Raw genomic sequence first — 57,671 nt, 5'->3', positions numbered from 1 at the left:
GCGCCGGTGCCGTTTCACGCACCGGTAGCCCCGCCGCCACCGCCCGGTAACTCCATCAACGGGACGCCGATCCCGCCGCCGCCGCCCGCGCCCGCAGCGGACGGGGCGGTGCCCGTGGCGCCGAGTGCCTACGGCGCCAACGAGTCCGGTGGCCCGTCGGTAGCGGTCGCGCATTACAACCCGCAGACGGGGGAGTACATGACTCCCGACGGGTTGCTGCAGCAGCAGACGAATCTCGCCGGCAACGAAGCCAAGTCGTGGAAGGACCTGTTGCCGACCTGATCTGATCGGAGCGATACGGTTACGAAACCGCCTGTGCGCGAGCGGTGATCAGACCCTCTGCATCTTGACGGGCATCTCGATCACCACGGGCTGGTTGCTGCCGCAGGCACCGCTCGGGCCCTTGGTCTGGTCGCGCCCCATGAGGAAATCGGTTTCGTGGGTGTCGCGTTCGTTTCTGGCCGGGTTGAAGCCCATGAGGATGAACTTCTGGTGGCCGGGCGCGAAGCTGCCGTCGGGGCACGGTAGCCAGTTGGGGATGTCGTGGTCGACATACCAGAAGTCCTTGAGCCGAATGGTTGCGGTCCAGCCGCGGTCGCTTTTCACCTCGCCGATGCACTCGATCGGACTGACGCAGCTGGTGCTGACGGTCCAGGTTTGAACCACCGTCTGCTGGTCGAAGAACACGTCGGCACCACCGGGCGCCATGCCTCGCTTCGCCCATTCGCCGTCGGACATCACGCGGTAGGTGCCGTTGAGCGCGACCCCGAAATCGTCGGCGTACACCGGCGTCGCGGTGCCCACACTTCCGGCCAAAGCGATTGCCGCGGCGCTCGCGGCTAGACCTACTGCACGCATGCCGAAAGCCTATCGTGGCCAGTACATATCCTCTCCGAAAGGGAGAATTTCGTTCCCGTCATATGTGAGAATGGCGCAGTGCGATCCGTCGTCGCAGTGTTGGCTGCCCTGGTGACTCCCGCGTTGATGGCCGTTGCGCCGCCCGTGGCCGCGCAACCCGCGCTGCCACCGCTGCCACCGCCCGGTGCGGAGTGCAACCACCCGAACTGCACGCCCGGGATCCGGCCGGGCGTCGTGCTGGGTTCCTACTGCAACAACACCACTTACTACGTTTTCGGGGTGACGTCGTGGGGGCGGTTGGTGTTCTGCGGATCTCCGCGACGCTACGAGCCGCGCTGGTTCCGCTCACCGGTGATGCACGGCATCAAGATAGAGAACGATCTGTGCCCCGCTCTGGACGGCGATGTCGCCCAGGCCCCCGACGGCCTCTTCCTGACGTGCGTGTCGAAGGATGGCCGGACTTACTGGGAGCGCGGCGACCTCTGAGCCGTTCTACCAGAACGTCGAGACTGCGCACAGACCGCCGAAACCGCGAAAAGTACGATCCCTCCGCAGTTTCGGCGTCGTCCCTGCCCGTCAGCCGATCGGCTTGAACTCGATGTTGATCTCGGTGAGCCCACGCAGGATGAATGTGGGCTCGTAGACGTACCGACGGGCGTCGATCGGCCCGTGCTTCTCCTCGCTGACCGTGATGTCGGCCATCCGGTCGAGGATGCGCTCGATCGACACCCGGCCTTCGACGCGCGCGAGCGGCGCGCCAGGACACGAGTGGATGCCACGGCTGAACGCGATGTGCTCGCGTACGTTCTTGCGGTCGAGTGAGAACTCGTGCGGGTTGTCGAACCGCCTGGGGTCGCGGTTGGCCGCACCGGGGCTGACCATCACCGTGGTCCCCGCGGGCACCGGGGTGTCGCCGAGAGCCGTTGTCTTACGGGCCATCCGGAACACGCTCTTCACCGGGCTGTCCATCCGCAGGCACTCCTCGATGAAGATCGGGATGAGGCTGCGGTCGTCCCGCAACTGCTGCTGGATGTCGGGCCGGTCACTGAGCACCCGCATGGCGGCGCCGAGCAGTTTGGCGGTGGTCTCCTGGCCCGCGGCGAACAGGAACGTCGCGGTGCGGACCACGTCGACCACCTCGGGCGTCGAACCGTCCGGATACTTCGCGGTGGCGATCGAGGTGAGCACGTCGTCACGCGGCGACTCGCGGCGCTCCTCGATGTAGCGCGCGAACTTCTCGTCCGCCCACTCGAGCGGGTTGGTCGCGATCACCTCGTGATCGAGGCCGCCGATGTTCGAACCGGGGCGCTGGGCGCCGAACGACTCGCGGAACGCCTCGTGGTCCTCCTCGGGGACACCGAGCAGGTCGGCAACGACCAACAGCGAGAAGGGTTTCGCGTACGCGGCGAGGAACTCGCACTTGCCGTCGGCGATGAACTCGTCGATGTGACGGTCGGCCAACCGCCACATGAAGTCCTCGTTCTCCTTGAGGCGCTTGGGCGTCAACAATCGCGCCAGGATGGACCGCGCGTCGGTGTGCTGCGGCGGATCCATCGTGACCATGTGCTCGAACATCGGGATTTCGGTGCGGTGTTTCTCCAGTTGCTCGCAGATGTCGTCACCCTCGGGCGTGAACGGCATCGGCGTGAACGGTCCCATCACCGCAACACAGGAGGAGAAGTTCTCGCTGTCCTTGTAGACGCTGTTGGCGGCCTCCCAACCGGTCACCGCGAGCACACCGTTGTTGATCGGGCAACAGATCGGGTCCTTCGAGCGGATGTGGTCGTAGTAGGGGTGCGGGTCGGGGACGAGGGAGGGATCGGTGAAGTAGTCAACCGAATCAAAATCAGTGGTCATGGTCTGTGAGCCCTCCAGGGTCGACGCTTACCCGCGTGGTGATGAGCGGCCCACGCCGCTCCGCGAATTACTTGGCTGAATATGCTGAGCACTTGCTTAGCATGGGGTTAAGGTCGGGGTCAAGATCACACAACGGGCCCGCCACTACGATCGGCGTGTCGGAAGGGGCGGGAAGAGAAATGATCAAATGACATCGCCTTCTGGACCGGCGCGAAGGATCGGAGCGCCGGACGCGAAGAACCGCGGCGTACTGCTCGACGCCGCCGAACAGTTGCTCCTCGAGGAGGGCTACGCGGCCGTCACGTCGCGACGGGTGGCCGACAAGGCCGGACTCAAGCCACAACTCGTGCACTACTACTTCCGCACCATGGAAGACCTGTTCCTGGCGGTGTTTCGCCGGATGGCAGAGGCGGGCCTCGAAATGCTCACCGAGGCGCTCGCGTCGCCGCAGCCGCTGTGGGCGCTGTGGCGGTTCAGCACCCAGCCGGAGGCTACGCGGCTGACGATGGAGTTCATGGGTCTGGCCAATCACCGCAAGGCGCTGCGAGCCGAGATCATCTACTACGCCGAACGGTTCCGTGAGGAGCAGAACAAGGCCATCGCCGCCGTGCTTGAGCGGTATGGCGCCATGACCAACGAGGTGCCACCGGTGGTGTGGACGGTGTTCGCGACCAGCGTTTCGCAGGCGCTGGTGGTAGAACGGGCGCTCGGCATGACGACCGGCCACGCCGAAACATTTGCGTTCTGCGAGAAGTGGATTCGTCGACTGGAGGGTGAACCGCGGCCGGCCGATGGCACGGGTCCGTCAGATGCTCACCAATTCCGAATCGAGCAGAGCGCGCCCTTGGGACCCTGATTGGTGGCGACGACCACCCCGTCCACCGCGAGCACGCAGTGGATGTTCGGCTTCGCCTCGCCGGGGCCGCTGGTCGCCGTGACCATCGCCCATCGATCCGGGTCGGCCAGCTGCACATCAAGGTTCCACTGCTGATCGGGGCCGACCTGGGCCCGGGCCTTCGGGCTGAACTGATAGGGATTGTGGCTGTAGGCGGCCCAGTTCGGCGGATCGACGTCGCGGTAGTAGATCTCGACGTAATACGGCTGCTCGGCGAATACCGAGTACTTCACATTGTGCAGCGCTGGCGGCGGAGGGCCCTGCGCCACCGCCGGCGCGCTGACCGCCAGCACGCCGCCGGCCGTCAGCACGGTTGCTGCAACGACACCGAGCAAAGGCCGGGCCGGGCGACGGGGGCTGCGCGCGAAGATCATTTCCGGATCTTAGAACGATGTTCGCGGGTCAGGCCCCGAATCGAGAACCGCATCAGAGCGCGAGGATCGTCGCCGACGCGGTACCGGGAGCGCCGTACACCTGGGCCAATCCCACCTTGGGCTCTCCGGGCACCTGGCGGTCACCGGCCTCGCCGCGCAACTGCCGCACGAGTTCGTGCACCTGCCGCAGCCCCGAGGCCCCGATCGGCTCACCGTTGGCGATCAACCCGCCGTCGGTGTTGATCGGCAGCGAGCCGTGGATCTCGGTGGCACCGTCGGCGAGGAGTTTCTCCTGCTCGCCGTCGGCGCACAGGCCGGTCTCGGCCATGTGGATGACCTCGGCGCCCGCGTCCGTGTCCTGCAGTTGGGCGACGTCGACGTCCTCCGGGCCCAGGCCCGCGGCCTCATAGGCCGCCTTGGCGGCGTACACGGTCGGGGACGCGTCCTCGTCCAGCGGCGCTGACGTTGCGTGGACTTCGTAGGCGCCGAAGCGACGGGTGCGAATCTCGGTGGCCCGCACGTACACCGGCTTGTCGGTGAAGCGGTGCGCGATGTCGCCGCGGCACATGATGACCGCCGCCGCGCCCTCGTCGGGCGCGCAGAACATGTACTGGGTGAGCGGATAGTTCAGCACCGTCGAGTTGAGGATTTCGTCTTCCGGAATTGGCTTGCGGCGAAACGCATTCGGGTTCAACGCGCCGTTGCGGAAGTTCTTGGCCGCCACCTTGGCCAGCGTGGCCTGCGAGATGCCGTGCTTGTGGAGGTAGTGGTTGGCCTTCATCCCGAAGAATTTGGTGGTGACGAACTGGCCGTTCTCGGCGTACCACTGGGGCAGTGCCAGTTTGGCCGGGTCATCGGTGAACGCTCCGCGCGGATGCTTGTCCAGGCCGATCGCGATGCCGATGTCGTACTTGCCGAGCCGGATGGTGTCGGCGGTCTGCTGGATCGCGCTCGCGGCGGTGGCACACGCGTTGAACACGTTGGTGAACGTGATGCCGGTCAAGCCGACGAGGCGGGTCACCGCATCGGGATTGGAGACCTCGTAGCTGCCCCCGAAACCGAACTGGATGTCCTTCCAGTCCACACTGGCGTCGGTGAGCGCGGCCTGGATGGCCTCGGCGCCCATCTCCATCGCCGTCTTCGGAAATCGGCCGAACGGGTGCAACCCCACGCCGATGATCGCCACGTCGTTGGTCATCTCGGTCTCCTGTGTCTAGACGGGCTTGAAGGCGAAGGTGACGACTTCATTGCCCTCGTCGTCGGTGGTGAACGGCACCATCGTCAGCTCGACGTCCATACCGAACTCCAGCTTGGCGGGGTCGTTCTCGGTGAGCCGGCCCTCCACGCGGATGACGTCCTCGAGCTGGACCAGTCCGACGCCGAACGGCACGAAGTCATTGCCGGTCGGACCCTTGTATGGCGCGCCGGGGGGAAAGCCCTGGGTGGTCCACGCCACGAGCGTGCCGCGTCGGGGCAGTTTCACCTCGGACATCTCCCCGGCACTGCACCTCGGGCAGCGCTGCTGGACCGGGAACGCGGTGGCGCCGCATGCGCCGCACCGGCTTCCGATCAGCTGCGGGTTGTCATCGGGCCAGGTCGAGATTTCGGGCGCGAGCGCCACTTGCTGTGTCGGCACGCGCCGACGATAACCGGAAATGACGTTCTCGTCTAGAGAGAACCTGGTCGTCATCCCGGGGCGCCGGCTGTTAGCCTGCGCGGTGTGGACGATGACAAAGCGCAGATCGCCGAGGTGTTGATTCGCTACGCGACCGGAATCGACTCCAAGGACTGGGCGCTGTTTCGCACCTGCTGGACCGACGAAGTCGACATCGACTACGGCGATCTGGGGACCTTCACCGATGCCGACGCCTTCACCGCGCTGATGGAGCAGATCCACGGCGGCATGGGGCAGACGTATCACCGCATCTCCAACATCGTCATCGACGTGACGGCCGACCGGGCGACCGCGCGGTCCTACGTCCACGCCGTGTTGATGGCCGTACCCGGCGACGGTTCGAGTTGGATCGATGCGCTCGGCCATTACGACGACGAACTCACCCGCGCCGGCGACGGTTGGCGAATCGTCAAGCGCACGACCAACATCGCGCGTGTGATGAGTCCGGCGCAGTGACATCCGAGTTCGCGGCGCGGTACGGGCCGTGGGCCGTGATCGCCGGAGCGTCGGAGGGTATCGGTGCCGCGCTGGCCGACCAATTGGCCTCGCGCGGCCTCGATCTGGTGTTGATCGCGCGCAACGGTGCGCTACTCGGCGAGGTAGCGGCCACGGTTCGTGATCGATACGGCGTGCAGGCGCACGCACTCGTCCAGGATCTGACCGACCCGGACGTCGTCGCGAAGGTCGGGGCTGCCACCGACGGCCTCGACGTCGGTCTGCTCGTCTACAACGCGGGGGCGTCCGATCGGACGACGACCTTCTTCGAGAACGACCTCGACGATTCGCTCAAACAGGTCGCGCTGGACTGCATCGGGCCGATGGCGCTGGCCCGTCACTTCGGACCGGCGATGGCGCAGCGGGGCCGCGGCGGCATCGCGATCGTCGCGTCCCCGGCCTGTCTCGCCGGCTCGGCCACGCTCGCGGTGTATTCGGCGGTCAAGGCGTTCCAGCACACGTTCGCCGAGGGACTGTGGGCGGAGTTGCGTCCGCGCGGCGTGGACGTGTGTTGCACACCGCTCGGCATGACCTACACCCCGGCGCTGGCGCGGATGGGCGTCGAGTACGACCCGCAGACGCAGATGCGCTCCGAGGACGTCGCCGCGGAGATCATCGCGAACATCGGCAACGGCCCCACCTATGTCGTCGGCGAGAACAACCGTGCCATGGCGTCACAGGTGTGGACGATCGACCGGCGCACGCTCGTGGAAATGATCAGCGCGGCCTCAACCGATTTCGCCGCCAAGAGGAAGGGTTGACGAGCGCGCTGTGACGGTCCTACCGGGTCCGATCCGTCAGATCGGTTATGTCGTCAATGATCTCGACCGGGCGGTCGGGAGCTGGCTTCAACTCGGTGTCGGCCCGTGGTTCGTCATGCGGGAGCTCACGCTGGCCGCGCAGTACCGAGGCGAGCCGTGTGAGATCACCCAGTCGCTGGCGCTGAGCAACAGTGGAGACCTGCAGGTCGAGCTGATCCAGCAGCACAGCGAGGCGCCGAGCATCTTCACCGAGTTCCTCGACGCCAATGGCGAAGGATTTCACCAGTTTGCTCACTGGGCAACCGATTTCGACGCGACCATGCGGGCCGTGGCGGCGGCGGGATGGCCGGTCGTGTGGTCGGGTGGCGAGGACGTCGGCACCCGGTTCGCCTACGTCGAGCCGCCGGCCGGTCCAGCACACGTCGCGCACATCATCGAGATCATGGAGCTCACGGAGGTCACCAGCGGGATGGCGCAGTTCGTCCGCGACGCCGCCGCGAACTGGGACGGCAGGGATCCGATCCGGGTGCTGGGCAGTTAAGGCCGAGCAGACGCAAAGTGTCCCAAAATGACCGGTTACAGGGGCACTTCACGTCTGCTCGCGCCATAAAGGTGCGCGCCTACTTGGTGCGGTTCATCGCCTTGTCGGCCGCGGCCCAATGCTCGTCGGACACCCACAGCCGCGCGAACGCATCGACGGCCTCCTCGGTCGAGGCGCCCTTCATCACGCGCTTGATCTCGCCTGCCGCACGGTGCGCGAGCTGGCGGGCGATCGCGCGCCAGTCCTCGTCGAACGACTCGCGCGGCAGCACGCGGTCGACCAAGCCGATTCGCTCCGCCTCGGCGGCCGCAAGGACGGTGCCGGTGCCGGCCAGCAGTAGCGCCTTGCTGTAGCCGACAAGCGGGACCAACCGCTCGGCTCCGCCCCAGGCCGGCATGATCTCGAGTGCCACCTGGTTGAAGCCGATCTTGATGTCGGATGCCGCCAGGCGAATGTCGGCCGCGACGGCGAACTCCGCACCGCCGCCGAGCGCATGCCCGTTGAGGACGGCGACGGTGACGCCGGGAAACGCCGCGATGCGGTCGCACACCGAACGCATGCGCCGCGCCATGGCGGCCGCATCGGCCACGGTGCGCAGCGCGGCCAGAAGTTTGAGATCGCCGCCCGACACGAACGCGCGATCACCGGCGCCTCTGATCACCAGGGCCGTGGCGCCCTCCGCTCCGTCGAGCGCGGTGTGCAGCTGCTCCATGGTCTCGGGTGCGATCGCATTGCGCGCCTGCGGGCGATCGATGGTGATGACGGCCAAACCGTCGTCCAACTCGAGGTCGACCATCAAACGTTCTCCATTTGCGGTATTGGCATTCTCGTAATCAGAGAATAACATCGCCTCGAGTCGGAGCTGCCGCCCAAGTGTGGGGAGTCCATGCGCAACATTCCGGTCGAGCTGACCAAACGCTACGAGGAAGAAGGTTGGTGGACCCCCGAGACGCTCGGTGAGTTGTTGGCCCGCAACCTGGCCGCACATCCGGACACCGGGTTCTGGGTGCACTCCGAGGTACGTCCGTACGCCGGCACGTTCGCCGACGTCGAACTGCGGGCCCGGCGTCTCGCGGCGGGTTTGCGCAAGCGCGGGGTGGGACCGGGAGACGTGGTCGCGCTGCAGCTGCCCAACTGGATGGAGGCCGCGGTTGCGTTCTGGGCCTCCACGTTCCTGGGTGCGGTCGTGGTGCCGATCGTGCACTTCTACGGCCGTAAGGAGCTCGGCCACATCCTCTCGACGTCGCAGCCGAAGGTTTTCATCACCGCGCGAGAGTTCGGCCGGATGGCCTTTCAGCCGGACCTGTCCGGCGCCGTGCCAACCGTCGGCCTGGTGGGCGAGAACAGCTTCGACGAGCTTCTCGACGACGAGCCGATGGCAGGGACGCTGGCGGCCGATCCGGCGGGCCCGGCCCTGATCGCGTTCACCTCGGGGACCACGAGCAACCCGAAAGGCGTTGTGCACAGCCATCAGACGCTGGGTTTCGAAACCCGACAGCTGCTGGAGAACTACCCCAAGGACCGCGGCAGGCAGCTGACCGCGACGCCGGTCGGGCACTTCATCGGCATGATCGGCGCGTTCCTCATCCCGGTGCTCGAGGGTGCGTCGATCGATCTGTGCGACGTGTGGGACCCCGGCAAGGTGCTCAAACTCATGGAGTCCGAAGGCCTGTCGATCGGCGGCGGGCCGCCGTACTTCGTCACCAGCCTGCTCGACCATCCGAATTGCACAGACGCGCATCGCTCCCGGTTCACCACGGTCGGCCTCGGCGGATCCACCGTTCCGGCCGCGGTCACCCGCCGGCTCGCCGACATGGGTTTCTTCGTGTTCCGGTCGTACGGCAGCACCGAGCATCCGTCCATCACGGGATCCAGGCCGACGGCGCCGGAGGACAAGCGGCTCTACACCGACGGCGATCCGCGCCCCGGCGTCGAGATCAAGCTCACCGAAGAAGGCGAAATCCTTTCGCGCGGACCGGATCTGTGCCTCGGCTATACAGATGCGGCGCTGACCGCGCGGGCCTTCGACGACGAGGGCTGGTATCACACCGGCGACATCGGCGTGCTCGACGACGACGGTTACCTCACGATCACCGACCGCAAGGCCGACGTCATCATCCGCGGCGGGGAGAACATCTCCGCGCTCGAGGTCGAAGAGGTGCTGTTGAGCATGCCGAGCGTGGCCGAGGCAGTCGTGGTGGCCGCACCCGACGACCGCCTTGGGGAGCGGGCGGCTGCGGTGCTGCGCATCCGCGAGGGTCATGACATGCCGACGCTGGGGCAGGTGCGCGAGCACTTCAAGGCCGCGGGCGTAGCAATTCAGAAGTGGCCGGAGGAGCTGCACCGGGTCCCGGAGGGGCAGGACTATCCGCGCACGGCCAGCGGCAAGGTGCAGAAGTTCCGCGTCCGCGAACAGGTGCGCCAGCACGGCACCGCTGCCCTCGCGAGACGTACGCCGGGGTCGTGATTCGGGGCCGACCGACAGCCCTGGTGTAGCTGTCGCGAACTGAACAGGCGGCCCCGCAACGCCGGGAGGCACGTTGCGATTCCGGCGTAAATGAGAATAGGATTCTCCCGAGAGGAAAAGGAGTGTTCCATGGGACAACTTTCACACCGGGTGGATATACCGTTTCCGCTGTTCGATGCGGACAACCACCTCTATGAGCCGCCGGAGGCGATGACCAAGTACCTCCCGAAGGAGTACAAGGACATCGTCCAGTACGTCGAGGTCAACGGCCGCACCAAGATCGCCATCAAGGGACAGATCAGCAACTACATCCCGAACCCGACGTTCTCGCACGTCGCCAAGCCCGGCGCTTGGGAGGAGTACTTCAAGTTCGGCAACCCCGACGGGAAGAGCAAGCGCGAACTCTTCGGTGAGCCGATGCGGTCCATCCCGGCGTTCTTCGAGCCCGAGCCGCGGCTGGAGCTGATGAACGAGCTGGGCGTCGACCGCTCGCTGATGTTCCCGACGCTGGCGAGCCTGATCGAGGAGCGGCTGCGCGATGACCCGGTGGCGATCCACGTCATCATCCACTCCCTGAACCAGTGGCTCGACGAGGTCTGGGGCTTCAACTACCAGAACCGCATCTTCACCACCCCGGTGATCACGCTGCCGATCGTCGAGAAGGCGATCGAGGAGTTGGAGTGGGCGGTCGCGCGCGGTGCTCGTGCCATTCTCGTTCGGCCGGCGCCGGTTCCCGGCTTCCGTGGTCCGCGGTCGTTCGCGCTGCCCGAGTTCGATCCGTTCTGGGAGCGGGTCGTCCACCACGACATCTTCGTCGGCATGCACTCGTCCGACAGCGGTTACTCCCGCTACACCTCGGAGTGGGACGGCGTTGCGCAGGAGATGCTGCCGTTCCAGACGAACGCGATGTCGATCCTCAACGAGTGGCGACCGATCCAGGACGCCGTGGCCTCCTGGGTGATTCACGGCGCGCTGTTCCGGCATCCGAAGCTCAAGGTCGGCATCGTCGAGGCCGGTTCGAAGTGGATGTTCCCGCTGCTGGACTCGATGGCCGAGGTGTACAAGAAGGCGCCAGAGGCCTTCCTGGGCAACCCGATCGAGGAAATCAAGAACCGCATCTACGTCAGCCCGTTCTACGAGGAGGGCATCGACGACCTGATCAACCTGATCGGCGTGGAGCAGGTGCTCTACGGCTCGGATTGGCCGCACCCGGAGGGTCTCGCGGAGCCGACCCACTACGTGACCGCGCTCGAGCACCTCTCGGTCGAGGATCAGGCGAAGATCATGGGCGGCAACCTGGGTCGCCTCGTCACCGTGTGACGTACCGAGACACCTGGGAGACCATCCCCGAGATGGTCTTGAGCGCAGCGGACCGGTTCGGCGACGCGGAGGCTGTCGTCGACGGTCCGCTGCGCTTGTCCTTCACCGAGTTGGTGCAGCGAATACGTTGCGCCGCAGGAGCTTTCGTCGAACTCGGTATCGACAAGGGCGATCGGGTCGCGCTCTGGGCGCCGAACTCTGCGGGCTGGATCATCGCGGCCTTCGGCCTGTTGAGCGCCGGCGGCGTGCTCGTCCCGGTCAACACCCGGTTCAAGCCGGAGGAGGCGGCCGACATCATCGGCCGCAGCGGCGCGAAGGCCGTGCTGGTGCAGAAGGACTTCCTCGGCATGGACTACTCGCTGTCCTCGTCGACGCCGGCCGGGCTGCCACCGGTGATCGACCTGGGTTCGGACTTCCTGGCGTCGGGGTCCGCGTCCGACCGAGTCGATGACCTGAAGGGCACCGACGTCGCGGACGTGATCTTCACGTCCGGCACCACCGGTAGGCCCAAGGGCGCGATGATGAACCATCGGCAGACGCTGCGGGCCTACGAGGAGTGGGCGACGCTCGCGGATCTCCGCGAGGGCGACCGCTATCTGATGATCAATCCGTACTTCCATACGTTCGGGCTCAAAGCCGGCCTCGTCGCGTCCTTCCTCCGGGGCGCGACGATGCTTCCGGTGGCCGCGTTCGACGTCGACCGGGTTGTCGACCTCGTCGAGCGCGAACGCATCACGATGTTGCCCGGCCCGCCCACGCTGTACCACTCGCTGCTGACCGTCGCCGACAAGGACCGGCTCGCGACCCTGCGGGCGGGAGTGACCGGCGCGGCCGACATCCCGGTGGAGCTGATCCGCCGCATCCGCGACGAGTTGCCCTTCCAGTCCCTGATGACCGGTTACGGGCTGACCGAAGCCGGCAACGTGACGCTGTCGCGGCCAGGGGACACCCCCGAGGACGTCGCGACGACGGCCGGCCTGCCGTGCGAGGACGTGGAAGTGCGCATCGCCGGCGACGGCGAGGTGCTGGTGCGCGGTTACAACGTCATGCAGGGCTACCTCGACGACCCCGTCGCGACGGCCGAGGCCATCGACGCCGACGGTTTCCTGCACACCGGCGATCTCGGCGAGTTCACCGAGTCGGGACGGTTGCGGATCGTGGGTCGCAAGAAGGACATGTTCATCGTCGGCGGCTTCAACGCCTATCCCGCCGAGATCGAGGGGTTTCTGCTCGAACATCCGGCGGTCGCCCAGGCTGCGGTGATCGGAGTGCCCGATGAGCGGATGGGCCAGGTCGGTAAGGCGTTCATCGTGCGCAACCCCGGTCACGACGGCGTCACGCCAGAGGACCTCATTTCGTGGAGCCGGGAGCGAATGGCGGGTTTCAAAGTGCCGCGCTCTGTAGAGTTCCTCGACAGGTTGCCGTTGAACGCCACCGGCAAGGTGATGAAGGACCGCCTTCAGGACAATCACGGCTGAGCGTCCGCGCAGCGTGTAAATAACATTTCCGCAGGAAACCCCGCGTTGCCGGGGGCTGCGGACGCGGGTATCGTCGCGGCGATACTCAAAATTGGATAATGCCATTCTCACGATTGATGCATGAAGCAGATGAGGAGGTCGCTGTGCCGTCTTTCAGGCGCCGCGAGTCGGTGATCGACGCGGACCGCGTCGCACAGCCGCCGCAGGATGACCCTGAGCAGCGGTCAGCGGACTCGGACGAGGCGCTGGCCCTCGCCGAGGAGGCGGAGGCCGAAGCCGCGGAAGCGGAGGCGATTGCCGCAGCCGCCCGCGCCCGCGCCAAGGCCATCCGGCTACGCAGGCAGGCAGCCGAGGCGAAGACGACTGAAGAGGCCTCGGCGCCGGTCGAGGATGCCGACGCGAAGGCCGACGAAGCGCTCGAGGAAACCCCCCACGAAACAGAGGACGCAACAGAGGACGCAACAGAGGCGGCGCCCGAGGCGGCACCCGGCGAACCCGCCGACGACGCATCTGAGGACGCAGCGGTCGCTACGGCCGAGGCGCCGGGGCGGTCCCGTCGGCTGCGGATGCCACGGATCAGGTGGAAGTTCGTCGCCGCAGCGCTGGCTGTCCTGCTCATCCTGGCATTCGCCGCCGCCAGCGGTTTCATGGTGTGGCATCACCGGCAGGCTGTCGCGGAACAAGAGCGCACTGCGGAGTTCGCCGCTGCCGCGCGACAGAGTGTTGTGACGCTGATGTCGCTGGACTTCAACAAGGCCCAGGAAGACGTGAAGCGAATCATCGACAACTCGACGGGGCAGTTCAAGGCGGATTTCGAGGCGCAGGCTGAGGACTTCGCCAAGGTCGCCAAGGAATCGAAGGTGGTCACCGAGGTCACCGTCAACGTCGCCGCGGTCAAGTCGATGACCGACAACAACGCCACCGCGCTGGTGTCGGCCACCTCGCGGGTCACCAACACCGCCGGCGCCAATCAGGAGCCGCGCTCGTGGCGGCTGATGGTGGACCTGGTCCGCGAGGGCGACCAGATCAAGATGTCGAAAGTCGAGTTCGTACCGTGAGCACCGAAACCAACACCGAAGAGGTCGACGTGAACTCCGCGGCTTCCGACGAACCGGAATCCGCGGCAGCCGAACCGGAGTCGACTGCGGTCGAGGAAGCGACGCCGCAACCGGCCGCGAAAAGCAGGCCGAAGAGGTTGCCGGGCATCCGAAAACACCTCGGCGCCATCATGCTCACGCTTCTGCTCGTTGTGTCCGCAGGTGTCGCGGCGTGGCTGTACTTCTTCCAGTTCCGGGTCGATCAGCAGACGAACGAGGATGCCCAACAGGTCGCGTTGGACGCGGCGACAACGGGTACCACGGCGCTGCTGTCGTATGCACCGGAAACCATGGACAAGGATTTCGCGGCCGCAAAGTCGCATCTGACCGGCGACTTCCTGGACTACTACACGCAGTTCACCGAGCAGATCGTGACCCCGGCGGTCAAGGAGAAGCAGGTGAAGACCAGCGCGGCCGTCGTGCAGGCCGGCGTGGCGGAAATGCATCCCGACTCCGCGGTGGTGTTGGTCTTCGTCAACCAGACGACGACCAGTAAGGAGAACCCGGACGGGGCGTTTGCCGCGAGCGCGGTCAAAGTCGGCCTGACCAAGTCCGACGGCCGCTGGCTGATCAACACTTTCGACCCCGTGTAGCGTCGCCGCCGTGACGGCGACTCCTGCCCAACGTCTCTCGGCGATCGTGCCGTTGCCGTTGGCAGACCATGCTGCGGCGGTGTTCCAACCGCTGGCGGGGCAGGCACCGCTGGCGCGCGTCGTGCGAGACTGCCTGGACGCGGTCGCCGATCCAGCCCGCGTCGTCGTGTCGGTCGCCGAACACCTCGCCGGGGATGTTCGCGACCTGCTCACTCGCGAGGGAATGGCCGCGGTGGCAGTGGCGGTGGCCGAGGGACCGGCCGCCCGGGCGCAGTGTCTGGCGGCCGCGCTCGAACACGTTGTAAGCCAGCCTTTCTCGGCGCCGTTCGTGCTCGTGCACGATGTGCGGCAACCGCTGACGCCGCCGGACCTGCGCGACCGGGTGATCGCGCGCCTGGTGGATGGAGCGCCCGTGGTGCTGCCCGTGTTGCCGGTCACCGACAGCGTGAAGGTCGTCGACGACCGCGGGGCGGTGATCACGTCGCTGGATCGCTCAACCCTCCAGGCCGTGCAGTTCCCGCGCGGCTTCGCCGCCGATCACCTCGCCCGGTTACTCGCCGAGTCGGCCGGAGAGTTCGACGAGGCCGTCGCGGCGATTCGTTCGGCCACACCGATCACCACCGTCGACGGCGACGCGGAGGCCGTCCTCGCCGAACTGCCGCACGACTCCGAGTTCCTCGAGGCGCTCATTGCGAGTCGCCGCTCGTGCTGACGCCCACCAGGAGATGCTCGGCGACCGCGATGTCCCGCGCGAAAGTGACCTTGATGTTGCGCAGTTCACCGGGAAACGTATGCACCGCAACATCGGTGAACGCCTCGATGCACGACGACGTATCGGTCCCCTCGAAGCGGTGACGCTCAGCGCTTCGGTACGCCTCGAGCAGCGCGACGGCCCGGAAGGCCTGCGGCGTCTGCACCCGAACCAGCGTTGGTCCCCCGGCCGGCTGCTGTAACGCTGTGGTCATCACGGCCTTCAGCGGCAATGCGGGTACGGCACCGCCGAACTCACGTGCGACCGCGAGCGCGCGGACGAACATCTCGGGCCCGGCCACCGGCCGCGCGGCGTCATGGATCACCACGACATCGATCGCCCCTGACTCGATCGCGGCGGCGAGATGGCGCAGCACGTTGAGCTCCGAACCGTGCCGGCTGTCACCGCCCTCGACGAACTCCACCCGGGCCGTGGGCAATTCGCGCGCCACCACATCTTGGGCCAGGTCGAGTTCGCCGGGCCGGTAGACCAACACGATGCGCCCGACGCCGGGCACTCGGGTGAGTGTCTCGAGCGACCACGCCACCATCGGGCGACCCGCCACCCGAAGGTAGGCCTTGTTGCCACCGGCGCCGACCCTGGTTCCCATGCCCGCGGCCAGCACCACGGCCACGGCGTGGGGTTGCGGGACGGTCATCCCCGTATCTTGGCACTGACCGCGCTCGCCGCCCGGCACAGGCCGACGGCTATGCCTGGATCGCTGCCATGCACTGCGGTGGAATGTAGCGGAGGGAGGACGGCGACGATGAGCGAGACGGAGCGCGTATCGGCGGCCATACCGCATCGGATGCGCAAAATGTCCGGTCGCGATCCCGACGAGCAGCACCGCGTGGCCACGCCGCTGGAACTGCTCTTCGATCTGACGTTCGTGGTCGCGTTCGGCATCGCGGCCAACGAGTTCGCCCACCTGCTCGCCGAGAACCGCGTAGGTCCGGGGGTGCTCGGTTTCTCGTTCGCGACGTTCGCGGTGTGCTGGGCGTGGATCAACTTCAGTTGGTTCGCGTCGGCCTACGACACCGACGACTGGATCTACCGGCTGATGACCATGCTGCAGATGGTCGGCGTCATCGTCATGGCGCTCGGTTTCCCGCCGATGTTCGCGTCCATCGACCATGGTGCGCACATCGACAACCGTGTCATGGTCGCGGGCTACGTCGTGATGCGTATCGCCTTGGTGGGGCAGTGGTTACGGGCGGCCGCGCAGGACCCGCAGCACCGCTCCGCATGCCTGACGTACGTCGCCGCCGTCACCTTGGCTCAGGCGCTGTGGATCGTGAGCATCTTCCTGGACACGTCGGGACTGGTGACGTTGATGATTGTCGTCGTGCTGATCGGAATCGAGACGCTGGGGCCGCTTCTCGCGGAGACCCGTCGTGGCGGCACGCCGTGGCACGCCCACCACATCGCCGAACGCTATGGGCTGCTGACGATCATCGCGCTCGGTGAGGGCGTCGTCGGCACGGTCGCGTCGTTGACGGCAGTGGTCAACTCACAGGGGTGGACGTTCGACGCCGCGTTCGTCGTCGTGGCCGGTATCGGGCTCACGTTCGCGATGTGGTGGATGTACTTCCTGATGCCTCAGGCCGAGCGGCTACACGCCCGCCGCGACCGGTCCTTCTGGTTCGGGTACTTCCCGATGGTGACGTTGGGCGCGATCGTCGCGACCGGTGCCGGTCTCCATGCGGCCGCCTACTACATCGAGCACCATTCCGAACTCGGCTCTGTCGGAACCGTGCTCGCGGTCGCGGTGCCCGTGGGCATCTTCGTGGTGTCGGTGTACGCGCTCCACACGCTCATGGTGCGCACGGTGGCGGCCGTGCATGTGCTGCTGATCGGGCTCACCGTCGCGGTGCTCGGCCTGGCGGTGTGGCTTGCGGCGACGGGGATCTCGATGGCCAACTGTCTGCTGGTCGTCACGCTCGCACCGATCGTGACCGTCGTCGGGCACGAAATCATCGGAGTAAACCGCCGTTCGAGGGCCGGTTTGCGCAGCTGACGCCTCGGGTACGCGTTCTGCATGCCGAAGACAACGAAGGGTGGCAGTGCCCGCAAGAGTGAACTGCCGAGCACGCTGCAGAAGTCGGACGCCAAGGCCCAACGGACCTTCGCCAAGGCGCACGACGCCGCAGCCAAGGAATACGGCGAAGGCGAACGCGCGCACCGCGTCGCCTATAGCGCGCTCAAACACAGCTACGAGAAAGTCGGCGACCACTGGGAGCCCAAGTCCAAGAAGGGCCCGTCGGATCGTCGAGCGCGTAGCGGCGGACCGAATGCCAAAGGGGACACCGCAGAGGGCGTCAACGCGAGTGCTACCAAAAAGCATCTGATGGAAGTCGCTCGGCGGCTGGATGTTTCAGGCCGGTCGACGATGTCGAAGAACGAACTGGTATCGGCGATCAAGAAGGCGAACCGCCGCGCGACCGCCCGCAGTCGCTAGTTCGGGTTTCGTCAAGGCGCTATGCCGGCCGGGCGTCCAGCCCCTCCAGCAGCATCCGTTCCTGCTCGACGGCCATCAGTCTGCGGGCCTTGCGCCGGGTGATGAGGATGCCGGCCACCGCCAGCGCCCAGATCGCGTACTGCACGATCCACGCCGACCGGAACGAGTCGAAGGAGATCTCTCCGGCGGTGTCGAGGATGACTCCCATCGCCTGCATCACCAACAGCGAGGCGATGAAGCCGCCCATATTGACCAGGCCGGAAGCGGTGCCGAGGGTGGCGCTCGGGTTGAAGGTCCGCGCGAAGTCGAAGCCGACCATCGAACCGGGCCCGCCCACCGAGATCACCACGATCAGCACCACCAGCAGCCAGAGCGGCGCCGGCCCCGACAGCGCCAACACCACAGTCCACATGAACGCGTTGCTGGCGATGATTGCCAGGACAAGCCGCGAGCGCCGGTGTGGGCGTCGTCCGGTGAAGATGCCGATCAGCACGCCGGCCGTGATGGCGGCCAGCACCGAAACCGTCAACAACGCGCCAGCCAAGCCGGCCGAGAGGCGCTGGGCACTGGTCAGATACGGGACGCCCCACATCAGCGCGAACACGGTCACCGAGAACTGTGTGCCCATGTGGGTGAAGAACCCGAGCCGGGTGCCGGGTCGCAGCCAGACAGTCTTGACGCTGGTCAGCGTCTCGCGCACGGAGGTCGTCTCCACCTCGACCGCGTTGCCGGCCGGAGTGTTCTTCACCAGCGTCACGGTCAGGACCATCGACAACACGCCCAGCGCGGCCACCGACACGTATGCCGTGGACCAGCCCCAAGCGTTGAGAATGGCGAAGAACGGGACCGCCGAAAGCACCTGACCGAGCTGCCCGCAGATTCCGGTCAGCTGCGTGACCAGGGGAACTTGTCGAGGACTGAACCAGTGCGGCACCAGCCGTAGCACCGAGATGAAGGTGACCGCGTCGCCCAAGCCGAGCAGCGCTCGCGCGCCGATGGCCGTCGGTAGCGATTCGGTGAACGCGAGCGCTAGTTGGCCGGTCGCCATGAGCGTGGCGCCGACGACGATCAGCGTCTTGGAGCCGAAACGGTCCAACAGCAACCCCGCGGGCACCTGCGCGCCGGCGTAGACGATGACCTGCAGCACGACGAACGTCGACAGCAGGCTGGGGCTGGCCTGGAACCGTTCTGCCGCATCGAGGCCGGAGACGCCCAATGTGGTGCGGTCGAGAACTGCGACGATGTATGCGAACAGTCCGGTGGCCCAGACGATCCAGGGACGCACACCGAACCTTCCGATGGTTGATAAGTCTGACTTTTCAATGGTTCCGTATGCCGGGTCCCGGAGGCCAATCCGACGACGGTGAGTTCGCTCACCGATGCCGCCGACACTTGGGTGAAGTTGGCTGAGACGGAATCTGTCGCGCGGAAGTCGCCTAGCCGATGCCGATAACAGCGCTGATAGGGATGGTTAGGTGGGCTTGCTGGCAAACCGCGATGAGTCCACGCCGACCTTCGCTCGCAAACGCCCAAGCGCGGTTACAGTGATCCCATGGAGCGTCGCGGTGCACTGCCGGACCGCGCCCCCGGCAGCGGCGGCGGTCGCGGCGTTGGCTGAGTACCGCCTCGACGAATTGGCGCAGATATCCGGTGTCAGCGCCCGCAACATCCGCGCGTACCGAGAGCGTGGACTGCTCGACCCGCCACGGCGAGTCGGCCGCTCGGCGTTCTACGACGACTATCACCTGTCGCAGCTGCGCACCATCAACCAGTTGCATCGCCGCGGTTTCAGCTCCGCCCACATCGCCGAGTTCTTCGCCAGCCTCCGACGAGGCGCCGACCTCGCCGACATTCTCGGAATACAACGGGCCGTCCTGGGCCCGAGAACCGAAGCCGGTGAGGGCGCGCCCATGGTGGCCGACACGGCGCCGCGAGCGCTCGACATCGACCCCGACAGCGATGAGGCGCTCCGGCTGGTCAACGCCGGCCTGGCGCAACTGAGCGACGGTGTCATGACGTTGACCGATCCCGCGGTGGCGCAGGTGGTGGCGCGTGCGACGGAACAACGCGACTACGTCCGTGCGCTGCTGCACATCTCCGAGGCCACCGGTCGGGCGATCGACGGGCTGGCGGAGGGGTTCTTACAGGGGCTCGACGAATGTGTGGCCGCGCGGTTCGGTGAGGGCCGGACGCCCCGGCCGGAGGACGCCGAAGAACTCGGCCAGCTGGTGCGCGACTACCGCGACCTGTGGACGAGTGTGGTGTCGCATCGACTCGACAAGGCGTTGCATGAGCACACGGCGGCCGCCGACTCCGGGTACGCCGCGGGCGTCCTGCTCAGCGGCCGCCGCGAGTCCTGAGCCTCACCCCTTGATCTGCTGCCACTTGGCGATCCACTCGTCGTACGTCGTGCAGTCGTCGCCGGAGCCGTCGACGCAGTCCTTCTGAGGGGTGGTCCAGTAGTGGATCTTGGCGGCAAAGCCCGCGTCGGCGGCGTGGTAGATGTCGCAGAAATCCCGCTCGGTGGTGTGCTCACAGGCCTTCACGTTGGCGGGCGCCTCGCCGAAGAACTCGGCGGCTTCGGCGTTGACCTCCGGTGAGGAGATCCAGTTCATCCACTTGTACATGCAGTTGGGATGAGCCGCCTTCGACGAAATCATCCAGGTGTCCGACCAACCGGTGGAGCCCTCCTTGGGCAGCACCGTGTTGACCTGAACCTTGTTGCGCGCGCCGATCGTGTTGGCGATCACCTGCCAGGTGGTGCCGATGACCGAGGCGCCGGACTCGAAGCCCTGCACCTCCTTGGTGTAGTCCGACCAGTACTGGCCGATGTTCTCGCGTTGCTTCTCGAGCAGTTCGACCGCGGCGTCGAGTTGTTCGTCGCTCAACGAGTACGGATCCTCAATGCCCAGTTCGGGTTTCGTCTTGGACAGGTACAGCGCGGCATCAGCGATGTAGATGGGCGAGTCGTATGCTGTGACCTTGCCCTTGTACCTGCTTGCGTCGTCGAACACCGCGGCCCATGAATTCGGCGCGTCGCGGACGACCTCGATGTTGTACATCAGCAGATTGGCGCCCCAGCCATGCGGAATGCCGTACATCTGTCCGTCGACCGAGTTCCACGATTTGTTCTTGAGGAACGACGAAATGTCTTCGTAATTCGGCACCAGCGAGGTGTTCACCGGTGCCACATCGCCGGCGTAGATGAGGCGCAGCGTTGCGTCGCCGGATGCCGAGACGCCGTCGTAGTTTCCGCTGCGCATCAACTGGACCATCTCGTCGGAGGTGTTTCCGAGCGTCACCTCGGTCTGACAACCGGTCTGTTGTTCGAACGGTGTCACCCAGTCGGCGCCGCGGTCGTTCGAGCCGTCTTCGGCGTAGCCCGCCCACGCGATCAAGTTGAGGCGTCCTTCGCCCTTGCCGACCGTGGCGAGCGGTTCGAGCTTGGGTGGCGTCTGGCCGGTCGCCGAACTCCGCTCGTTCGAACACGCGGTTGTCAGCGCCAGCACGAGGGCGGCGCAGCTGATGACGACCGAACCGGTCCGCGCGGCGCACGCCATGAGCGGCATCTGCTACTCCTCGTTCGATAGGTCGCCGGAGACCTTCCGGACGCCGATCAGCTGGACCTGCGGGTCGTCCACGCCAGCAGTAGCATTCGCCGCCGCCGGTGCGCCGACCGCATCCGAGGGCATAGCCAATCCTAGGAACGTGCGCACCGGGCAGTGGTTCATTGGCAGTCCCGCGTGTCCCCTTAGCTCGGCAACCCGACGGCTTTTGGTAACCATGATGCGGTTGTGACCAGTGGGGTTGGAGCGACTATTGGGGCAGCTGGATGTGGTCGGAGCGTACTTCTGGCGGCACACTGGGGATCGCCTGGGAGGGCCGCCCACGCCACCGCGCATCTGCATCAGGTGGAGATCGATAAACGGTCCGTCTCCGGGGTCGGCGTGGACATCGATCACGTCCTGAAGCCGCGCTTCGGGCAGCGGGGCTAAACCTTACCGATCAGTAAGTCGAGCCAGCAAACAAATTCCAGTGGCCGACGGCCCCGAGAAGACAAATCGCGTCCGATTGTCTCCTTTCGCCGCGGTGACGGCGCTGGTGAGGCCGGGCGAAAATTTTTACATAACGATTCGATAACAATACTGCTTTGATCAGCGCAGTTCTGCCTACTCGACCGTAACCACCTGCATGCAGGACGTTTGTCCCGAATGGCTTCCGCCGGTGCAGAACTGCGCGTTATCCCGCGACGGGTTACCCGAGCGTAGAACTGATCAGTAACCATTTTGGAGGCTAAAAAGCCTCTCCTCTTATGACACTCTTAGTACGGCTGGAGTGCACGGAAGGCGGTCCGCGAGGCACCGCGGGACCGCCCGCCCGGACCAGTCGGGATTCAATGCCGAATCGCGTGGCGCCGCGGCAGGGAGCCGGCAGCGCGGGAGCTTCTCAGACACAGCCGACGACGAGCATGACGCGGGACAGAGGGAGATAACGAGACGTGACGATCAACGAGCAGCACCGGGTGTCCACTGACCGCACCACGGGAGCCGCGCACGCCGGTACCCACGCGCTCGTCGATCGGCTGAACGCCGGTGAACCCTACGCCGTGGCCTTCGGAGGACAGGGCGGCTCCTGGCTGGAGAACCTCGAGGAACTGGTCAGCTCGGCCGGCATCGAGTCCGAGCTCAGCGAGGTGGCCGGGGAGGCCGCGCTGCTGCTCGAGCCGGTCGCCCGTGAACTGGTGGTGGTGCGACCGATCGGCTTCGAGCCGCTGCAATGGGTACGCGCGCTGGCCGCCGACGAACCGCTGCCCCCGACCAAGCAGCTCATCACCGCGGCGATCTCCGGACCGGGCATCCTGCTCGCACAGATGGCCGCGATCCGCGCCGCCGTCCGCCAGGGACTCGACCTGTACGGCGCCCCGCCGGTCGCCATGGCGGGGCATTCGCAGGGCGTCATCGCCTGCGAATCGCTGCGCACACGGGGCGCCAAGGACGCCGAACTGCTGGCGCTGCTGCAACTGATCGGCGCGGCCGGATCACTGGTCTCGCGGCGGCGCGGCATGGTGGGTCGCGGGGACAAGTCGCCGATGGTCTCGGTGACCAACGTCGATCCGGACCGCATCGCAGAACTGCTCGAGGAGTTCTCCACCGACGTGCGCACGGTGCTGCCGCCGGTGCTGTCGATCCGCAACGGCAGGCGGTCGGTCGTCATCACCGGAACCCCCGAGCAACTGGGACGGTTCGAGCTGTACTGCGCCAAGATCACCGAGAAGGAAGAGGCCGAGCGCAAGAACAAGGTCCGCGGCGGCGCGGTTTTCAGTCCGGTGTTCCACGGGGTGCAGGTCGAGGTCGGGTTCCACACCCCTCGGCTCGCAGACGGGGTCGAGCTGGTCGACCGGTGGGCCGAAAAGTGCGGGATCGACGCCGAACTCGCGCACGAGATGACCGAGCACATCTTCGTGCGCCCGATCGACTGGGTCGCCGAGGTGGAGCGGCTGCACGAGGCCGGTGCGAAGTGGATCGTCGACCTCGGCCCGAGCGACACCGTGACGCGGCTGACGGCCCCCATCATCCGCGGGCTGGGGGTGGGCATCGTGCCCGCCGCAACGCGGGTCGGACAGCGCAATCTGTTCACCGTCGGTGCTGAGCCCGAGGTGCCGCCGGCGTGGTCGAGCTACGCCCCGACCACCGTGCAGTTGCCCGACGGCTCGGTGAAGCTGTCGACGAAGTTCACCCGGCTCACCGGGCGCTCGCCGATCCTGCTCGCGGGGATGACCCCGACCACCGTCGACGCCAAGATCGTCGCGGCCGCCGCCAACGCCGGCCACTGGGCCGAACTCGCCGGTGGTGGACAGGTCACCGAGGAGATCTTCACCGACCGCATCGCCGAGTTGACGACGCTGCTCGAGCCGGGCCGTGCCGTGCAGTTCAACTCGCTGTTCCTCGATCCGTATCTGTGGAAGCTGCAGCTGGGCGGAAAGCGCCTGGTGCAGCGGGCGCGTCAGTCCGGTGCACCGATCGACGGCGTCGTCGTGTCCGCGGGCATCCCCGAACTCGAGGAAGCCGTCGAGCTGATCGACGAGCTCAACACCGTCGGCATCACCCACGTGGTGTTCAAACCGGGCACGGTCGACCAGATCAAGTCCGTCATCAAGATCGCCGCGGAGGTGCCGGGCAAGGACGTCATCGTGCACATCGAGGGTGGCCGCGCCGGCGGGCACCACTCGTGGGAGGACCTCGACGACCTGCTGCTGAGCACCTACGGGGAGCTACGCAAACTGCCCAACATCACCGTCTGCGTCGGCGGCGGAATCGGCACCCCCGAGCGGGCGGCCGAGTACCTGTCCGGCCAGTGGGCCACCGAGTACGGGTTCCCCGCGATGCCGGTCGACGGCATCCTGGTGGGCACCGCGGCGATGGCGACGCTGGAGGCCACCACTTCGCCCGCCGTCAAGCAGATGCTGGTCGAGACCACTGGCACCGAACACTGGATCAGCGCCGGAAAAGCCCAGGGCGGCATGGCTTCCAGCCGCAGCCAACTCGGCGCCGACATCCACGAGATCGACAACGCCGCATCACGCTGCGGCCGGCTGCTCGACGAGGTCGCCGGTGACGCCGAAGCGGTGGCGGCCCGCCGCGACGAGATCATCACCGCGATGGCCACCACCTGCAAGCCGTACTTCGGCGATGTCGTCGAGATGACCTACCGCCAGTGGCTGGAACGCTACGTCGAATTGGCGATCGGCGACGACGACAGCACCGCCGACACGAAGCTGCCGAACAGCCCGTGGCTGGCCGACACCTGGCGCGACCGCTTCGCCGACATGCTGCACCGCGCCGAGGCCCGGCTGCACCCACAGGATTCCGGCCCGATCGCCACGCTCTTCGGTGACGCTGCGCTGCTTGATGATCCGGACCGGGCGATCGCCACGCTGGTGGGGCACTATCCGGAATCGGAGACGCTGCGGTTGCACCCGGCCGACGTGCCGTGGTTCGTCACGCTGTGCAAGACCCCCGGCAAGCCGGTCAATTTCGTGCCGGTCATCGACAAGGACGTGCGGCGGTGGTGGCGCAGCGACTCGCTGTGGCAGGCCCACGACGCCCGCTACACCGCCGACGAGGTGTGCATCATCCCCGGCACGCAGGCGGTCGCGGGCATCACCCGCGTCGACGAGCCGGTCGGCGAGCTGCTCGACCGCTTCGAGCAGGCCGCGATCGACGAGACGCTCGCCGCCGACGGTAACCCGGTGCCGGTGGTTTCGCGCCGCCAGGCGCGCGCCGACGTCACCGGGCCGCTCGCGGTGGTGCTCGACTCGCCCGACGTGTTGTGGGCGGGCCGCGTCGCGATCAACCCGGTGCACCGAATCGGCGCTCCAAATGAGTGGCAGGCCAACGAAAACCGCAATGCGACGCACCCTTCCACCGGGGCTCGGCTCGAGCTCAGCGGTGACCGGGTGACGTTGAGCGTGCCGCTGTCCGACATCTGGGTCGACATCCCGTTCACGCTGCCGGAGTGCACGGTCAACGGCGGCATGCCCGTCGTCACGGTCGAGGACGCGTCAACCGCGATGCGTGCCGTGCTGGCGATCGCGGCCGGCATCGAAAGCTCGGGCGGGCCCGACGATTTACCCCCGGTGCGCGACAACGTCGCGACGGTGACCGTCGACTGGGATCCCGAACGGGTCGCCGACCACACCGGCGTCACCGCGACGTTCGGCGCCCCGCTGGCGCCGGGCCTCACGCTCGTCCCCGACGCGCTCGTCGGCCACTGCTGGCCCGCGGTTTTCGCGGCGATCGGGGCGGCGCTCACCGAAGACGGCTTCCCCGTCGTCGAAGGCCTGCTGAGTCTGGTGCATCTCGACCACGCCGCGCATCTGCTGGGCCAGATGCCGAAAACCCGGGCCGAATTGGCAATCACCGCAACGGTTTCGACCGCCACCGACACCGAATACGGACGCGTCGTGCCCGTGGAGGTGCAGATCCGCGACGCCGAGGGCGACCTGCTGGCCACTCTCGAGGAGCGCTTCGCGATCCGCGGTCGCACCGGCGCAGCCGAACTCGCCAATCCGCCGCGTGCCGGCGGGGCAATCACCGACAACGCGACCGACACCCCGCGGCGCCGGCGCCGCGACGTGACCGTCACCGCGCCGACGGACATGAGCGCCTTCGCGGTCGTCTCCGGTGATCACAACCCGATCCACACCGACCGCGCCGCCGCATTGCTGGCGGGCCTCAAATCGCCCATCGTGCACGGCATGTGGCTGTCGGCGGCCGCACAGCACGTCGTCGCCGCCACCGACGGCAAGCCAGCCCCGCCGGCGCGCGTCGTCGGCTGGACCTCGCGCTTCCTCGGCATGGTGCTGCCCGGTGACGAGGTCGACTTCCGCGTCGACCGCGTCGGAATCGACCGTGGCGCAGAGATCGTCGAGATCACCGCCAAAGTCGCGGGCGACCTCGTCATGTCCGCGACGGCGCAGCTCGCCGCGCCCAAGACCGTCTACGCGTTCCCGGGCCAGGGCATCCAGCACAAGGGCATGGGGATGGAGGTGCGCGCACGCTCCAAGGCCGCCCGCAAGGTGTGGGACACCGCCGACAAGTTCACCCGCGACACGCTGGGCTTCTCGGTGCTGCACGTGGTGCGCGACAACCCGACCAGCCTGATCGCCAGTGGCGTGCACTACCACCACCCCGACGGCGTGCTGTTCTTGACCCAGTTCACCCAGGTCGCGATGGCGACGGTGGCCGCCGCCCAGGTGGCCGAGATGCGCGAGCAGGGCGCGTTCGTCGAAGGAGCCATCGCCTGCGGTCACTCCGTCGGCGAGTACACCGCGCTGGCGTGCGTCAGCGGTGTCTACGAGCTGGAAGCGTTGCTGGAGGTGGTGTTCCACCGCGGCAGCAAGATGCACGACATCGTGCCGCGCGACCACCTCGGCCGGTCGAACTACCGGCTCGCCGCGATCCGGCCGTCGCAGATCGACCTCGACGACGCCGACGTCAAACAGTTTGTCGCTGACATCGCCGCGAATACTGGGGAATTTCTAGAGATCGTCAACTTCAACCTGCGCGGATCGCAGTATGCGATCGCCGGCACCGTGCGCGGGCTGGAGGCACTGGAGGAAGAAGTCGAGCGGCGCCGCGAGATCACCGGCGGCAAGCGGTCGTTCATCCTGGTGCCGGGCATCGACGTGCCGTTCCACTCGTCGGTGCTGCGGGTCGGTGTGGCCGACTTCCGCCGCTCGCTGGAGCGCGTGATGCCGCGTGACCAGGACCCGGCGCTGATCGTCGGCCGCTACATCCCGAACCTGGTTCCGCGGCCGTTCACCCTCGACCGCGACTTCATCCAGGAGATCCGCGACCTGGTGCCGGCCGAGCCGCTCGACGAGATCCTCGCCGACTACGACACCTGGCGGAACGAGAAGCCGGCCGAGCTCTGCCGCAAGGTCGTGATCGAGCTGCTGGCATGGCAATTCGCCAGCCCGGTGCGCTGGATCGAAACCCAGGATCTGCTGTTCATCGAGGAAGCCGCGGGCGGCCTGGGCATCGAGCGCTTCGTCGAGATCGGCGTGAAATCCGCGCCGACGGTGGCGGGCCTGGCGGCCAACACCCTGAAGCTGCCCGAATACTCGCACAGCACAACCGAAGTGCTGAACTCCGAGCGCGACGCGGCGGTGCTGTTCGCCACCGACACCGACCCCGAGCCCGAACTCGGTGACGAGCCGGCCCCCGCTCCCGCGCCTGAGGCCACCGCACCCGTCGAGGCCGCCGCACCGGCCGCCCCGGCTCCAGCGCCCGCAGCGCCCGCCGGCGCTCCGCGGCCGGACGACATTACGTTCGACGCCGCCGACGCCACCATGGCGTTGATCGCGCTGTCGGCGAAGATGCGCATCGACCAGATCGAGCCGCTGGACTCCATCGAATCGATCACCGACGGCGCGTCGTCGCGACGTAACCAACTGCTGGTCGACCTGGGCTCGGAGCTCGACCTCGGTGCCATCGACGGTGCGGCGGAAGCGGATCTGGCCGGGCTCAAGGGCCAGGTCACCAAGCTGGCCAGGACCTACAAGCCCTTCGGCCCGGTGCTGTCCGACGCGATCAACGACCAACTGCGCACGGTGTTCGGTCCGTCGGGCAAGCGGCCCGCCTACATCGCCGAGCGCGTCACCAAGACGTGGGAACTGGGCCCGGGATGGATCAAGCACGTCACCGTCGAGGTGGCGCTCGGCACCCGCGAGGGGTCCAGCGTCCGCGGTGGCGACCTGGGCGGCCTGCACGACGGCGCGCTGGCCGACGCGGCCACCGTCGACAAGGTGATCGACGCGGCGGTCTCCGCGGTGGCGGCAAGGCGCGGTGTTGCGGTGTCGCTGCCGTCCGCCGCGGGCGGCAGCGGGGGCGTGGTGGACTCCGCCGCGCTGTCCGAGTTCGCCGAGCAGGTCACCGGCCGCGACGGCGTGCTGGCCTCGGTGGCCCGCACGATCCTGGGTCAGCTGGGTCTCGAGACCGCGGTCCCTGTACCGGAGGCCACCGACGCCGAGCTGATCGACCTGGTCACCGCCGAACTGGGTTCGGACTGGCCGCGTTTGGTGGCGCCGGTGTTCGACGGTCGCAAGGCAGTGCTCTTCGACGACCGCTGGGCCAGTGCTCGCGAGGATCTGGCCAAGCTGTGGCTGCTCGACGAGGACGAGATCGACGCGGACTGGCAGCGGCTCTCGCAGCGTTTCGAGGGCGCCGGTCACGTCGTCGGCACGCAGGCCACCTGGTGGCAGGGTAAGGCGCTGGCGGCGGGTCGCAATATCCACGCCTCGCTGTACGGGCGCGCCGCGGCGGGTGCGGAGAACCCCGGCGCAGGTCGCTACAGCGACGAGGTCGCCGTCGTCACCGGTGCCTCGAAGGGGTCGATCGCCGCGTCCGTGGTGGCGCAATTGCTCGACGGCGGGGCGACGGTCATCGCGACGACGTCCAAGCTCGACGACGACCGGTTGGCGTTCTACCGCACCCTCTACCGCGACCACGCCCGCTGGGATGCCAAGTTGTGGGTGGTGCCGGCCAACATGGCGTCCTACACCGACATCGATGCGCTGGTTCAGTGGGTCGGCAGCGAGCAGACCGAAAGCCTTGGGCCGCAGTCGATCCACCTCAAGGACGCCCAGACGCCGACGCTGCTGTTCCCGTTCGCCGCGCCGCGGGTGGCCGGCGACCTGTCCGAGGCCGGGTCGCGCGCCGAGATGGAGATGAAGGTGCTGCTGTGGGCCGTGCAGCGGCTGATCGGCGGACTGTCACACATCGGGGCCGAACGTGACATCGCCGCGCGACTGCACGTCGTGCTGCCCGGCTCACCGAACCGCGGAATGTTCGGCGGTGACGGCGCCTACGGCGAGGCCAAGTCCGCGCTCGACGCGCTGGTGACCCGATGGAAGGCCGAAACATCGTGGGCGCAGCGGGTTTCGTTGGCCCACGCGCTGATCGGGTGGACCAAGGGCACGGGCCTGATGGGTCACAACGACGCGATCGTCGGCGCGGTCGAAGAGGCCGGTGTGCGCACGTACACGACCGACGAGATGGCCCACATGCTGCTCGGGTTGTGCGACATCGAGTCCAAGGTGGCCGCGGCGCGCGAGCCGCTGCAGGCCGACTTCACCGGTGGGTTGGCCGACGTCGACATCGACATGGCCGAACTGGCCGCCAAGGCTCGCGATGAGATGGTGACCGAAAGCCGAACCGAGGAAACCGATCACGAGGGCACCGTGCGTGCGTTGCCGTCGCCGCCGCGGGGCTACAAGTCCGCGCCGCCGCCGGAATGGGCGGACCTCGACATCGACCCGGCCGACATGGTGGTCATCGTCGGCGGCGCCGAGCTGGGGCCGTACGGCTCCTCGCGCACCCGCTTCGAGATGGAGGTCGACAATGAGCTGTCGGCGGCCGGCGTGCTCGAGCTGGCATGGACGACCGGCCTGGTCAAGTGGGAGGACGATCCGACGCCGGGCTGGTACGACACCGAAACCGGCGAGCTGGTCGACGAGGGCGAGCTGGTGGAGCGTTACCACGACGCCGTGATCGAGCGGGTTGGTATCCGCGAGTTCGTCGGCGACGGTGCGATCGACGCCGACCACACTGCGCCACTGCTGGTTTCGGTGTTCCTCGACAAGGACTTCACCTTCGTGGTGTCCAACGAGGAGGAGGCCAGGGCGTTCCTCCGCGCCGATCCGGAGCACACCGTCATCGCACCCGTTTCGGACAGCGGTGACTGGCAGGTCACCCGCAAGGCGGGCACCGAGATCCGGGTGCCGCGCAAGACGAAGCTGTCGCGCACCGTCGGTGCGCAGATCCCCACCGGCTTCGATCCGATGGTCTACGGCGTCAGCCAGGAGATGATGAACTCCATTGACCGGCTGGCGATCTGGAACCTGGTCACCACCGTCGACGCGTTCCTGTCCGCCGGCTTCACGCCAGCGGAACTGATGCGCTGGGTGCACCCCAGCCTGGTGGCCAGCACGCAGGGCACCGGCATGGGCGGCATGACGTCGATGCAGACCATGTACCACGGCAACCTGCTGGGCCGGAACAAGCCGAACGACATCCTGCAGGAGGTCCTGCCGAACGTGTACGCGGGGCACGTCGTGCAGTCCTATGTGGGCAGTTACGGCGCGATGATCCACCCCGTCGGGGCCTGCGCCACCGCGGCGGTGTCGGTCGAGGAGGGCGTCGACAAGATCAAGCTCGGCAAGGCGGAGTTCGTGGTCGCCGGCGGGTACGACGACCTGACGCTCGAGGCCATCATCGGGTTCGGTGACATGGCCGCGACCGCGGACACCGAGATGATGCGGGCCAAGGGCATCAGCGACTCGAAGTTCTCCCGCGCCAACGACCGTCGTCGGCTCGGGTTCGTCGAGGGCCAGGGCGGTGGCACCATCCTGCTGGCCCGCGGTGATCTCGCGCTCAAGATGGGGTTGCCGGTGCTCGCGGTGGTCGGCTACGTGTCGTCATTCGGCGACGGTGTGCACACCTCGATCCCGGCCCCGGGCCTCGGCGCGCTGGCGGCGGGCCGTGGCGGTCGCGGCTCGCAGTTGGCGCGCTCGCTGGCAGAACTCGGCGTCGGACCCGACGACATCGCGGTGGTCTCCAAGCACGACACCTCGACGCTGGCCAACGATCCCAACGAGACGGAGCTGCACGAGCGGCTCGCCGACTCGCTGGGCCGGTCGGAGGGGGCACCGTTGTTCGTGGTGTCGCAGAAGAGCCTGACCGGTCATTCGAAGGGCGGCGCGGCTGCATTCCAGATGATGGGGCTGTGCCAGATCCTGCGCGACGGCGTCATCCCGCCGAACCGCAGCCTCGATTGTGTCGACGACGAACTCGCCGGTGCTGCGCACCTGGTCTGGCTGCGGGACACGCTGGACTTCGGGGACAAGTTCCCGCTGAAGGCGGGGCTGATCACCAGCCTGGGCTTCGGCCACGTGTCCGGTCTGATCGCGCTGGTGCATCCGCAGGCGTTCCTCGCCGCGCTCAGCCCCGAGGAACGCGCGCAGTACAAGCAGCGCGCGGACGCCCGCGTGCTGGCGGGTCAGCATCGGCTCGCGTCGGCGATCGCGGGCGGCAAGCCGCTGTACGAGAAACCGGCCGACCGCCGGTTCGGCCACGACGCCCCGGAGAAGCGGCAGGAAGCCGAGATGCTGCTCGATCCGGCGTCGCGGCTCGGCGACGACGACGTGTATGTGCCCGCACACGCGTGAGATAGCGTTTCGCCCATGGCGATAGTCGGGGTGGGGATCGACCTGGTCTCCATACCCGAGTTCGCCGAGCAGGTCGACCAGCCGGGGACCGTTTTCGCCGAGACGTTCACGCCCGGCGAGCGGCGGGACGCCGCCGACAAGAGCTCGTCGGCGGCGCGACACCTGGCGGCCCGGTGGGCGGCGAAGGAGGCCGTGATCAAGGCCTGGTCGGGCTCGCGGTTCGCCAAGCGGCCCGTGCTGCCCGAGGCGATCCACCGCGACATCGAGGTGATCACCGACATGTGGGGCCGCCCGAAGGTGCGACTGTCCGGGGCGATCGCCGAGCACCTGCGCGACGTCACGATCCACCTGTCGCTGACGCATGAGGCCGGCACCGCCGCCGCGGTCGCCATCCTCGAAGAGCGCTAGGTCTATTCCGCGAGCGACCGTGTCTGCACACGACACGCCGCGCTTTGCTGGCATCATGCGGTCGCTCGCGGGGGATGACTGACCCGCTAGCGTCGATGTCATGAGCGATCTGAAACAGCTGGTGCGCGACGTGCTGCCGTCGGTGCGGCGCGACCTGGAAGACCTGGTGCGCATCGAGTCGGTGTGGGCCGACCCGGCGCGGCGCGGCGAGGTGCAGCGCAGCGTCACCGCGGTGGCAAAGCTGTTGACCGACGCCGGCTTCGGCGACGTACAGATCGTCAGCGAGGGCGGCGCGCCCGCCGTCATCGCCCGCCATCCCGCGCCGCCGGGTGCGCCGACGGTGCTGCTGTACGCCCATCACGACGTACAACCCGAGGGCGATCCGGCGCAGTGGCATTCGCCGCCGTTCGAGCCCACCGAGCGCGACGGACGCCTGTACGGCCGCGGTACTGCTGACGACAAGGCCGGCATCGCAACACATTTGGCTGCCTTTCGGGCGCACGGCGGCGATCCGCCGGTCGGTGTCACGGTGTTCGTCGAGGGCGAGGAGGAGTCGGGCTCACCGTCGCTGCCACGCCTGCTGGCGGCGCATCGCAAGACCCTGGCCTGCGACGTGATCGTGCTCGCCGACTCGGACAACTGGAGCACGGAGGTGCCGTCGCTGACGGTGTCGCTGCGGGGACTGGCCCACTGCATCGTCGAGGTCGCCACGCTGGATCACGGCCTGCACTCGGGGCTGTGGGGCGGTGTCGTGCCCGACGCGTTGAGTGTGCTGGTGCGGATGTTGGCCAGCCTGCACGACGACGACGGCAATGTCGCGGTCGCGGGTCTGCACGAGGCCACCGCTGCTGACCTCGACTATCCGTCGGAACGTGTGCGCAAGGAAGCCGCGCTGCTGGACGGCGTATCCGAAATCGGTTGCGGCTCGGTGCCGCAACGGTTGTGGGCCAAACCGGCGATCACGGTCATCGGCATCGACGCCACGCCCGTCGACAAGTCGTCGAACACCTTGATTCCGCGGGCGCGCGCCAAAGTCAGCATGCGCGTCGCGCCCGGCGGCGATGCCGCAGAGCACCTGGCGGCGTTGACGCGGCACCTCGAGCAGCACGCGCCGTGGGGTGCGCAGGTGACCGTCACAGCGGGTGACCTCGGGCAGCCGTACGCGATCGACGCCAGCGGACCGGTCTACGACGCGGCCCGGGCCGCCTTCCGGGAGGCGTGGGGCGCCGAACCGGTCGACACGGGAATCGGCGGTTCAATTCCGTTCATCGCCGAGTTCGCCGCCGCGTTCCCGTCGGCGAAAATTTTGGTGACCGGAGTGGAAGACCCTGCGACGCAGGCGCATAGCGTCAACGAGAGCTTGCACCTCGGAGTGCTCGAGCGCGCCGCGGTCTCCGAGGCCCTCTTGTTGGCCGAACTGGGGAAGTGCGGCTCAGACGGACAAATCGCGACGTAGCTTCGCGACGTGCCCGGTGGCGCGCACGTTGTACTGCGCCTCGGCGATCCTGCCCTCCTCGTCGACGACGAACGTCGACCGGATGACACCCTGAACGGTCTTGCCGTACATCATCTTCTCGCCGAACGCGCCCCAGGCGGTGAGCACTTCGCGATCGGGGTCCGAGAGCAACGGGAAGGTCAGCTTCTCCTTGTCGCGGAACTTGGCCAGCTTCTCCGGCTTGTCGGGGGAGATGCCGATGACGTCGAGCCCGGCGTCGTTGAGCTCACGAAGGTTGTCCCGGAAATCACACGCCTGCTTCGTGCAGCCAGGGGTCGACGCCGCCGGGTAGAAGTACACGACGACCTTGCGGCCCTTGTAGTCGGCGAGCTTCACGGTGTTGCCGTCGGCGTCGGGCAGGCTGAACGCAGGGGCTTTGTCGCCTACCTCGAGTCGCGGAGTCTGTGGCACGCGGGGGCATCCCTTCTGTCGACCGGTGCGCTGCGGCGAGCGCGGGCTGCTCTAGGGTAGATCGGCAGGCTTCATCCCCGAAGCTGCGACTTGGACGGCTTGGAGGCGCACGTGGCGGACCGCGATCCCGAGACCATCAAGCGGGATATCGATCAGGCTCGGGAGCAGCTCGCGACCACAGTGGACACACTCGCCGAGCGCGCCAACCCCAGCCGATTGGCCGACGACGTCAAATCCGCGATCGTGCGGTTCGTCACGAAACCGGCGGTGGCGATCTCGCTCGCCGGCGTGGGAGCGCTCACGCTCGTGCTTGTGGTGCGTCGGATCCGGCAGCGCTGAGCGCAAGCGAATCAGCGACGTCGCGCCGAGCGGAACCAGTCGACGACGGAGAAACCGGGGGGATTGGCGACCCGGCCGAGCCGGTTGCACGAATACACGGCGATCGGGACCTGCGCAGTTAATTCGTCGGGCGCATCCGCATCCCCTGCACAGGCTCCGAATGAACCGCCTAGCTGGACCATCAGCTAAGTACCCGTTTCCTTCCGGTCACCGCCCGTCGGGAGGCGTTTGGCTGTTCAGCTAACTAGACTGTAACAGAGATCGCCACCTTACCGCAGTTTGAACCCCGAAATATCGTGAAGCGGAGCCAACCCGCAACTGCCCGAACTGCCCAGCCAACATCTCTGCCAACGGGCACCTGCCCATCTCAGCACACTTGCTGCCGGCGCGCGCGCCAACAAGGCAAATAATTTACGCGACAGTTACTGGCAATCAGCCGCTGGCCGCTGGACGGCGATGTGGCCCGAGAACCGAACGCGACCGTGACGAAGTGGCCACGGTCGCGTCGAAGTTGAAACTGAGTGCGCCGTCAGGGTTTCGAACCCCGGACCCGCTGATTAAGAGTCAGCTGCTCTACCAACTGAGCTAACGGCGCGCGGGTGCGACAATAACAGGCCCCACCACGCAGGGTGAAATTCCCGCTAACTCGGATGGTCGACGACGCCGGCATGGCGCCTCGTGTCCGAGATTGCCCTTAGACTGTTGCCAAGAATCATCGATTTGTCAGCCCTGGTTGCGAGGTGGAGTGAGCAATGTGGCGAGTCCGTTCAGTGGCCCGTCCGCGTCGACGCGCATGGTTGGTGGCTCTTGCGCTGGTTCCCGCCGTGGCGCTCGGGCTGTCCGCATGCGGTGGCAACTCGGCGCCGCCACCGCCGCAGGTGATCGAGCACAAGGGCACCCCGTTCGGTGACCTGCTGATTCCGAAGCTCACCGCGTCGGTGACGGACGGCGCCGTCGGCGTGAGCGTGGATACGCCGGTGACCGTGAGCGCGGGGGACGGCGTGCTCGGCGCGGTCACCATGGTGAACGAGTCCGGGAAGACCGTTGCCGGCAAGTTCAGTCCCGACGGGCTGTCCTGGTCCACCACCGAACCGCTCGGCTTCAACAAGAGCTACACGCTGACGGCGGAATCGCTCGGGCTCGGCGGGGCCACCAAGAGGGAGATGACCTTCGAGACCCATTCGCCGGAAAACCTGACGATGCCCTACGTCATTCCCAACGAGGGTGAGGTGGTCGGCGTCGGGCAGCCGGTCGCAATCCGGTTCGACGAGAACATCCCCAACCGGTTGGCCGCTCAGAAAGCCATCAAGATCAAGACCGACCCGCCGGTCGAGGGTGCGTTCTACTGGCTCAGCAACCGCGAGGTGCGCTGGCGGCCGGCGAAGTACTGGAAGCCCGGCACCAAGGTCGAGGTCGCGGTCAACACCTACGGAGTCGACCTCGGCGACGGCCTGTTCGGCCAGGACAACGTCAGCACGCGCTTCACCATCGGCGACGAAGTGATCACCACCGTCGATGACAGCACCAAGACGCTGACGGTCAAACGCAACGGCGAAGTGATCAAGACCATGCCGGTGTCGATGGGCAAGAACAGCACGCCGACCAACAACGGCACCTACATCGTCGGCGACCGCCTCTCGCACATGGTGATGGATTCGTCCACCTACGGCGTTCCGGTCAACTCGCCCAACGGATATCGCACCGAGGTGGACTGGGCCACCCAGATCTCCTACAGCGGCATTTACGTACACGCCGCGCCGTGGTCGGTGGGCAGCCAGGGCTACAGCAACGTCAGCCACGGCTGCATCAACGTCAGCACCAGCAATGGGCGATGGTTCCATGACAACTCCAAGCGCGGGGACATCGTCGAGATCGTCAACACCGTGGGATCGACGCTGCCCGGCACCGACGGTCTGGGCGACTGGAACATCCCGTGGGAGCAGTGGAAAGCGGGCAACGCCGGCGTCTGACCCGGAAAACGCCGAACGCGGCCCCGGCATCTCTGCCGAGGGCCGCGTTCGTATCTGCGGGGTGGCTGACGGGACTCGAACCCGCGACAGCCAGGATCACAACCTGGTGCTCTACCAACTGAACTACAGCCACCATCGCCGCGTGCCCGAGCGGGCAGGACGGCGACGTCGATACTAGCCGCTCGGACGCTCAGCGACCGAATCGATATCCTTCGGGCCCCCGTTCGAGGAGCCCAATTCTCCGGCGATGGCGGCGATATCGCTGGTCGAAGGTCCCGGGGCCGGCACGAACGCGGTGCGGCGGTAATACTGCAATTCGCGGATCGATTCGTGGATGTCGGCCAGTGCCCGGTGCGCGAGGCCCTTCTCGGGTTGGCCGAAGTAGATCCGGGGATACCAGCGTCTGCACAACTCCTTGATGGAGCTCACATCGATCATCCGATAGTGCAGGTAGTCATCGAGCTTGGGCATGTCGCGGGCGATGAAGCCGCGGTCGGTCGCGATCGAGTTGCCGGCCAGCGGCGCCGTCTTGGCCTGTTTGACGTGCGTGCGGATGTAGTCGAGCACCAGTTCCTCGGCCTCGGGCAGCGTGACGGTCGACGCTCGCACCTCCTCGATGAGCCCCGATCGCGTGTGCATCTCGGTGACCACCGGGATCATCGACGACAACGCCTCGTCGTCGACGTGGATGACTACGTCGAGACCCTCGCCGAGGATGTTGAGGTCTGCGTCTGTCACCAACACCGCGATCTCGATGAGCAAGTCGGACTTCAAGTCGAGGCCGGTCATCTCGCAGTCGATCCATACCAGTTCGTCGCGCACGACGCTCACAGTAAGCCTTACAGCGCTGCGTGGCCCGTTGCACCCGCCCGAACGGCGTGCCCCGCGAGTTAAGGTGCCAGCCATGACCACTGAGCCGACCGCCAGTCCCGCACAGCAGATCGCCGCAGGTTATGCCGTCGAAGGTGCGGCGCTCGAGCTCGGCGGCGTCGTCGTCGACGGCACCTGCGACCCGGCCGCGCAGGTCCGCATTCCGCTGGCCACCGTCAACCGTCACGGGCTGATCGCCGGTGCCACAGGCACCGGCAAGACCAAGTCGCTGCAGGTGCTCGCCGAACAGCTCTCGGCCGCGGGCGTGCCCTGCGTGATGGCCGACGTGAAGGGCGACCTGTCGGGGCTGTCTCGGCCCGGTGAGGCCGACGAGAACATCCAGGCGCGGGCCAAAGACACCGGAGACGCCTGGACGCCGACGACCTATCCGGTCGAGTTTCTGTCGCTGGGCACGTCGGGCATCGGTGTCCCGGTGCGCGCGACGATCTCCAGCTTCGGGCCGATCCTGCTGTCGAAGGTGCTCGAACTGAACGCGACCCAGGAGTCGACGCTGGGCCTGATCTTCCACTGGGCCGATCAGAAGGGCCTCTCGCTGCTCGACCTCAAGGACCTGCGCGCCGTCATCCAATACCTCACCAGCGACGAGGGCAAGCCGGAGCTGAAGGCGCTCGGCGCGGTGTCCAAAACGACGGCGGGCGTGATCCTGCGGGCACTGGTGAACCTCGAAGCCGAGGGCGGCGACACGTTCTTCGGTGAGCCCGAGCTGGAACCCGACGATCTGCTGCGGGTCGACGATCAGGGGCGCGGCATCATCTCGCTGCTCGAGCTCGGCAGCCAGGGCGCACGGCCGGTGATGTTCTCGACGTTCCTGATGTGGGTGCTCGCCGACTTGTTCTCGACGCTGCCCGAGGTCGGCGACCTCGACAAACCCAAGCTGGTTTTCTTCTTCGACGAGGCTCATCTGCTTTTCTCGGACGCGTCCAAGGCGTTCCTCGAGCAGGTCGAGCAGACGGTGAAGCTTATCCGGTCGAAGGGTGTGGGCGTGTTCTTCTGCACGCAGTTGCCCACCGACGTGCCCAACGACGTGCTGTCCCAGTTGGGCGCACGAATTCAGCACGCGCTGCGGGCGTTCACGCCGGACGACGAGAAGGCGCTGTCGAAGACGGTGCGCACATACCCGAAAACCGATGTGTACGAACTCAAGTCGGCGTTGACGTCGCTCGGTATCGGCGAGGCCATCGTCACGGTGCTCTCGGAGAAGGGCGCTCCGACGCCGGTGGCGTGGACGCGGATGCGTGCCCCGCGATCGCTGATGGACACCATCGGACCGGAGGCGATCACCTCGGCGGCGAAAGCCAGTCCGCTGCAAGCCGAATACGGCCAGACCATCGACCGCGAGTCCGCCTACGAACGGCTCAACGCCAAGCTGGCACCGCCGGCGCCGCCCGCCGACGACGCGTTACCTCCGCCGTTGCCACCGGATGTCGGCGGGGCGACCGCCTCGGGTGAGGTGCGCTCGCGCGACACCGCCGAACCCGGGATGCTGGAGAAGATGATGAGCAGCCCCGCGTTCAAGAGCGCGATGCGCTCGGCGGGCACGGTGATCGGTCGTGAGATCACCCGCAGCATCTTCGGCACCGGCCGCCGACGGAGCCGCCGTCGCCGCTGACGCCGCCCATCGAGACTGCTCACAGATCGCGATCCGGCGGAAATTCGCGATCTGTGAGCAGTCTCGTCGCACCAGAGCGTGGGTTATCCGCCTCAGCCGCCGCCGAGTTTCTTGTAGACGGCTCCGACGATCGGCGTCACTATCGACCGCGGCGTGTACCCCGCCGCCACCGACATCGCCTTCGACGTCACGCCGGGGACGACGCGCATCTTGTTGCGCTCCAACGCGTCCAGTGACTGTTTGGCGGTGTACTGCGTCGAAATCCACAAGAAGTCGGGAATCAGCTTCTCCACCAGCGACTGCTCCTCCGCGGAGGGCAGCGTCTCGCGCACGGGGCCTGGGGCGAGCAGCGTCACGTGCACGCCGGCGCGCTTGAGCTCACCGCGCAGCGACTCGCTGAATGTGTTGACGAACGCCTTCGTCGCGGCATAGGTCGCATTGTTGGGAATCGGCGAATTCCCGGCCGCCGAACCGGAAATCAGGATGCCGCCGGCCTTGCGCTCGACCATCCCGGGCAGCACGGCGAGCACCAGGTCGTGCACGCCCAGCACGTTCAGCTGGACCTGCGCCTTCTCGTCCGCCGGATCCAGCGATGCCACGGGGCCGAACGTCGCGGTGCCCGCGTTCGCGCACAAGATCGAGATGTTGCGGGTCGCCAACTCGTCGCACAGCTTGGTGCGTTCGGTCGGGTCGGCCAGGTCGACGGGTCGCACCTCCACCGTCACGCCGTACTGCTCGGTGAGCCGGTCCGCCAGCGCTCGCAGGACATCTTCGCGGCGCGCGGTGATGATCAGGTGGTGTCCACGGGCGGCGAGTTCGGCGGCCAACGCCTCGCCGATGTTCTGCGATGCGCCGGTGACCACTGCGCGGGCATCGGCGCTGGGAGCGGGTACTGACACGCGACGGACTATATCGTGGGCGGACCATGACCGACCCACCCGATTCAGACCTGCTGCCCGCGCGGACCGCCAGTCGGCGGCAGGTCATCTCGTGGGCGTTGTGGGACTTCGGGGCGACCGGGATGAACGCGGTGGCGGTGACCTTCGTGTTCTCGATCTACCTGACCAACTCCGTCGGCGACGACCTGCCTGGCGACATCAGCGCAACCAGCTGGCTGGGGTGGGCGCTGGGCCTGGCCGGGCTCGTGGTCGCGCTGCTGGCCCCGGTGACGGGGGTGTGGGTCGACGCACCGTGGCGGCGGCGGCGCGTGCTGGCCGTGCTCAGCGCGACCGCTGTGGTGCTGATCGCGTCGACGAGCTTTGTCCGCGACGACTACCGCTACCTGGCGCTCGGCCTGCTGCTCCTGGGCTGCGCTTCGGCGTGCAACGAACTCGCCACCGTGCCCTACAACGCGATGCTGCGCCAGCTGTCGACACCGCAGACATCCGGGCAGATCTCCGGATTCGGTTTGGGCCTGGGCTATTTCGGCAGTGTCACGCTGCTGTTGGTGGTGTACCTCGGGTTCATCTCGGGCGACGGTGGAATGTTGAGCCTGCCGGTCGACGACGGCCAAAACGTCAGGGCCGCCATGGTTTTCACGGCCGTCTGGTTCGGGCTGTTCGCCGTGCCGGTGCTGCTCGCCGTGCCCAGCGCGATGCCGGGGCCGATGGACAGCCGCGAAACCGTCGGCTTCATCGGTGGATACCGCAAGCTGTGGACGGACATCCGCAGCGAATGGCGTCGTGACCACAACGTCGTCTATTACCTGATCGCCAGCGCGGTCTTCCGCGACGGCCTCACCGGGATCTTCGCGTTCGGCGCGGTGCTCGGCGTGCGCGTCTACGGCGTCTCGGAGGCCGACGTGCTGTTGTTCGGCGTGAGCGCGAGCACCATCGCCGCGGTCGGCGCCGTCCTCGGCGGTCTGCTCGACGACCGCTTCGGCGCCAAGCCGGTGATCGTCGCCGCGTTGACCGCGATGATCGCCGTCGGTCTCACGCTGATGACGCTCGACGGGGCGCTCGCGTTCTGGATCTGCGGGCTGGCGCTCTGCCTGTTCATCGGCCCGACGCTGTCGTCTGCGCGCACCCTGATGATGCGCCTGTCGGCCGAGGGCAAGGAGGGCGTCGCGTTCGGCCTCTACACCACCACCGGCCGCGCCGTTTCGTACCTGGCGCCCATGCTGTTCTCGGTGTTCATCGCGGTCTTCGACACCGACCGTGCGGGTATGGGCGGGCTGGTCGTCGTGCTCGCCGCCGGGTTGTTGGCCATGCTCGCGGTGCGCGTCCCGCCCCGGCCGACGGGCTAACCGCTGGCGGTGCAGATGGTCAGGCCCGCGCCGGAGCGCTGCTGCACCACGGCGCCGTCGATGGTGATCGAACAGTTCACCTCGCGGCCGACGTTGATGATGCTGACGCTCGCCGACGCGGCGGCCGATTCGGACAACTCCACTTCCTTGCTCCAGGGCAGCATCACGTTGAACTCGGTCTGCAGCAGGCCGCCGCTGTCGACGTAGGTGATGTTGATCGCACGTCCGGTGCCGCTGACGACGTAGACGACGGTCTGCGTCGCACCGGGGGTGGTCCGGCCGGGCGAGGACGGCACGGTGGGCACAGTCGGCAGCGGCAGGCCCGGGTTGGTGGGCGTGCGCGGCGTTGTCGTCGGGGTCGGCGTGGTGTAGTTGGGCTCTTGCATAGGGGGCGGCGCGACGACCGTCTGCTGCTGCGAAGAGTTCACGATCACCAGCGCGATCACCAGGCCGATCACGGTCAGCACCGCGATGCCCGCCAGCAGCCACAGCCAGCGTGGCGACTTCGGTCCCTCCGGCGGTGGCTGGGACGGGTCGCCGGGCGGGTACGGCGCGCCGTACTGGCCGGTTCCGTAGGGGTCGTACCCATACGCGGACGACGGCAGCTGCTCCGTCGGTGCAGGTCCGGGAGGTGCCTGATAGGTGGGGCCGTAGGCCTGGCTGGCGTATGCCGGATCGTTGTATTCCAGGTACGGGTAGCCCTGCGGTTGCTCATCGCGGCCGGGCCGTGGTGTGTCGGTCATACCCACCTCATGGGTGCGAGGGTACCTGTGCGACCGCTCAACTGACCGCCCCTCGGCGCCCGGCTCGCCAGGTATGCAGAATTGGTCCGGTGGGAGAACAGGTTCGCCGGGTCTACGGCGCGTCGATGTCGCCCGACGCGACCGCGTTCGCACACCTGGTCGACGACGGCGGCTTCCCCCGCGCGGTGCAGCGGTTCCTGCGCGGCTGGCGCGCGAGTTCGTCACGCGACGTCGAGCTGCCCATCGAGGGTGCCGTCACCCGGGTGCTGCACTCCGCAGACGGCCACTGGCTCGCCTGCGAGGTTGCGCCCGACGGTGGTACCCGCACGCAGATTTGGGTTGTCACAACGGATCCGGATGACCGCGACGCGCGTCGTATCGACACCTGGCCATCGGAGATGCTGGAAGGGGCCGCCGAGCTGATCAGCTGGGACGGTACGCAAGTCGCCGCGATCCTGACCGGCGAGGACGGTGTCGGCAGTTCCTGTCTGATCGATCCCGCGACCGGTGACACCGTCGTGCTGGACCGCCGCACGAGCGGTCGACTGGTCGATTCGTGGGCCGGCGCCGCGCTGGTGCGGGTCGGGCCGCGCGGCTACCGAGACCTGATCATGCTGCGCGGACGAACCGAAACCGCGCTGCTGCCATACGATCCGGGCTCCACCTCCGATACCGGCATCATCCTTGACGACCATCACCCCCGCCGGCTACGCGCCGGACTGGAAGGCGAGACCACCAAGCTCTACTACCCGGCGAAGGCCTACGACAACAGCACCGAAGGCTTTGTGCGGGCACTGATCCGCAGCGAGAACGGCGCGGAGTACGCGCGTCTACTGGAGGTCACCACCACGGCCGACGGTGTGGCCTACCAGGTCCTCGCCGAGCGTCCGGACCACGAGCTCGACGAGTTCACCGTCAGCGATGACCTGTCCACCGTGGCGATGTTGTGGAACATCCACGGGGCCAGCGAGTTACAGATCCTCGAGCTCGGCGACAACACCCTGCACGAGCCGATCCCGCTGCCCGGCATGGTGGCCACCCAGTTGAGCATCAGCGCGGGCGGGTCGATGCTGGCGGTGACGGTCGAGGGCCCCTCGACCCCGCCGACCGTCGAACTGGTCGACCCCCGCACCGGGGTGTGGGAGATCGTCGACCGCGAACCCAGCTCCGGACCGCTCAGCGCCGATCCGACCCTGGAGACCGTGACGGCGCGGGACGGCCTGCAATTCACCGGCTGGCTGTTCCGCCCGCCCGAGAGCATTCCGACGATCGGCGCGATGCTGTTCCTGCACGGCGGACCCGAGGGGCAGGGCAGACCCGGGTACAACGAGTTCTTCCCGGCGCTGCTCGAGGAGGGCATCAGTGTGTTCCTGCCGAACGTGCGAGGCTCGGGCGGATTCGGCCGGTCGTTCATGCACGCCGATGACCGGGAGCGACGGTTCGCCGCGATCGACGACGTCGCCGATGCGGTGGCGTACCTCGTCGAGCACGACGTCGCGCCCGCTGAACGCATCGCGTGTTGCGGATGGTCCTACGGCGGCTACCTGACCCAGGCGGCGCTCACCTTCCACCCGGACCGGTTCGCCGCCGGAATCAGCATCTGCGGCATGAGCGATCTGAACACCTGGTACCGCACCACCGAGCCGTGGATCGCGGCCGCCGCATACCCGAAGTACGGCCACCCGATCAGTGACCGCGAGCTGCTCGAGCAGCTGTCCCCACTGCAGCGCGTCGAGGCAATGACGGCGCCGTTGCTGCTGGTGCACGGCGCCAATGACACGAACGTTCCGCCCACCGAATCCCAGCAAATGTTCGAAGCGCTGCAAGCGCTTAACCGAAGGGTCGAACTGCTGATGTTCGACGACGACGGCCACGAGATCGACAAACGCGAGAACCGCGCGGTGCTGGTCAAAGCCATGCGCGAGTGGCTGATTGCGTCGTTCGGCGCTCACCGCAGCTTGTAACGCGATTGTGGCCGTAGCCAGGTTTACCGAAATTATCTGCGGGGTAAACACGCTGCGCACGCGCCGACCGGCGCTGTTGAAGGAGGCGCAGCATGCGAGGTGGCGGAATTCTCGGCGTTGTAGTTCTCATCTGGTTGCTGATCGGTGTGGTTGCCGCGTATCAGCGGGATTACTTCAGCAATAGCGAAACCAATTGTGCGACAGCGGGCAGCATCGCCCTCACCGTGGTCGTCGGGCCGTTGAACTACGCGGGCGTCAACCCGAAGGTCACGAACTGCAACCTGCCTGAACCAAGCCAGTGACCAACTGGCACTGAACAACTCAAAAGGAATGGAGTCACGATGATTGTTCTCGGAGCAATTCTGCTCATCCTCGGTCTGGTGTTCGGGATCTCGATCCTGACCTATATCGGTGTGGTGCTGCTCGTCATCGGTGCCGTCTTCTGGATCCTCGGGTCCGTCGGACGTCCGGTCGGTGGGCGAAAAGTCTGGTACTAGCGCCTAGCCGTTCCGACCGGCCGAGGTCAGCGCTGCGACCGTCATCGCCTTCAAGACGGCTCGTGGGTTGGCCTCGGCCGTTTTGGTCGCTCCGGGCTTGAGGACATGCGGTGTGGAGTTCAACAGGCCGAACGTCGCGTGCGCCATCAATCGGGCGTCGGCCTCGGCCAGTGAGTCGTTCGCCTGCCTGAGCACATCCACCCAGATCTCGACGTACTGCCGCTGCGCCTTGCGCACCTGGCGCTTGGCGGAGGCGGGCAGGTTGCCGAGGTCGCGGTCCTGGATTCGGATGAGGTCGGGCTCGCCGAGCGTGAACTCCAGATGGAAGTCGATCAGGCCGTCCAATGCTGAGGCCGGATCCTCGGCGGCCGCGACGACCTCCCTCGCGCCGGCCAGCAGCCGGGTGCTGATCCCGACGAGCAGCTCGACCAGCAACGCCTCCTTGTTGGGGAAGTGCCGGTAGATCGCCGGTCCACTGACGCCTGCCGCGGCGCCGATGTCCTCCAGCCGCACCGCCAGATATCCCCGTTCGGCCACCAGTCGTTCGGCCGCGGCGATCAACTGCGACCGGCGGTCCGATTTCGCCTTGCTGCGGTTGGTGGTGGGCAGCTGAGGGGCCGGAGTAGGGGACAACGCGCCTCCCGCCTGCTGGTAGACATTTGGGTTAATCGTGACTAACATACCACGAGTTAATCGTTATTAACTCAACCGGAACGGGTTCATCGATGACACCGCGGTCTTCACACCGCGAGGAACACCTCGCGTTGGTCGACGAACTGCGTTCGAAGCTCGCCGCTGCGGCGCTCGGCGGCTCCGAGCGCGCCCGCGAGCGCCACGTCAGCCGCGGCAAGCTGCTGCCCCGCGACCGGGTGGACGGCCTGCTCGATCCCGGCAGCCCGTTCCTCGAACTCACCCCGCTCGCCGCCGATGGGATGTACGACGACGAGTGTCCGGGCGCGGGCATCATCACCGGTATCGGCCGGGTCTCGGGCCGGGAGTGCGTGATCGTCGCCAACGACGCGACGGTCAAGGGCGGCACGTACTACCCGATCACGGTCAAGAAACATCTGCGCGCCCAGGAGGTCGCCGGACAGAACCGGCTGCCGTGCATCTACCTCGTCGACTCGGGCGGCGCCTTCCTGCCGCGGCAGGACGAGGTGTTCCCGGACCGGGACCATTTCGGTCGAATCTTCTACAACCAGGCCAATCTGTCGGCCGAGGGCATCCCGCAGATCGCGGCTGTGCTGGGGTCGTGCACCGCGGGCGGCGCGTACGTGCCCGCGATGAGCGACGAGGCCGTGATCGTGCGCAATCAGGGCACCATCTTCCTGGGCGGACCACCCCTGGTGAAGGCGGCGACGGGTGAGGTGGTCACGGCCGAGGAACTCGGCGGCGGCGATCTGCATTCCAAAACCTCCGGTGTGACAGACCATTTGGCCCATGACGATCGCGATGCACTGCATATCGTGCGGCGCATCGTCGCCACGCTCGGTCCCCGCGAGCCGCTGCCGTGGGACGTCCGGCCGGTCGAGGAACCGGTGGCCGACCAGACGGAGCTCTACGATGTGGTGCCGGTCGACTCGCGGGTTCCCTACGACGTACACGAGGTAATCACCCGCATCGTCGACGGTGGCGAGTTCGCCGAGTTCAAGGCCGAGTACGGCAGCACACTGGTCACCGGCTTCGCCCGCATCCACGGCCATCCGGTCGGCATCATCGCCAACAACGGCGTGCTGTTCAGCGAATCAGCGCTCAAGGGAGCGCATTTCATCGAGCTGTGCGACAAGCGGAACACACCGCTGCTCTTCCTGCAGAACATCTCCGGCTTCATGGTCGGCCGTGACTACGAGGCGGGCGGTATCGCCAAGCATGGCGCGAAAATGGTCACCGCGGTGGCGTGCGCGCGGGTGCCGAAGCTGACCGTCGTCATCGGCGGCTCCTACGGAGCGGGCAACTATTCGATGTGCGGGCGCGCGTATTCCCCGCGCTTCCTGTGGATGTGGCCCAACGCACGGATCTCCGTGATGGGCGGTGAGCAAGCTGCCGCGGTGCTGGCGACCGTGCGCGGCGAGATGACGGCCGAGGAGGAGGAGACCTTCAAGGCGCCCATCCGCGCGCAGTACGAACACCAGGGCAACCCCTACTACTCGACCGCACGGTTGTGGGACGACGGGGTTATCGATCCCGCCGACACCAGAACCGTTCTGGGGCTGGCGCTCTCGGTGGTCGGTCAGGCGCCGCTCGAATCGGTTTCCTACGGCGTGTTCCGGATGTGAGTGAAGACATGAACTTCGACACCGTTCTGGTGGCCAACCGCGGCGAGATCGCCGTGCGGGTCATCCGCACGCTGCGGGCGATGGGTATCCGTTCGGTCGCGGTGTTCAGCGATGCCGATGCCGGTGCTCGCCATGTCGCCGAGGCCGACGTCGCGGTCCGCATCGGTCCGGCGGCCGCGCGGGAGAGCTACCTCGACATCGACGCGGTGATCACGGCGGCCCGACGGACCGGCGCGCAGGCCGTCCACCCCGGCTACGGATTCCTCTCGGAGAACGCGCAATTCGCCGCTGCGCTGCAGTCCGCGGGGATCGTGTTCATCGGTCCACCGGTCGGTGCGATCCAGACCATGGGGGACAAGATCGCGGCGAAGGCCGCGGTGTCCGCGTTCGGGGTGCCTGTGGTGCCCGGCGTGTCCCGCCCGGGCCTGACCGACGACGATCTCGTCGCGGGTGCCGAAGAGGTCGGCTTCCCCGTCCTCGTCAAGCCGTCGGCGGGCGGCGGCGGCAAGGGTATGCGCGTCGTGCATGAGCCCACGGAGTTGCCGGCCGCCCTCGTCTCGGCGCGTCGCGAGGCCGCCGCCGCATTCGGCGACGACACGCTGTTTCTCGAACGGTTCGTGTTGAACCCGCGCCATATCGAGGTGCAGGTGCTCGCCGATGGTTACGGCGCCGTGGTGCATCTCGGCGAGCGCGAGTGCAGCCTGCAGCGCCGCCACCAGAAGGTCGTCGAGGAGGCGCCGTCCCCGCTGCTGGACGAGGCAACGCGGGCGCGGATCGGCGCGGCCGCGTGCGACACCGCCCGCAGTGTCGACTACACCGGTGCGGGCACCGTCGAGTTCATCGTGTCCGCCGATCGGCCCGACGAGTTCTTCTTCATGGAGATGAACACCCGCCTGCAGGTCGAGCACCCGGTCACCGAAATGGTCACCGGCGTCGACCTCGTCGAGCAGCAGGTGCGCATCGCGGCGGGGGAGAAGCTGTCCATCGCGCAAGCCGACATCACCATGTCCGGGCACGCGATCGAGGCCCGTGTCTACGCCGAGGATCCTGGGCGCGGCTTCCTGCCGACCGGTGGCCGGGTGCTCGACCTAGCCGAACCGCAGGGGCCCGGCATCCGGGTGGACTCCGGCCTGACCCGGGGTTCGGTGATCGGCAGTGACTATGACCCGATGCTGTCGAAGATCGTCGCCCACGCCGACGACCGGGCCGGTGCCCTACGGGCGTTGGACCGGGCGCTCGCGCAGACCGCGGTCCTCGGTGTCACCACGAATATCGAGTTCCTGCGATTCCTGCTCGCCGACCCCGACGTCGTGGCCGGCCGGCTCGACACCGGTCTGCTCGACCGTCGGAGCCCGGACTTCCGGTCGGCGACCGCGGAGGATGCCGACCTGGCCGCGGCCGCGGCTTACAAGTGGCTGCGGGCGTGGCCGCAACCCGTCGGTGACCTGTGGGCCGTCCCGTCGGGCTGGCGGATGGGCCGGCACGCGCCGACCACGTACCGGTTGCGATCGGGTGAGCGCACCGACCACGTCCACCTGAGCGGCACGCCGACAGCGGCGAGCGCGGTGATCGAGGACGGTCAACCACATTCGCTGTCGGCATCGTTGGCCGGTGACCGGCTGGCGGTCACGTTCGACGACGTGCGCACCGACTACGTCGTCGCAGCCGAGGACGGACGGACCTGGCTGGCCGGTCCCGGTCGCACCGTCGCGGTCGAGGAAGTCCGCGAAGCCCCGGTGCGGCCCGACGACGCGCATAGCGGCGACGCCGAGCTGACCAGCCCGATGCCGGGTTCTGTCGTCGCCGTCGGAGTTACCGACGGAGAACGGGTCGCGGCAGGCGCAGTCGTGGTGACCGTCGAGGCCATGAAGATGGAACACGCCCTGGCGGCGCCGGTCGACGGCGTGGCGGAACTCCTTGTCGCCGTGGGCGATCAGGTGAAGGTGGGCCAGCTGCTGGCACGAGTCGCCGCGGAGACCACCACAGCGGAGAAGGAAGAGCTATGACTGAATTTCTGGCGACCGGCATGCTGCCGGACCACTACGAACAGCTGGCCAAGACGGTCCGCGACTTCGCTCAGAGCGTGGTGGCGCCGGTCGCGGCCAAACACGACGAGGAACACTCGTTCCCGTACGAGGTGGTCGCGGGGATGGCCGACATGGGCCTGTTCGGCCTGCCATTCCCCGAAGAGTACGGCGGCATGGGCGGCGACTACTTCGCGTTGTGCCTCGCGCTGGAGGAACTCGGCAAGGTCGACCAAAGCGTGGCGATCACGCTCGAGGCTGGTGTGTCACTGGGCGCGATGCCGGTGTACCGGTTCGGAACCGAGGAGCAGAAGCAGGAGTGGCTGCCGCTGCTGGCAAGCGGCAAGGCCCTCGGTGCGTTCGGGCTCACCGAAGCCGGCGGCGGTAGCGACGCCGGCGCCACCAAGACGACGGCCAAGCTCGACGACGGGCACTGGGTGATCAACGGGTCCAAGCAGTTCATCACGAACTCGGGCACCGACATCACCAAGCTCGTGACGGTTACGGCCGTCACGGGCGAAAGCGGTGGCAAAAAGGAGATCTCGGCGATCCTGGTGCCCGTTCCGACGCCGGGCTTCACCGCCGAACCGGCGTACAACAAGGTCGGCTGGAACGCGTCGGACACCCACCCGTTGAGCTTCGACGACGTGCGGGTGCCCGAGGAGAACCTGCTCGGCGAACGCGGCCGGGGCTACGCAAACTTCCTGCGCATCCTCGATGAGGGCCGCATCGCGATCGCCGCGCTGTCGGTCGGATCCGCGCAGGGTTGCGTCGACGAATGTGTCCGCTACGCCAAGGAACGCGAGGCGTTCGGCGCCGCGATCGGCACCTACCAGGCGATCGCGTTCAAGATCGCGCGGATGGAGGCACGGGCGCATATCGCGCGCACGGCCTACTACGACGCCGCCGCACTGATGCTGGCCGGAAAGCCGTTCAAGAAGGCGGCTGCGATCGCCAAAATGGTTGCCAGTGAGGCCGCGATGGACAACGCCCGCGATGCAACGCAGATCTTCGGGGGCTACGGCTTCATGAACGAATATCCCGTTGCACGGCACTACCGTGACAGCAAGATCCTCGAAATCGGTGAGGGCACAACCGAAGTGCAGTTGATGCTGATCGGACGGGAGCTGGGTCTGTGAGCGGACAAGACGCTTCGAAGAAGGTCGTGATCCAGCGTGGGTTGTGGTACGAGGAGTTCGAGACCGGCGTGCTGTACCAGCATCGGCCGGGGCGCACCATCACCGAGGCGGACAACGTCCTGTTCACGACGCTGACGATGAACACCCAGGCGCTGCATCTGGACGCCGCGTTCTCAGATGCTTTGCCGCCGTTCAACCAGCGGCTGGTCAACTCGATGTTCACGCTGTCCACGCTGGTCGGGCTGTCGGTGGCGCAGCTGACGCAGGGCACCATCGTCGGCAATCTCGGGTTCGGCGAGATCGCGTTCCCGAAGCCGCTCTTCCACGGCGACACCCTGTACGCGGAGTCCGAGGTGCTCGAGAAGCGGGAGTCGAAGAGCCGGCCGGGTGAGGGGATCGTGACGTTCGCGCACACCGGCCGCAACCAGCACGGTGACATCGTGGCGACGGCGTCGCGCAAGACGATGGTGCGCATGAAGCCGGCGGAGCAGAGCTGATGGCCCTCGACAAGCCGGGCGTCGCCTGGTTGTTCTGCCCGGCCGACCGCCCGGAACGGTTCGAAAAGGCCGCCGCTGCCGCCGATATCGTGATCCTCGACCTCGAGGACGGGGTCGCGGCCAAGGACCGGGAGGCCGCCCGCGCAGCGCTCGTCGACAATCCGCTGGACCCGGCCCGCACGGTGGTGCGGGTCAACCCGAGCGCCACCGCCGATCACCAACTGGACCTCGAGGCGCTGTCGAAAACCTCCTACACGACTGTCATGCTCGCCAAAACCGAGGACCCGCAACAGGTGCGCGACCTCGCACCGTTGGATGTCGTGGTGCTGATCGAGACGCCGCTCGGTGCGCTCGCGGTGACCGATCTGGCGCGCAAGGACAACGCGGTCGCGCTGATGTGGGGCGCCGAGGACCTGTTCGCGGTCACCGGCGGCACGGCCAACCGCTATCCCGACGGCAGCTACCGCGAGGTCGCCAGGCACGTGCGGTCGCAGACGCTGCTCGCAGCCAAGGCGTACGGGCGCCTGGCGCTGGACTCGGTGTTTCTCGACATCAAAAACCTCGACGGTCTGCGCGCCGAGGTCGACGACGCGGTGGCCGTCGGTTTCGACGTGAAGGTCGCCATCCATCCGTCGCAGGTCGCGGTCATTCGGGAGGGCTATGCTCCGTCGGCTGAGCAGGTCGAATGGGCGCGACACGTGCTGGCTGCCGCCCGCGATGCCAGGGGTGTCTTCCAATTCGAAGGCATAATGGTGGATGCCCCAGTACTACGGCGGGCAGAGCGAATCGTCGCGTTAGCGCCACACCCCGGCGACTAGCCGACACCCCCACACCGGGGGCCTGCTCTGAACGTCTCCGTGCTGAGCACCTCAGTCGCCTGACGGCGCGATCCGCCGTCAGTGACCCTAGGAGGCGGTATGGCAGGGTCTGTTCAGGCATCCTTGGTCGAGTTGCAGCCGGTTCAACTGGTCGCCCCGGACGGGACGCCGACCACCTCGAGCGCCGCCTCTCGATACCGCCGAGACCTCCCACCCGAGACGTTGTCGTGGCTCTACGAGTCGATGGTCGTCACGCGCGAAATCGACACCGAGTTCGTCAACCTGCAGCGACAGGGCGAGTTGGCGCTGTTCGCGTCGTGCCGCGGGCAGGAGGCCGCGCAGATCGGCGCCGCCGCCTGCCTACGCAAAACCGATTGGCTGTTCCCGCAGTACCGGGAGATCGGCGCGTTTCTGCTGCGCGGAATCAGTCCCGCCCAGATGGGCGCCGTGTGGCGCGGTAAGTGGCACGGTGGGCTCGGGTTCACCGAAAAATGCGTCGCCCCGGTCGCGATCCCGATCGGCACCCACGGACTGCACGCGGTCGGCGCCGCGATGGCCGCGCAACGCCTCGGTGAGGATTCGGTGACGGTGGCGTTCATCGGCGACGGCGCCACCAGCGCGGGCGACGTCCACGAGGCAGTCAACTTCGCCGCGGTCTACCGGGCGCCGTGCGTGTTCTTCGTGCAGAACAACCAGTGGGCCATCTCGGTGCCCGTCAGCAAGCAGCTGGCCGCGCCGTCGATCGCGCATCGCGCCCCCGGCTACGGCATACCCGGCGTCCGCGTCGACGGCAACGACGTGCTGGCCTGCTATCAGGTGGTGGCGGAGGCGGCAGCTCGGGCACGCGAGGGTTGTGGCCCCACATTGATCGAGGCCATCACCTATCGCATGGGACCGCACACCACTTCCGACGACCCGACCCGCTACCGGTCGCAGGCGGAGGTCGACGCATGGGCGGCCCGCGATCCGATCAGTCGCTACCGCACGTATCTGCAGTCGATTGACGTCTGGACCGACCGGCTCGAGGAACGCGTGCGGGCCAGATCGAAACGGCTGCGCGCCGAATTACGCGAGGCCATCGTCGGGGCCGAGGACTTCGACGTCTCCGAGATCTTCGACACCGTCTACCACGACATCACGCCCGACTTGGCGGCCCAGCGCGAACAACTGACGGCCGAACTGGCGACGGAGGCGTGAAATGACCCAGATCATCGAACGGCCCCCGATGCACGGCGACGACACACCGGAGCCCCGCGGACCGCTGCTGACGCCGGTGCCGGCGGACTCTGTTCTGCCGACGCTGACCATGGCGCAGGCCATCAACCGCGCCCTGCACGACGCGATGGCCTCCGACGATCGGGTGCTCGTGTTCGGCGAAGACGTGGCCACCCTCGGCGGCGTGTTCCGGGTCACCGAGGGCCTGGCCGAAACCTTCGGCGAGCAGCGCTGTTTCGACACCCCGCTGGCGGAGTCGGCGATCGTCGGCATCGCAGTCGGAATGGCGATCCGCGGACTCGTGCCCGTCCCGGAGATCCAGTTCGACGGGTTCGCCGCCCCGGCATTCGATCAGATCGTCAGCCATCTGGCCAAATACCGGATGCGTACCCGCGGCGGCCTCGACATGCCGGTGACCATCCGCATCCCGTCGTTCGGCGGAATCGGTGCCGTCGAACATCATTCGGAGTCCACCGAAACCTATTGGCTGCACACCGCCGGATTGAAGGTGGCGGTTCCGTCGACACCGTCGGATGCGTATTGGCTGCTGCGCCAGTCGATCACCAGCCGCGACCCCGTCATCTACCTCGAGCCCAAGCGCCGGTACTGGGTGCGTGAACCGGTCGACACCACCACACCGGGTCTTCCGCTCGGTCGGGCGGCGATCCGGCGTGCCGGCGCGGACGTCACCGTGGTGACATACGGTCCGCTGGTCGCCACCGCGCTGAGCGCAGCGGAAATCGCTGCCGAGCATCATGATTGGAGCATCGAGGTGCTCGACGTTCGCACGTTGAACCCGTTGGACTTCGACGCGGTCGCCGAATCGGTGCGACGCACCGGCCGGGTCGTGGTGATGCACGAAGGCCCGCGCACGTTGGGCTTCGGCGCCGAACTGGCCGCCCGAATCCAGGAGGAGTTGTTCTACGACCTGGAGGCTCCGGTGTTGCGGGCCACGGGATTCGACACGCCGTATCCGCCTGCCCGGCTGGAGAAACTGTGGCTGCCCGGGGTGGACCGGCTGCTCGACTGCGTCGAACGAACGTTGGAGCAGCCGTGAGCGTGATGGATTTCCGGGTTCCCGATCTCGGCGAGGGACTCGAAGACGCGACGATCACCGCGTGGAGCGTCTCGGTCGGCGACGACGTCGAGCTGAACCAGACGCTGTGCACCGTCGAGACCAACAAGGCCGAAGTCGAGATCCCGAGTCCCTATGCGGGCCGCATCGTCGCACTCGGCGGGCGCGAGGGCGACACATTGCCCGTCGGCGCCACGCTGGTGCGCATCGCGACCGATGCCGAGCCGCCCGCCGAGAAGCGCAAACCCGTACTGGTCGGGTACGGCGCCGACGACGCCATGGACAACAGCAGGCGGTCGAGTACGTCGCCGCCACACCGCGGTCGCGCCAAGCCACCGGTCCGGAAACTGGCCGCCGAGCTCAACGTGGACCTGGGCGCGCTGGCCGGTTCCGGTCCCGGCGGTGTGATCACCCGCGAAGACGTGCTCGCAGCCGCGGGTCGGTCCGCGCCGAGCCCGGACATGGTGGCGGTCCGCGGTGTACAGGCCGAGATGGCGCACCGAATGACATTGTCACGCAGGGAGATTCCGGACGCCCACGCCTCTGTCCAGGTCGATGGGACGAACCTGCTCCGGCTGCGCGACCGGCTGGGCGACCGAGGCGAGGAGGACGCGCCGGTCACGCCGTTCGTGCTGACGCTGCGGCTGTTGACGATCGCGCTGCGGCATCACCCGAACCTGAACGCCACCTGGGTCGACACCACCGACGGCGCGCAGATCCACCTGCATTCGGCCGTGCATCTCGGGTTCGGGGTCGCGGCGCCGCGCGGTCTGTTGGTGCCGGTGGTCACCGATGCGCATCTCAAGACGACCCGGGAACTGGCGATGACGGTTGCGCGGCTGATCCGCGAGACCCGGGCGGGCACCGTCAAACCCACCGAACTACAGGGCTCGACGTTCACCGTGTCGAACTTCGGGGCGCTCGGACTGGATGAGGGCGTGCCCGTGATCAACTACCCCGAGGCCGCCATCCTCGGCGTCGGCTCGCTCAAGCCGCGCGCGGTCGTCGTCGACGGTGCAGTCGTCGCGCGGCCCACGATGAACCTCACCTGCGCCTTCGACCATCGCATCGCCGACGGTGCGCAGGTGGCAGCCTTCCTGGGAGAACTGCGCGACCTCATCGAAGCACCGGAGACAGCGCTGCTCGATCTCTAGCTATCTGCGTTTCGCGGCGGCGAGGCGCTGCTGAAACTCCGGCGACTGGATCGAGGCGGCCTGCGGGCGCAATTCGATGCCGACCGCGACGCCGTGCTGGTCGGTGTCGACGGCGCCGGGGTTGGCCGTCGCCCGCATCGACGCCTTGGTCGACAGCACCACCTCGCGCGGTGCGCCGGCCGGGCCTGCGGCCAACTCGCGGGCGGCGGCCACCGGATCGTCGGCGACCGCGAGCGCCAACCCGTGCCGCACGGCCGATTCCGCATCGAAACGCATGCCGAACAGCAGCGAGGCGCGCGCCACCTGCGGCCCCACGGCGCGCTGCAGCATCCAGGTCGCACCACCGCCCGGGTGGATGCCCAGCTTCTGGAAGCGGGGGTCGAACAGCGCCGCCGGCCCCGCGATGCGCACGTCGGCGGCCAGCGCCAGGTTCAGTCCCGCCCCGACCGCTGCACCGTTGACCGCCGCGATCGTCGGCAGCGTGCAGTGGGCGACCGCCAGGAAACCGTCGTAGATCTTGCGCAAGCCGTCCTCGGTGGCCTCGCCGAGCGCGCTCAGATCCGCTCCGGCGCAGAACGCCTTGCCCGCGCCGGTGACGATCAGCGCGTGTACATCGGGATCGGCCTCGGCGGCATCGACGGCTTCGCGCAGCGCGGCGGATATCTCGAAGGTGACGGCGTTGCGGCGTTCCGGGTCGTTGACGGTCAGGACTGCGATGCGGTCCTCGATGTGGACCAGTACCGGATCAGACACCCGCTCAGCCTAATGACCGCTGCGGGGCCGGGTTCAGTTGGCGACCGTGAGCGTGACGTTGTGCAGTGCCACGGCGACGTCGGTGGGCAGGATCTCGACGAAGGTCGGGGCGTTACGGTCGGCCGGCGCCGAGGCGATCACATTCGCGGGGTAGCTCGGGCTGCACGGGAAGTTGTGGCATCGGTACCAGAAGCCCTGTGCGCTTTGATACGGCGGCATGCTCGGTGCCTGGTCGACCCGGTAGCGGCCCGGTTCGATCGTTGCCGTCGCCCACCCCGGCCGGGGATTGGTGATGACGTTGAAGACGCCGTTGCTGCCATAGCTCGGCGGGCCGGCGTGCACGGGTGCCGCGAGCGATCCCATCAGCACTGCACTGGCTGCCAGGGCCGCAAGGCCGCGCCCGATGTTCACGTCGACGAGTGTATCGACCGCGTGCGCATTACGCTGCGGCGTCGGCGTTTCCGGCGGCGGAGTCTTGGGAGTCGTCCTGGGTATCGGTGTCGGTGTCGGTGTCGCGGCCGATCGGGTCTGCATCGATCGGCTCGGTGCCGACCTGCTCCGACGGAGCTGTGGTGATCGACTCTTCCTCGGCCGCAACGTCTTCCGGATCCTCTTTGGTGTCGTCCGCACCGGGGGTACCGGGCTCGGCCTTTATGCTGTCCCGCACGACGTTGATCTGCGGCTTGCGCTTGACCGCTGACGGCGTGGTGTCCGGATTGGACTGTTCCGACGTCGCCGCCAGCGACCGTCGCTCGGTGTCCTCGTTGTCTTCGTTGTCCGTGGTGGCCGGCTCCTGCGACTGAGCGGGCGGCGAGACCGACGTAAGGCCCTGCTGGATCGCGGTCGGGACCTTCGCCGCGGTGGCCAACAGCTCGGCGGGCGAGGGGAAGAGCCGGGCCGGGCGGTAGGCGCTGGGATCGCTGGGTATCGGGTTGCCGCCGTAGTACGCCGAGTCCACGACGACCTTCAGCAGCGGCCCGGTCAGATCGGCGATCTGGTCACCGAAGACGTCGCGAATCAGCCGGGTCAGCGGCAGCTCTTCGGCGGTGTACGTGACGTACGTCGTGTTGTTTCTGGTGGTGACGTAGGTCGTGATCCTGTCCGCGGGGGAGCTGCAGCGCGCGTCGGGGCAGTCGAGGACGGCGCCGGACACCGTGATCGCGCAGGTGTTCGCGCCGCAGGAGACGGTCGGCTTACCCTCGGCGTCGACCGGCAGATCGCGCTCGGACTGGTTCAGGCGCGTGTAGAGGTAGCCCACCAACGAGTTGACCGCGGCCACCGGGTTGAGCACGTCGGCCGGGGCGTTGGAGTTGTAGTCGTACTCGTAGCCGATGTTGACCGCGCGCAGGGCGGGCACGTCACTCGGAGTCGGGATCGGGTTGACCCCGATCAGCGCGAACCACGGGTATCTGGTGCCGAAACCGCCATCGGGCCGCGCGACGTCGTTGTCGAGGATGAAGACGGTTTGGTCCAAGTCGGGTCGGTCCCGCAGCAGCAGCAAACTGGCGTTGGCCGCGCCCCAGCCGGAGGCCAGCACCGCGTTGCGCTCGCCGGCGTTGTCATCGAGCGCCTGCTGGATGCCGGCGGGCCCGGTGCGAAAGTCGACGTAGACGATGTCGTTGCCGCCGTCGTAGTTCGTGTAGATGGGATCGTTGAACTTCCCGCCGAAGAATTCGGCCACTCCCTCGCCGGTCGGGTTCGTCGAACTGCCGACGACGATCAGGGCCGACAGGTCGACCAGCGTTGCCGAGATCGAGGCTGGGTGGGTTACGGCCAGGCCGACCACACTGGTCGCGACGCCGGCCGCGGTGACGGTCATCGCGAACCTCGTCGCCCGCTTGCCCCCGGATCCGGCCATCCCGTCGTCCTTCCCGCCCCCCACGCAGCAAACGCGCGCGGCTGCCGGAAATGGTACGCGAGGCCGGCCGCTACAGTTTGGCGATCAGCGCGGCTGCGCGGACGTCGTCGCCGACGGTCAACGCGATGTGCACCCCATCGTCGCGCTGCGCCCACCGGAGGCTGACATCCTCGCCGTAGCGGATCGGCCTGCGGTACTCGACGACCGCGCGATACGGGGCGCGGCACACCTCGGGGGTCAACGGCATCACTTCGTGGACGGCGTGCCAGTAGGCGGTGTTGGTGACGTGCTCGAAGATGTCGATGTCGGTGCGACGCAACGGAAATGGCGTCTCGTCGGTGGCGTCCTCGAGGTTCGTCAGCCACGGCCGCCACTTGAGGCGCAGCTCATCGGTGGTTGTCGCGAAGCGCGCGATCAGGCTGTCGGAGGCGCGCTGCGGCGTCAACGTCTTGCTGTTGATGGCGATCCAGAAGCCCTCGGTCTCGATCCGGCCACCGTCGCTGCCGACCAGGTCGACGCGCATCGTGCACCATCGGGTCGACAGCGCCGAGCACCACCGACTGAACGAGACCTCGTTGGGAAACTCGATCGGCTCGATCACGTCGATGACGGTGCGCTGGACAAGCCAGTGCGGGTGGTCGTCGGCCTCGCCGGCATCGACGAGGTGCTGCGCGCCGACCTCCTGGATATAGCGCGCCACGCCGTCCAGGCGCAGATGCAGGTTGCCGTCGATGTCGCCGGTCGCGACCGGCCATGCAGTCCGGTAGACGTAACCGGTCTGCGGTAGCGGACTCAGCCGGTGCTCGACCTCGTTGGTTGGCATCGGGTCATGTGTAGCAGGCCGGAGATCTTATCCCTGCGCCCCTGTCTGACGTCGGTTGATCCTTGACGAATCTGTTTCGGTTGATCCTTGACACTCGGTGTTAGTGGTTTAGGCCTGC

General features: G+C 67.3%; 51 protein-coding genes, 2 tRNA genes and 1 pseudogene (1 of these 54 running past the window's edge). 34 read left to right on the top strand and 20 right to left on the bottom strand.

The annotated features are described in order from the left end of the window. Window positions 1-282: the end of an MCE family protein gene (locus AU187_RS06380; RefSeq protein WP_059101916.1), read on the top strand. It extends 1,422 nt beyond the left edge of the window; the window shows 282 of its 1,704 coding nt (coding positions 1,423-1,704); the start codon falls outside the window, past its left edge; it ends in the stop codon at window positions 280-282. 48 nt (window positions 283-330) lie between these two features. Here AU187_RS06380 and AU187_RS06375 read toward each other — a convergent pair whose 3' ends face one another. Continuing rightward, complete coding sequence (locus tag AU187_RS06375) at window positions 331-858, bottom strand: Rv2253/PknI dimerization domain-containing protein (RefSeq protein WP_059101915.1); 528 nt, start codon at window positions 856-858, stop codon at window positions 331-333. Window positions 859-936: 78 nt separating this feature from the next. Here AU187_RS06375 and AU187_RS06370 point away from each other — a divergent pair, with 78 nt between their 5' ends. After that, a complete protein-coding gene (locus AU187_RS06370; RefSeq protein WP_059101914.1) occupies window positions 937-1,344 on the top strand; it encodes a hypothetical protein in 408 nt (135 codons plus the stop codon). Between the two features lie 90 nt (window positions 1,345-1,434). Here the strand turns inward: AU187_RS06370 and AU187_RS06365 are convergent, their stop codons facing one another. Then, window positions 1,435-2,715: a cytochrome P450 gene (locus AU187_RS06365; protein WP_059101913.1), complete on the bottom strand. Its 1,281-nt coding sequence runs from the start codon at window positions 2,713-2,715 to the stop codon at window positions 1,435-1,437. A gap of 187 nt (window positions 2,716-2,902) precedes the next feature. Between AU187_RS06365 and AU187_RS06360 the strand changes: the two genes are divergently transcribed. Then, complete coding sequence (locus AU187_RS06360; RefSeq protein ID WP_059101912.1) at window positions 2,903-3,571, top strand: TetR/AcrR family transcriptional regulator; 669 nt, start codon at window positions 2,903-2,905, stop codon at window positions 3,569-3,571. On the opposite strand, the gene AU187_RS06355 is transcribed toward AU187_RS06360, so the two are convergent. From AU187_RS06355 to AU187_RS06345, 3 genes are read right to left on the bottom strand one after another with little or no spacing between them, the layout of a single operon-like run. After that, window positions 3,529-3,984 carry an Rv2576c family protein gene (locus AU187_RS06355; protein ID WP_059101911.1) on the bottom strand — a complete coding sequence of 152 codons (456 nt, stop codon included), beginning with the start codon at window positions 3,982-3,984 and terminating at the stop codon, window positions 3,529-3,531. The two genes, AU187_RS06360 and AU187_RS06355, sit on opposite strands and share 43 nt — an antisense overlap. Before the next feature lie 52 nt (window positions 3,985-4,036). Then, on the bottom strand, window positions 4,037-5,182 hold the full coding sequence (locus AU187_RS06350; RefSeq protein ID WP_059101910.1) for a thiolase family protein: 1,146 nt from the start codon (window positions 5,180-5,182) through the stop codon (window positions 4,037-4,039). A 15-nt stretch (window positions 5,183-5,197) separates the two neighbouring features. Further along, window positions 5,198-5,674 carry a Zn-ribbon domain-containing OB-fold protein gene (locus AU187_RS06345; RefSeq protein ID WP_231740453.1) on the bottom strand — a complete coding sequence of 159 codons (477 nt, stop codon included), beginning with the start codon at window positions 5,672-5,674 and terminating at the stop codon, window positions 5,198-5,200. A 30-nt stretch (window positions 5,675-5,704) separates the two neighbouring features. Between AU187_RS06345 and AU187_RS06340 the strand changes: the two genes are divergently transcribed. The 3 genes from AU187_RS06340 to AU187_RS06330 are packed head-to-tail and all read left to right on the top strand — an operon-like array spanning window position 5,705 to window position 7,456. Continuing rightward, the gene (locus AU187_RS06340) at window positions 5,705-6,115 is read left to right on the top strand and encodes a nuclear transport factor 2 family protein (RefSeq protein ID WP_059101909.1); all 411 of its coding nucleotides are present in this window, start codon (window positions 5,705-5,707) and stop codon (window positions 6,113-6,115) included. Then, a complete protein-coding gene (locus AU187_RS06335; RefSeq protein ID WP_059101908.1) occupies window positions 6,112-6,915 on the top strand; it encodes an SDR family NAD(P)-dependent oxidoreductase in 804 nt (267 codons plus the stop codon). Before AU187_RS06340 ends, AU187_RS06335 begins: the two co-directional genes overlap by 4 nt. Window positions 6,916-6,925: 10 nt before the next feature. Further along, entirely contained in the window at window positions 6,926-7,456 is a 531-nt protein-coding gene (locus tag AU187_RS06330) for a VOC family protein (protein WP_059101907.1), read from the top strand. A gap of 79 nt (window positions 7,457-7,535) precedes the next feature. Here AU187_RS06330 and AU187_RS06325 read toward each other — a convergent pair whose 3' ends face one another. Then, on the bottom strand, window positions 7,536-8,252 hold the full coding sequence (locus AU187_RS06325) for an enoyl-CoA hydratase/isomerase family protein (RefSeq protein WP_059101906.1): 717 nt from the start codon (window positions 8,250-8,252) through the stop codon (window positions 7,536-7,538). Window positions 8,253-8,342: 90 nt separating this feature from the next. On the opposite strand from AU187_RS06325, the gene AU187_RS06320 reads away from it, so the two are divergent. The 6 genes from AU187_RS06320 (at window position 8,343) to AU187_RS06295 (ending at window position 15,123) form a co-directional block, all read left to right on the top strand. Then, the gene (locus tag AU187_RS06320) at window positions 8,343-9,923 is read left to right on the top strand and encodes an AMP-binding protein (protein WP_059101905.1); all 1,581 of its coding nucleotides are present in this window, start codon (window positions 8,343-8,345) and stop codon (window positions 9,921-9,923) included. A 129-nt stretch (window positions 9,924-10,052) separates the two neighbouring features. Then, complete coding sequence (locus tag AU187_RS06315) at window positions 10,053-11,243, top strand: amidohydrolase family protein (RefSeq protein ID WP_059101904.1); 1,191 nt, start codon at window positions 10,053-10,055, stop codon at window positions 11,241-11,243. Then, the gene (locus tag AU187_RS06310; RefSeq protein ID WP_082684032.1) at window positions 11,240-12,721 is read left to right on the top strand and encodes a FadD3 family acyl-CoA ligase; all 1,482 of its coding nucleotides are present in this window, start codon (window positions 11,240-11,242) and stop codon (window positions 12,719-12,721) included. Before AU187_RS06315 ends, AU187_RS06310 begins: the two co-directional genes overlap by 4 nt. A 143-nt stretch (window positions 12,722-12,864) precedes the next feature. After that, window positions 12,865-13,779 (top strand): Rv1363c family protein, encoded by a 915-nt coding sequence (locus tag AU187_RS06305; protein WP_059102094.1) that lies wholly within the window; start codon window positions 12,865-12,867, stop codon window positions 13,777-13,779. Continuing rightward, complete coding sequence (locus tag AU187_RS06300; protein ID WP_082684031.1) at window positions 13,776-14,411, top strand: Rv1363c family protein; 636 nt, start codon at window positions 13,776-13,778, stop codon at window positions 14,409-14,411. Before AU187_RS06305 ends, AU187_RS06300 begins: the two co-directional genes overlap by 4 nt. A 10-nt stretch (window positions 14,412-14,421) precedes the next feature. After that, a complete protein-coding gene (locus AU187_RS06295) occupies window positions 14,422-15,123 on the top strand; it encodes an IspD/TarI family cytidylyltransferase (protein WP_059101903.1) in 702 nt (233 codons plus the stop codon). Here the strand turns inward: AU187_RS06295 and AU187_RS06290 are convergent. Next, the gene (locus AU187_RS06290; protein WP_172800177.1) at window positions 15,098-15,820 is read right to left on the bottom strand and encodes an IspD/TarI family cytidylyltransferase; all 723 of its coding nucleotides are present in this window, start codon (window positions 15,818-15,820) and stop codon (window positions 15,098-15,100) included. The genes AU187_RS06295 and AU187_RS06290 overlap by 26 nt on opposite strands. 108 nt (window positions 15,821-15,928) lie before the next feature. On the opposite strand from AU187_RS06290, the gene AU187_RS06285 reads away from it, so the two are divergent. Both AU187_RS06285 and AU187_RS06280 read left to right on the top strand, forming a co-directional pair. Further along, the gene (locus tag AU187_RS06285; RefSeq protein WP_059101901.1) at window positions 15,929-17,179 is read left to right on the top strand and encodes a low temperature requirement protein A; all 1,251 of its coding nucleotides are present in this window, start codon (window positions 15,929-15,931) and stop codon (window positions 17,177-17,179) included. A 21-nt stretch (window positions 17,180-17,200) separates the two neighbouring features. Then, complete coding sequence (locus AU187_RS06280; protein WP_059101900.1) at window positions 17,201-17,620, top strand: ChaB family protein; 420 nt, start codon at window positions 17,201-17,203, stop codon at window positions 17,618-17,620. Window positions 17,621-17,639: 19 nt separating this feature from the next. Here the strand turns inward: AU187_RS06280 and AU187_RS06275 are convergent, their stop codons facing one another. Beyond that, on the bottom strand, window positions 17,640-18,905 hold the full coding sequence (locus AU187_RS06275; RefSeq protein WP_059101899.1) for an MFS transporter: 1,266 nt from the start codon (window positions 18,903-18,905) through the stop codon (window positions 17,640-17,642). A gap of 280 nt (window positions 18,906-19,185) precedes the next feature. Here AU187_RS06275 and AU187_RS06270 point away from each other — a divergent pair, with 280 nt between their 5' ends. Next, window positions 19,186-19,980, top strand: coding sequence for a MerR family transcriptional regulator (locus AU187_RS06270; RefSeq protein ID WP_353612191.1), 795 nt, complete (start codon window positions 19,186-19,188; stop codon window positions 19,978-19,980). A gap of 3 nt (window positions 19,981-19,983) precedes the next feature. Here AU187_RS06270 and AU187_RS06265 read toward each other — a convergent pair whose 3' ends face one another. Next, window positions 19,984-21,180 (bottom strand): ABC transporter substrate-binding protein, encoded by a 1,197-nt coding sequence (locus tag AU187_RS06265; RefSeq protein WP_059102091.1) that lies wholly within the window; start codon window positions 21,178-21,180, stop codon window positions 19,984-19,986. A gap of 271 nt (window positions 21,181-21,451) precedes the next feature. On the opposite strand from AU187_RS06265, the pseudogene AU187_RS26205 reads away from it, so the two are divergent. The 4 genes and pseudogenes from AU187_RS26205 to AU187_RS06250 form a co-directional block, all read left to right on the top strand. Continuing rightward, a pseudogene (locus AU187_RS26205) lies at window positions 21,452-21,615 on the top strand (hypothetical protein); the annotation flags it as partial. Between the two features lie 503 nt (window positions 21,616-22,118). Then, window positions 22,119-31,349, top strand: a complete 9,231-nt coding sequence (locus tag AU187_RS06260) for a type I polyketide synthase (RefSeq protein WP_059101898.1) — start codon at window positions 22,119-22,121, stop codon at window positions 31,347-31,349. 15 nt (window positions 31,350-31,364) lie between these two features. After that, window positions 31,365-31,757, top strand: coding sequence for a holo-ACP synthase AcpS (gene acpS / locus AU187_RS06255; protein ID WP_059101897.1), 393 nt, complete (start codon window positions 31,365-31,367; stop codon window positions 31,755-31,757). A gap of 100 nt (window positions 31,758-31,857) precedes the next feature. Further along, entirely contained in the window at window positions 31,858-33,213 is a 1,356-nt protein-coding gene (locus AU187_RS06250; RefSeq protein WP_059166396.1) for a dipeptidase, read from the top strand. On the opposite strand, the gene bcp is transcribed toward AU187_RS06250, so the two are convergent. Continuing rightward, the gene (gene bcp, locus AU187_RS06245; RefSeq protein ID WP_059101895.1) at window positions 33,190-33,663 is read right to left on the bottom strand and encodes a thioredoxin-dependent thiol peroxidase; all 474 of its coding nucleotides are present in this window, start codon (window positions 33,661-33,663) and stop codon (window positions 33,190-33,192) included. The two genes, AU187_RS06250 and bcp, sit on opposite strands and share 24 nt — an antisense overlap. Before the next feature lie 111 nt (window positions 33,664-33,774). Here bcp and AU187_RS06240 point away from each other — a divergent pair, with 111 nt between their 5' ends. Next, window positions 33,775-34,002, top strand: coding sequence for a DUF3618 domain-containing protein (locus AU187_RS06240; protein ID WP_059102090.1), 228 nt, complete (start codon window positions 33,775-33,777; stop codon window positions 34,000-34,002). Between the two features lie 522 nt (window positions 34,003-34,524). Here the strand turns inward: AU187_RS06240 and AU187_RS06235 are convergent. After that, window positions 34,525-34,597, bottom strand: a tRNA-Lys gene (locus tag AU187_RS06235). Between the two features lie 157 nt (window positions 34,598-34,754). Here AU187_RS06235 and AU187_RS06230 point away from each other — a divergent pair. Continuing rightward, window positions 34,755-35,972, top strand: coding sequence for a L,D-transpeptidase (locus tag AU187_RS06230; protein ID WP_059101894.1), 1,218 nt, complete (start codon window positions 34,755-34,757; stop codon window positions 35,970-35,972). Between the two features lie 60 nt (window positions 35,973-36,032). On the opposite strand, the gene AU187_RS06225 is transcribed toward AU187_RS06230, so the two are convergent. Further along, window positions 36,033-36,105, bottom strand: a tRNA-His gene (locus AU187_RS06225). 41 nt (window positions 36,106-36,146) lie between these two features. After that, on the bottom strand, window positions 36,147-36,794 hold the full coding sequence (gene orn, locus AU187_RS06220; RefSeq protein ID WP_059102089.1) for an oligoribonuclease: 648 nt from the start codon (window positions 36,792-36,794) through the stop codon (window positions 36,147-36,149). Window positions 36,795-36,876: 82 nt separating this feature from the next. Here orn and AU187_RS06215 point away from each other — a divergent pair, with 82 nt between their 5' ends. Continuing rightward, on the top strand, window positions 36,877-38,472 hold the full coding sequence (locus AU187_RS06215) for a helicase HerA-like domain-containing protein (protein WP_059101893.1): 1,596 nt from the start codon (window positions 36,877-36,879) through the stop codon (window positions 38,470-38,472). A gap of 92 nt (window positions 38,473-38,564) precedes the next feature. On the opposite strand, the gene cmrA is transcribed toward AU187_RS06215, so the two are convergent. Continuing rightward, window positions 38,565-39,371: a mycolate reductase gene (cmrA, locus tag AU187_RS06210; RefSeq protein WP_059101892.1), complete on the bottom strand. Its 807-nt coding sequence runs from the start codon at window positions 39,369-39,371 to the stop codon at window positions 38,565-38,567. 26 nt (window positions 39,372-39,397) lie between these two features. Here cmrA and AU187_RS06205 point away from each other — a divergent pair, with 26 nt between their 5' ends. Then, a complete protein-coding gene (locus AU187_RS06205) occupies window positions 39,398-40,717 on the top strand; it encodes an MFS transporter (protein ID WP_059101891.1) in 1,320 nt (439 codons plus the stop codon). On the opposite strand, the gene AU187_RS06200 is transcribed toward AU187_RS06205, so the two are convergent. Next, on the bottom strand, window positions 40,714-41,460 hold the full coding sequence (locus tag AU187_RS06200) for an MmpS family transport accessory protein (RefSeq protein WP_059102088.1): 747 nt from the start codon (window positions 41,458-41,460) through the stop codon (window positions 40,714-40,716). The genes AU187_RS06205 and AU187_RS06200 overlap by 4 nt on opposite strands. A 125-nt stretch (window positions 41,461-41,585) precedes the next feature. Here AU187_RS06200 and AU187_RS06195 point away from each other — a divergent pair, with 125 nt between their 5' ends. The 3 genes from AU187_RS06195 to AU187_RS25630 all read left to right on the top strand — a co-directional run bounded on the left by AU187_RS06195 (window position 41,586) and on the right by AU187_RS25630 (window position 43,921). Then, window positions 41,586-43,424, top strand: coding sequence for an alpha/beta hydrolase family protein (locus tag AU187_RS06195; RefSeq protein WP_082684046.1), 1,839 nt, complete (start codon window positions 41,586-41,588; stop codon window positions 43,422-43,424). 92 nt (window positions 43,425-43,516) lie between these two features. After that, window positions 43,517-43,726 (top strand): hypothetical protein, encoded by a 210-nt coding sequence (locus tag AU187_RS06190; RefSeq protein WP_059101890.1) that lies wholly within the window; start codon window positions 43,517-43,519, stop codon window positions 43,724-43,726. A gap of 39 nt (window positions 43,727-43,765) precedes the next feature. Next, complete coding sequence (locus tag AU187_RS25630) at window positions 43,766-43,921, top strand: hypothetical protein (protein ID WP_165606493.1); 156 nt, start codon at window positions 43,766-43,768, stop codon at window positions 43,919-43,921. Between the two features lie 3 nt (window positions 43,922-43,924). Here AU187_RS25630 and AU187_RS06185 read toward each other — a convergent pair whose 3' ends face one another. Continuing rightward, window positions 43,925-44,602, bottom strand: coding sequence for an SACE_7040 family transcriptional regulator (locus tag AU187_RS06185; protein WP_082684029.1), 678 nt, complete (start codon window positions 44,600-44,602; stop codon window positions 43,925-43,927). Between the two features lie 44 nt (window positions 44,603-44,646). Between AU187_RS06185 and AU187_RS06180 the strand changes: the two genes are divergently transcribed. From AU187_RS06180 to AU187_RS06145, 8 genes are all read left to right on the top strand, one after another. Then, complete coding sequence (locus AU187_RS06180; protein ID WP_059101888.1) at window positions 44,647-46,197, top strand: carboxyl transferase domain-containing protein; 1,551 nt, start codon at window positions 44,647-44,649, stop codon at window positions 46,195-46,197. A gap of 8 nt (window positions 46,198-46,205) precedes the next feature. After that, on the top strand, window positions 46,206-48,203 hold the full coding sequence (locus tag AU187_RS06175) for an acetyl-CoA carboxylase biotin carboxylase subunit (protein ID WP_059166395.1): 1,998 nt from the start codon (window positions 46,206-46,208) through the stop codon (window positions 48,201-48,203). After that, window positions 48,200-49,360 carry an acyl-CoA dehydrogenase family protein gene (locus tag AU187_RS06170; RefSeq protein WP_059101886.1) on the top strand — a complete coding sequence of 387 codons (1,161 nt, stop codon included), beginning with the start codon at window positions 48,200-48,202 and terminating at the stop codon, window positions 49,358-49,360. Before AU187_RS06175 ends, AU187_RS06170 begins: the two co-directional genes overlap by 4 nt. Beyond that, on the top strand, window positions 49,357-49,857 hold the full coding sequence (locus AU187_RS06165; protein WP_059101885.1) for a MaoC family dehydratase: 501 nt from the start codon (window positions 49,357-49,359) through the stop codon (window positions 49,855-49,857). Before AU187_RS06170 ends, AU187_RS06165 begins: the two co-directional genes overlap by 4 nt. Then, the gene (locus tag AU187_RS06160; protein ID WP_059166394.1) at window positions 49,857-50,675 is read left to right on the top strand and encodes an HpcH/HpaI aldolase/citrate lyase family protein; all 819 of its coding nucleotides are present in this window, start codon (window positions 49,857-49,859) and stop codon (window positions 50,673-50,675) included. Before AU187_RS06165 ends, AU187_RS06160 begins: the two co-directional genes overlap by 1 nt. A gap of 99 nt (window positions 50,676-50,774) precedes the next feature. Next, complete coding sequence (gene pdhA, locus AU187_RS06155; protein WP_059166393.1) at window positions 50,775-51,872, top strand: pyruvate dehydrogenase (acetyl-transferring) E1 component subunit alpha; 1,098 nt, start codon at window positions 50,775-50,777, stop codon at window positions 51,870-51,872. A gap of 1 nt (window position 51,873) precedes the next feature. After that, window positions 51,874-52,947 (top strand): alpha-ketoacid dehydrogenase subunit beta, encoded by a 1,074-nt coding sequence (locus tag AU187_RS06150; RefSeq protein ID WP_059166392.1) that lies wholly within the window; start codon window positions 51,874-51,876, stop codon window positions 52,945-52,947. A 5-nt stretch (window positions 52,948-52,952) separates the two neighbouring features. Further along, window positions 52,953-54,119, top strand: coding sequence for a dihydrolipoamide acetyltransferase family protein (locus AU187_RS06145; RefSeq protein ID WP_502687743.1), 1,167 nt, complete (start codon window positions 52,953-52,955; stop codon window positions 54,117-54,119). Here AU187_RS06145 and AU187_RS06140 read toward each other — a convergent pair whose 3' ends face one another. The 4 genes from AU187_RS06140 to AU187_RS06125 all read right to left on the bottom strand — a co-directional run bounded on the left by AU187_RS06140 (window position 54,120) and on the right by AU187_RS06125 (window position 57,553). After that, window positions 54,120-54,872, bottom strand: coding sequence for an enoyl-CoA hydratase (locus tag AU187_RS06140; protein WP_059166390.1), 753 nt, complete (start codon window positions 54,870-54,872; stop codon window positions 54,120-54,122). A gap of 33 nt (window positions 54,873-54,905) precedes the next feature. Continuing rightward, the gene (locus tag AU187_RS06135; protein WP_059166405.1) at window positions 54,906-55,235 is read right to left on the bottom strand and encodes a hypothetical protein; all 330 of its coding nucleotides are present in this window, start codon (window positions 55,233-55,235) and stop codon (window positions 54,906-54,908) included. Window positions 55,236-55,311: 76 nt separating this feature from the next. Next, the gene (locus AU187_RS06130; protein WP_059166389.1) at window positions 55,312-56,730 is read right to left on the bottom strand and encodes a PE-PPE domain-containing protein; all 1,419 of its coding nucleotides are present in this window, start codon (window positions 56,728-56,730) and stop codon (window positions 55,312-55,314) included. Window positions 56,731-56,800: 70 nt separating this feature from the next. Beyond that, window positions 56,801-57,553 (bottom strand): acyl-[acyl-carrier-protein] thioesterase, encoded by a 753-nt coding sequence (locus AU187_RS06125; RefSeq protein ID WP_059166388.1) that lies wholly within the window; start codon window positions 57,551-57,553, stop codon window positions 56,801-56,803. Between the last annotated feature and the right edge of the window lie 118 nt (window positions 57,554-57,671).

This window comes from Mycobacterium sp. IS-1556 (assembly GCF_001499985.1).
Classification (GTDB): domain Bacteria; phylum Actinomycetota; class Actinomycetes; order Mycobacteriales; family Mycobacteriaceae; genus Mycobacterium.
This window is presented reverse-complemented; position numbering and strand designations above follow the sequence as displayed.

Excerpts from the sequence above, each read along its gene's own strand:
- AU187_RS06130 (WP_059166389.1), bottom strand. The coding sequence starts at position 56,730 with ATGGCCGGATCCGGGGGCAAGCGGGCGACGAGGTTCGCGATGACCGTC.
- AU187_RS06285 (WP_059101901.1), top strand. The coding sequence starts at position 15,929 with ATGAGCGAGACGGAGCGCGTATCGGCGGCCATACCGCATCGGATGCGC.
- AU187_RS06290 (WP_172800177.1), bottom strand. The coding sequence starts at position 15,820 with ATGACCGTCCCGCAACCCCACGCCGTGGCCGTGGTGCTGGCCGCGGGC.
- AU187_RS06375 (WP_059101915.1), bottom strand. The coding sequence starts at position 858 with ATGCGTGCAGTAGGTCTAGCCGCGAGCGCCGCGGCAATCGCTTTGGCC.
- AU187_RS06150 (WP_059166392.1), top strand. The coding sequence starts at position 51,874 with ATGACCCAGATCATCGAACGGCCCCCGATGCACGGCGACGACACACCG.
- AU187_RS06265 (WP_059102091.1), bottom strand. The coding sequence starts at position 21,180 with ATGGCGTGCGCCGCGCGGACCGGTTCGGTCGTCATCAGCTGCGCCGCC.
- AU187_RS06355 (WP_059101911.1), bottom strand. The coding sequence starts at position 3,984 with ATGATCTTCGCGCGCAGCCCCCGTCGCCCGGCCCGGCCTTTGCTCGGT.
- AU187_RS06125 (WP_059166388.1), bottom strand. The coding sequence starts at position 57,553 with ATGCCAACCAACGAGGTCGAGCACCGGCTGAGTCCGCTACCGCAGACC.
- AU187_RS06190 (WP_059101890.1), top strand. The coding sequence starts at position 43,517 with ATGCGAGGTGGCGGAATTCTCGGCGTTGTAGTTCTCATCTGGTTGCTG.
- AU187_RS06145 (WP_502687743.1), top strand. The coding sequence starts at position 52,953 with ATGGATTTCCGGGTTCCCGATCTCGGCGAGGGACTCGAAGACGCGACG.
- AU187_RS06200 (WP_059102088.1), bottom strand. The coding sequence starts at position 41,460 with ATGACCGACACACCACGGCCCGGCCGCGATGAGCAACCGCAGGGCTAC.
- AU187_RS06345 (WP_231740453.1), bottom strand. The coding sequence starts at position 5,674 with ATGACGACCAGGTTCTCTCTAGACGAGAACGTCATTTCCGGTTATCGT.
- AU187_RS06250 (WP_059166396.1), top strand. The coding sequence starts at position 31,858 with ATGAGCGATCTGAAACAGCTGGTGCGCGACGTGCTGCCGTCGGTGCGG.
- AU187_RS06185 (WP_082684029.1), bottom strand. The coding sequence starts at position 44,602 with ATGTTAGTCACGATTAACCCAAATGTCTACCAGCAGGCGGGAGGCGCG.
- AU187_RS06170 (WP_059101886.1), top strand. The coding sequence starts at position 48,200 with ATGACTGAATTTCTGGCGACCGGCATGCTGCCGGACCACTACGAACAG.
- AU187_RS06180 (WP_059101888.1), top strand. The coding sequence starts at position 44,647 with ATGACACCGCGGTCTTCACACCGCGAGGAACACCTCGCGTTGGTCGAC.
- pdhA (WP_059166393.1), top strand. The coding sequence starts at position 50,775 with ATGGCAGGGTCTGTTCAGGCATCCTTGGTCGAGTTGCAGCCGGTTCAA.
- AU187_RS06135 (WP_059166405.1), bottom strand. The coding sequence starts at position 55,235 with ATGGGATCGCTCGCGGCACCCGTGCACGCCGGCCCGCCGAGCTATGGC.
- AU187_RS06365 (WP_059101913.1), bottom strand. The coding sequence starts at position 2,715 with ATGACCACTGATTTTGATTCGGTTGACTACTTCACCGATCCCTCCCTC.
- AU187_RS06160 (WP_059166394.1), top strand. The coding sequence starts at position 49,857 with ATGGCCCTCGACAAGCCGGGCGTCGCCTGGTTGTTCTGCCCGGCCGAC.
- AU187_RS06215 (WP_059101893.1), top strand. The coding sequence starts at position 36,877 with ATGACCACTGAGCCGACCGCCAGTCCCGCACAGCAGATCGCCGCAGGT.
- AU187_RS06315 (WP_059101904.1), top strand. The coding sequence starts at position 10,053 with ATGGGACAACTTTCACACCGGGTGGATATACCGTTTCCGCTGTTCGAT.
- AU187_RS06360 (WP_059101912.1), top strand. The coding sequence starts at position 2,903 with ATGACATCGCCTTCTGGACCGGCGCGAAGGATCGGAGCGCCGGACGCG.
- AU187_RS06175 (WP_059166395.1), top strand. The coding sequence starts at position 46,206 with ATGAACTTCGACACCGTTCTGGTGGCCAACCGCGGCGAGATCGCCGTG.
- AU187_RS06195 (WP_082684046.1), top strand. The coding sequence starts at position 41,586 with ATGTCGCCCGACGCGACCGCGTTCGCACACCTGGTCGACGACGGCGGC.
- AU187_RS06205 (WP_059101891.1), top strand. The coding sequence starts at position 39,398 with ATGACCGACCCACCCGATTCAGACCTGCTGCCCGCGCGGACCGCCAGT.
- AU187_RS06320 (WP_059101905.1), top strand. The coding sequence starts at position 8,343 with ATGCGCAACATTCCGGTCGAGCTGACCAAACGCTACGAGGAAGAAGGT.
- AU187_RS06325 (WP_059101906.1), bottom strand. The coding sequence starts at position 8,252 with ATGGTCGACCTCGAGTTGGACGACGGTTTGGCCGTCATCACCATCGAT.
- AU187_RS06350 (WP_059101910.1), bottom strand. The coding sequence starts at position 5,182 with ATGACCAACGACGTGGCGATCATCGGCGTGGGGTTGCACCCGTTCGGC.
- acpS (WP_059101897.1), top strand. The coding sequence starts at position 31,365 with ATGGCGATAGTCGGGGTGGGGATCGACCTGGTCTCCATACCCGAGTTC.
- AU187_RS25630 (WP_165606493.1), top strand. The coding sequence starts at position 43,766 with ATGATTGTTCTCGGAGCAATTCTGCTCATCCTCGGTCTGGTGTTCGGG.
- AU187_RS06230 (WP_059101894.1), top strand. The coding sequence starts at position 34,755 with ATGTGGCGAGTCCGTTCAGTGGCCCGTCCGCGTCGACGCGCATGGTTG.
- AU187_RS06280 (WP_059101900.1), top strand. The coding sequence starts at position 17,201 with ATGCCGAAGACAACGAAGGGTGGCAGTGCCCGCAAGAGTGAACTGCCG.